General features: G+C 42.4%; 56 protein-coding genes and 2 pseudogenes (2 of these 58 only partly in view). 18 read left to right on the forward strand and 40 right to left on the reverse strand.

Features of this window, described 5'->3' with window-relative positions; genetic code table 11:
* From pyc to glsA, 4 genes are all read right to left on the reverse strand, one after another.
* On the reverse strand, positions 1-3,167 hold the 5' portion of the coding sequence (pyc, locus tag NZD81_RS07645; protein ID WP_227098510.1) for a pyruvate carboxylase. It extends 280 nt beyond the left edge of the window; 3,167 of the gene's 3,447 nt are visible here — the first part of the coding sequence; it begins with the start codon at positions 3,165-3,167; its stop codon lies beyond the left edge, outside the window.
* 74 nt (positions 3,168-3,241) lie between these two features.
* Positions 3,242-4,453 carry a cell division protein FtsW gene (gene ftsW / locus NZD81_RS07650; protein ID WP_014663854.1) on the reverse strand — a complete coding sequence of 404 codons (1,212 nt, stop codon included), beginning with the start codon at positions 4,451-4,453 and terminating at the stop codon, positions 3,242-3,244.
* Positions 4,454-4,652: 199 nt separating this feature from the next.
* Complete coding sequence (locus NZD81_RS07655; RefSeq protein WP_014663853.1) at positions 4,653-4,934, reverse strand: Fpa/YlaN family protein; 282 nt, start codon at positions 4,932-4,934, stop codon at positions 4,653-4,655.
* Positions 4,935-5,031: 97 nt separating this feature from the next.
* Positions 5,032-5,961: a glutaminase A gene (gene glsA / locus NZD81_RS07660; protein WP_071576764.1), complete on the reverse strand. Its 930-nt coding sequence runs from the start codon at positions 5,959-5,961 to the stop codon at positions 5,032-5,034.
* A gap of 102 nt (positions 5,962-6,063) precedes the next feature.
* Between glsA and NZD81_RS07665 the strand changes: the two genes are divergently transcribed.
* Positions 6,064-6,546: a hypothetical protein gene (locus NZD81_RS07665; RefSeq protein ID WP_014663851.1), complete on the forward strand. Its 483-nt coding sequence runs from the start codon at positions 6,064-6,066 to the stop codon at positions 6,544-6,546.
* A gap of 2 nt (positions 6,547-6,548) precedes the next feature.
* Here the strand turns inward: NZD81_RS07665 and NZD81_RS07670 are convergent, their stop codons facing one another.
* Positions 6,549-7,877 carry a PhoH family protein gene (locus tag NZD81_RS07670; RefSeq protein WP_069149545.1) on the reverse strand — a complete coding sequence of 443 codons (1,329 nt, stop codon included), beginning with the start codon at positions 7,875-7,877 and terminating at the stop codon, positions 6,549-6,551.
* Between the two features lie 153 nt (positions 7,878-8,030).
* On the opposite strand from NZD81_RS07670, the gene NZD81_RS07675 reads away from it, so the two are divergent.
* Positions 8,031-8,660: a YhcN/YlaJ family sporulation lipoprotein gene (locus tag NZD81_RS07675; protein ID WP_289859958.1), complete on the forward strand. Its 630-nt coding sequence runs from the start codon at positions 8,031-8,033 to the stop codon at positions 8,658-8,660.
* Positions 8,661-8,742: 82 nt separating this feature from the next.
* Positions 8,743-8,952 (forward strand): YlaI family protein, encoded by a 210-nt coding sequence (locus tag NZD81_RS07680; protein ID WP_003232271.1) that lies wholly within the window; start codon positions 8,743-8,745, stop codon positions 8,950-8,952.
* Between the two features lie 53 nt (positions 8,953-9,005).
* Here the strand turns inward: NZD81_RS07680 and NZD81_RS07685 are convergent, their stop codons facing one another.
* Both NZD81_RS07685 and typA read right to left on the reverse strand, forming a co-directional pair.
* Positions 9,006-9,323 (reverse strand): YlaH-like family protein, encoded by a 318-nt coding sequence (locus NZD81_RS07685; RefSeq protein WP_003232274.1) that lies wholly within the window; start codon positions 9,321-9,323, stop codon positions 9,006-9,008.
* A gap of 56 nt (positions 9,324-9,379) precedes the next feature.
* Positions 9,380-11,218 carry a translational GTPase TypA gene (gene typA, locus NZD81_RS07690; protein ID WP_003232278.1) on the reverse strand — a complete coding sequence of 613 codons (1,839 nt, stop codon included), beginning with the start codon at positions 11,216-11,218 and terminating at the stop codon, positions 9,380-9,382.
* A 112-nt stretch (positions 11,219-11,330) separates the two neighbouring features.
* Here typA and NZD81_RS07695 point away from each other — a divergent pair, with 112 nt between their 5' ends.
* Together NZD81_RS07695 and NZD81_RS07700 are read left to right on the forward strand one after the other, a co-directional pair.
* Positions 11,331-11,519 (forward strand): YlaF family protein, encoded by a 189-nt coding sequence (locus tag NZD81_RS07695; protein ID WP_040083245.1) that lies wholly within the window; start codon positions 11,331-11,333, stop codon positions 11,517-11,519.
* Between the two features lie 272 nt (positions 11,520-11,791).
* A complete protein-coding gene (locus NZD81_RS07700; protein ID WP_069149544.1) occupies positions 11,792-12,403 on the forward strand; it encodes a hypothetical protein in 612 nt (203 codons plus the stop codon).
* 38 nt (positions 12,404-12,441) lie between these two features.
* Here NZD81_RS07700 and NZD81_RS07705 read toward each other — a convergent pair whose 3' ends face one another.
* Genes NZD81_RS07705 through NZD81_RS07720 form a run of 4 tightly spaced genes read right to left on the reverse strand, consistent with a single transcriptional unit; the run spans position 12,442 to position 15,452 of the window.
* Positions 12,442-12,735, reverse strand: coding sequence for a zf-HC2 domain-containing protein (locus NZD81_RS07705; protein WP_147771857.1), 294 nt, complete (start codon positions 12,733-12,735; stop codon positions 12,442-12,444).
* Positions 12,732-13,253 (reverse strand): RNA polymerase sigma factor YlaC, encoded by a 522-nt coding sequence (ylaC, locus tag NZD81_RS07710; protein ID WP_289859964.1) that lies wholly within the window; start codon positions 13,251-13,253, stop codon positions 12,732-12,734. Before ylaC ends, NZD81_RS07705 begins: the two co-directional genes overlap by 4 nt.
* Positions 13,253-13,522 (reverse strand): hypothetical protein, encoded by a 270-nt coding sequence (locus NZD81_RS07715; RefSeq protein WP_069838818.1) that lies wholly within the window; start codon positions 13,520-13,522, stop codon positions 13,253-13,255. The genes ylaC and NZD81_RS07715 overlap by 1 nt, the downstream gene beginning before the upstream one ends.
* A complete protein-coding gene (locus tag NZD81_RS07720) occupies positions 13,512-15,452 on the reverse strand; it encodes a hypothetical protein (RefSeq protein WP_289859966.1) in 1,941 nt (646 codons plus the stop codon). The genes NZD81_RS07715 and NZD81_RS07720 overlap by 11 nt, the downstream gene beginning before the upstream one ends.
* 284 nt (positions 15,453-15,736) lie before the next feature.
* On the opposite strand from NZD81_RS07720, the gene nprE reads away from it, so the two are divergent.
* Together nprE and NZD81_RS07730 are read left to right on the forward strand one after the other, a co-directional pair.
* Positions 15,737-17,302, forward strand: a complete 1,566-nt coding sequence (gene nprE / locus NZD81_RS07725) for a neutral metalloprotease NprE (protein ID WP_014663842.1) — start codon at positions 15,737-15,739, stop codon at positions 17,300-17,302.
* Between the two features lie 351 nt (positions 17,303-17,653).
* Positions 17,654-18,567 (forward strand): annotated as a pseudogene (locus NZD81_RS07730) (class I SAM-dependent methyltransferase).
* 60 nt (positions 18,568-18,627) lie between these two features.
* On the opposite strand, the gene NZD81_RS07735 reads toward NZD81_RS07730, so the two are convergent.
* The 3 genes from NZD81_RS07735 to NZD81_RS07745 form a co-directional block, all read right to left on the reverse strand.
* The gene (locus NZD81_RS07735) at positions 18,628-19,044 is read right to left on the reverse strand and encodes a GNAT family N-acetyltransferase (protein WP_289860549.1); all 417 of its coding nucleotides are present in this window, start codon (positions 19,042-19,044) and stop codon (positions 18,628-18,630) included.
* Positions 19,045-19,069: 25 nt separating this feature from the next.
* Positions 19,070-19,867, reverse strand: coding sequence for an inositol-1-monophosphatase (gene suhB / locus NZD81_RS07740; protein WP_289859969.1), 798 nt, complete (start codon positions 19,865-19,867; stop codon positions 19,070-19,072).
* Positions 19,868-20,004: 137 nt separating this feature from the next.
* Positions 20,005-20,193 (reverse strand): hypothetical protein, encoded by a 189-nt coding sequence (locus tag NZD81_RS07745; protein WP_009967148.1) that lies wholly within the window; start codon positions 20,191-20,193, stop codon positions 20,005-20,007.
* Positions 20,194-20,432: 239 nt separating this feature from the next.
* On the opposite strand from NZD81_RS07745, the gene NZD81_RS07750 reads away from it, so the two are divergent.
* Positions 20,433-21,071, forward strand: a complete 639-nt coding sequence (locus NZD81_RS07750) for a YktB family protein (RefSeq protein ID WP_014663838.1) — start codon at positions 20,433-20,435, stop codon at positions 21,069-21,071.
* A gap of 32 nt (positions 21,072-21,103) precedes the next feature.
* Here the strand turns inward: NZD81_RS07750 and NZD81_RS07755 are convergent, their stop codons facing one another.
* Positions 21,104-21,370: a UPF0223 family protein gene (locus NZD81_RS07755; RefSeq protein WP_014663837.1), complete on the reverse strand. Its 267-nt coding sequence runs from the start codon at positions 21,368-21,370 to the stop codon at positions 21,104-21,106.
* Between the two features lie 184 nt (positions 21,371-21,554).
* On the opposite strand from NZD81_RS07755, the gene speA reads away from it, so the two are divergent.
* Positions 21,555-23,027, forward strand: a complete 1,473-nt coding sequence (gene speA, locus NZD81_RS07760) for an arginine decarboxylase (protein ID WP_040083252.1) — start codon at positions 21,555-21,557, stop codon at positions 23,025-23,027.
* Between the two features lie 38 nt (positions 23,028-23,065).
* On the opposite strand, the gene NZD81_RS07765 is transcribed toward speA, so the two are convergent.
* The gene (locus tag NZD81_RS07765) at positions 23,066-23,185 is read right to left on the reverse strand and encodes a GapA-binding peptide SR1P (protein ID WP_003232305.1); all 120 of its coding nucleotides are present in this window, start codon (positions 23,183-23,185) and stop codon (positions 23,066-23,068) included.
* 413 nt (positions 23,186-23,598) lie between these two features.
* On the opposite strand from NZD81_RS07765, the gene slp reads away from it, so the two are divergent.
* Positions 23,599-23,973, forward strand: a complete 375-nt coding sequence (gene slp / locus NZD81_RS07770) for a peptidoglycan-associated lipoprotein Slp (protein WP_040083253.1) — start codon at positions 23,599-23,601, stop codon at positions 23,971-23,973.
* A 45-nt stretch (positions 23,974-24,018) separates the two neighbouring features.
* Here the strand turns inward: slp and lpdA are convergent, their stop codons facing one another.
* From lpdA to NZD81_RS07795, 5 genes are all read right to left on the reverse strand, one after another.
* The gene (lpdA, locus tag NZD81_RS07775; RefSeq protein ID WP_014663834.1) at positions 24,019-25,431 is read right to left on the reverse strand and encodes a dihydrolipoyl dehydrogenase; all 1,413 of its coding nucleotides are present in this window, start codon (positions 25,429-25,431) and stop codon (positions 24,019-24,021) included.
* 4 nt (positions 25,432-25,435) lie between these two features.
* Positions 25,436-26,764, reverse strand: coding sequence for a pyruvate dehydrogenase complex dihydrolipoyllysine-residue acetyltransferase (gene pdhC, locus NZD81_RS07780; RefSeq protein WP_014663833.1), 1,329 nt, complete (start codon positions 26,762-26,764; stop codon positions 25,436-25,438).
* Positions 26,765-26,876: 112 nt separating this feature from the next.
* Positions 26,877-27,854, reverse strand: a complete 978-nt coding sequence (pdhB, locus tag NZD81_RS07785; RefSeq protein WP_014113660.1) for a pyruvate dehydrogenase complex E1 component subunit beta — start codon at positions 27,852-27,854, stop codon at positions 26,877-26,879.
* A gap of 3 nt (positions 27,855-27,857) precedes the next feature.
* Positions 27,858-28,973, reverse strand: a complete 1,116-nt coding sequence (gene pdhA, locus NZD81_RS07790) for a pyruvate dehydrogenase (acetyl-transferring) E1 component subunit alpha (RefSeq protein ID WP_003222294.1) — start codon at positions 28,971-28,973, stop codon at positions 27,858-27,860.
* Between the two features lie 420 nt (positions 28,974-29,393).
* Complete coding sequence (locus tag NZD81_RS07795; protein WP_040083254.1) at positions 29,394-30,065, reverse strand: YkyA family protein; 672 nt, start codon at positions 30,063-30,065, stop codon at positions 29,394-29,396.
* 211 nt (positions 30,066-30,276) lie between these two features.
* On the opposite strand from NZD81_RS07795, the gene NZD81_RS07800 reads away from it, so the two are divergent.
* Positions 30,277-30,435 (forward strand): YjcZ family sporulation protein, encoded by a 159-nt coding sequence (locus NZD81_RS07800; protein WP_014663830.1) that lies wholly within the window; start codon positions 30,277-30,279, stop codon positions 30,433-30,435.
* 107 nt (positions 30,436-30,542) lie between these two features.
* Positions 30,543-31,097, forward strand: a complete 555-nt coding sequence (gene def, locus NZD81_RS07805; RefSeq protein WP_069149536.1) for a peptide deformylase — start codon at positions 30,543-30,545, stop codon at positions 31,095-31,097.
* Between the two features lie 35 nt (positions 31,098-31,132).
* Here def and NZD81_RS07810 read toward each other — a convergent pair whose 3' ends face one another.
* Positions 31,133-31,906 (reverse strand): Cof-type HAD-IIB family hydrolase, encoded by a 774-nt coding sequence (locus NZD81_RS07810; protein ID WP_069838827.1) that lies wholly within the window; start codon positions 31,904-31,906, stop codon positions 31,133-31,135.
* 385 nt (positions 31,907-32,291) lie between these two features.
* Here NZD81_RS07810 and rnpZA point away from each other — a divergent pair, with 385 nt between their 5' ends.
* Both rnpZA and rnjA read left to right on the forward strand, forming a co-directional pair.
* Complete coding sequence (rnpZA, locus tag NZD81_RS07815) at positions 32,292-32,501, forward strand: RNA polymerase subunit omega 1 (protein ID WP_003222303.1); 210 nt, start codon at positions 32,292-32,294, stop codon at positions 32,499-32,501.
* A 5-nt stretch (positions 32,502-32,506) separates the two neighbouring features.
* A complete protein-coding gene (rnjA, locus tag NZD81_RS07820; protein WP_003245660.1) occupies positions 32,507-34,174 on the forward strand; it encodes a ribonuclease J1 in 1,668 nt (555 codons plus the stop codon).
* Between the two features lie 35 nt (positions 34,175-34,209).
* On the opposite strand, the gene ade is transcribed toward rnjA, so the two are convergent.
* From ade to abhA, 5 genes are all read right to left on the reverse strand, one after another.
* Positions 34,210-35,943 (reverse strand): adenine deaminase, encoded by a 1,734-nt coding sequence (gene ade, locus NZD81_RS07825; RefSeq protein WP_282374293.1) that lies wholly within the window; start codon positions 35,941-35,943, stop codon positions 34,210-34,212.
* A gap of 154 nt (positions 35,944-36,097) precedes the next feature.
* On the reverse strand, positions 36,098-36,763 hold the full coding sequence (gene ktrC / locus NZD81_RS07830) for a Ktr system potassium transporter KtrC (RefSeq protein WP_003222311.1): 666 nt from the start codon (positions 36,761-36,763) through the stop codon (positions 36,098-36,100).
* A 31-nt stretch (positions 36,764-36,794) separates the two neighbouring features.
* Entirely contained in the window at positions 36,795-37,652 is an 858-nt protein-coding gene (locus tag NZD81_RS07835) for a gamma-glutamylcyclotransferase family protein (RefSeq protein ID WP_052438163.1), read from the reverse strand.
* A gap of 15 nt (positions 37,653-37,667) precedes the next feature.
* Positions 37,668-38,954, reverse strand: coding sequence for a two-component sensor histidine kinase KinC (gene kinC, locus NZD81_RS07840; RefSeq protein WP_040083258.1), 1,287 nt, complete (start codon positions 38,952-38,954; stop codon positions 37,668-37,670).
* Between the two features lie 190 nt (positions 38,955-39,144).
* Positions 39,145-39,423, reverse strand: a complete 279-nt coding sequence (gene abhA, locus NZD81_RS07845) for a transcriptional regulator AbhA (RefSeq protein WP_014663823.1) — start codon at positions 39,421-39,423, stop codon at positions 39,145-39,147.
* A 282-nt stretch (positions 39,424-39,705) separates the two neighbouring features.
* Here abhA and mreBH point away from each other — a divergent pair, with 282 nt between their 5' ends.
* The 3 genes from mreBH to NZD81_RS07860 all read left to right on the forward strand — a co-directional run bounded on the left by mreBH (position 39,706) and on the right by NZD81_RS07860 (position 42,291).
* Positions 39,706-40,713 (forward strand): cell shape-determining protein MreBH, encoded by a 1,008-nt coding sequence (gene mreBH / locus NZD81_RS07850; RefSeq protein ID WP_003245743.1) that lies wholly within the window; start codon positions 39,706-39,708, stop codon positions 40,711-40,713.
* Between the two features lie 100 nt (positions 40,714-40,813).
* Positions 40,814-40,948, forward strand: coding sequence for a protein YkpC (locus tag NZD81_RS07855; protein ID WP_003238865.1), 135 nt, complete (start codon positions 40,814-40,816; stop codon positions 40,946-40,948).
* Positions 40,949-41,058: 110 nt separating this feature from the next.
* The gene (locus NZD81_RS07860; RefSeq protein ID WP_040083259.1) at positions 41,059-42,291 is read left to right on the forward strand and encodes an aminopeptidase; all 1,233 of its coding nucleotides are present in this window, start codon (positions 41,059-41,061) and stop codon (positions 42,289-42,291) included.
* 32 nt (positions 42,292-42,323) lie between these two features.
* Here the strand turns inward: NZD81_RS07860 and NZD81_RS07865 are convergent, their stop codons facing one another.
* Positions 42,324-43,235 (reverse strand): ketopantoate reductase family protein, encoded by a 912-nt coding sequence (locus NZD81_RS07865; protein WP_069149532.1) that lies wholly within the window; start codon positions 43,233-43,235, stop codon positions 42,324-42,326.
* A 56-nt stretch (positions 43,236-43,291) separates the two neighbouring features.
* Positions 43,292-44,914, reverse strand: coding sequence for an ABC-F family ATP-binding cassette domain-containing protein (locus tag NZD81_RS07870; protein ID WP_282374292.1), 1,623 nt, complete (start codon positions 44,912-44,914; stop codon positions 43,292-43,294).
* 180 nt (positions 44,915-45,094) lie between these two features.
* Here NZD81_RS07870 and NZD81_RS07875 point away from each other — a divergent pair, with 180 nt between their 5' ends.
* Positions 45,095-45,364, forward strand: coding sequence for a hypothetical protein (locus NZD81_RS07875; protein ID WP_003232345.1), 270 nt, complete (start codon positions 45,095-45,097; stop codon positions 45,362-45,364).
* 34 nt (positions 45,365-45,398) lie between these two features.
* On the opposite strand, the gene sipT is transcribed toward NZD81_RS07875, so the two are convergent.
* From sipT to moaD, 11 genes and pseudogenes are all read right to left on the reverse strand, one after another.
* A complete protein-coding gene (gene sipT, locus NZD81_RS07880) occupies positions 45,399-45,980 on the reverse strand; it encodes a signal peptidase I sipT (protein ID WP_003232348.1) in 582 nt (193 codons plus the stop codon).
* A 143-nt stretch (positions 45,981-46,123) separates the two neighbouring features.
* A complete protein-coding gene (locus tag NZD81_RS07885; protein WP_282374291.1) occupies positions 46,124-48,028 on the reverse strand; it encodes a PTS fructose transporter subunit IIABC in 1,905 nt (634 codons plus the stop codon).
* A gap of 14 nt (positions 48,029-48,042) precedes the next feature.
* On the reverse strand, positions 48,043-48,954 hold the full coding sequence (gene pfkB, locus NZD81_RS07890) for a 1-phosphofructokinase (RefSeq protein ID WP_227098499.1): 912 nt from the start codon (positions 48,952-48,954) through the stop codon (positions 48,043-48,045).
* Positions 48,951-49,706, reverse strand: coding sequence for a DeoR/GlpR family DNA-binding transcription regulator (locus NZD81_RS07895; protein ID WP_014663816.1), 756 nt, complete (start codon positions 49,704-49,706; stop codon positions 48,951-48,953). Before NZD81_RS07895 ends, pfkB begins: the two co-directional genes overlap by 4 nt.
* 280 nt (positions 49,707-49,986) lie before the next feature.
* Positions 49,987-51,180, reverse strand: coding sequence for a sporulation-delaying-protein transporter subunit SkiZ (gene skiZ, locus NZD81_RS07900; protein ID WP_282374290.1), 1,194 nt, complete (start codon positions 51,178-51,180; stop codon positions 49,987-49,989).
* Entirely contained in the window at positions 51,177-51,869 is a 693-nt protein-coding gene (yknY, locus tag NZD81_RS07905; RefSeq protein WP_282374289.1) for an ABC transporter ATP-binding protein YknY, read from the reverse strand. Before yknY ends, skiZ begins: the two co-directional genes overlap by 4 nt.
* The gene (locus NZD81_RS07910; RefSeq protein ID WP_069149530.1) at positions 51,870-53,003 is read right to left on the reverse strand and encodes an efflux RND transporter periplasmic adaptor subunit; all 1,134 of its coding nucleotides are present in this window, start codon (positions 53,001-53,003) and stop codon (positions 51,870-51,872) included.
* A 4-nt stretch (positions 53,004-53,007) separates the two neighbouring features.
* Positions 53,008-53,703 carry a YknW family membrane protein gene (gene yknW, locus NZD81_RS07915; protein ID WP_014663812.1) on the reverse strand — a complete coding sequence of 232 codons (696 nt, stop codon included), beginning with the start codon at positions 53,701-53,703 and terminating at the stop codon, positions 53,008-53,010.
* A gap of 113 nt (positions 53,704-53,816) precedes the next feature.
* Positions 53,817-55,631, reverse strand: coding sequence for an ABC transporter ATP-binding protein (locus NZD81_RS07920; protein ID WP_282374288.1), 1,815 nt, complete (start codon positions 55,629-55,631; stop codon positions 53,817-53,819).
* A gap of 11 nt (positions 55,632-55,642) precedes the next feature.
* Positions 55,643-57,317, reverse strand: a pseudogene (locus tag NZD81_RS07925) (ABC transporter ATP-binding protein).
* Positions 57,318-57,540: 223 nt separating this feature from the next.
* A protein-coding gene (gene moaD, locus NZD81_RS07930; RefSeq protein ID WP_172640674.1) for a molybdopterin converting factor subunit 1 crosses the window boundary here: on the reverse strand, positions 57,541-57,671 show its 3' portion. 103 nt of this gene lie beyond the right edge of the window; only the last 131 of its 234 coding nucleotides appear in the window; its start codon lies beyond the right edge, outside the window; the stop codon is at positions 57,541-57,543.

Genomic DNA, 57,671 nt, shown 5'->3' on the forward strand with positions numbered 1-57,671 from the left:
ACTACTTCACGCGGCTGCCCGTTCAGTTCGAAATAAACGACGCGAGTGGCGTCAGGCTGAGGCTCACCGATTGAAATCAGCTTAACGATCAGCGTTTTGCCGCGCTCAATTTCAACTTCTATCTCTTCACCTAATGTCATGCCGTAGAAGAATGTCGGTGTATCTAATACCGAGATGTCTCCGTAGCTTTCTGTCGTTTTCACATAATCAGTGAAAACTTTAGGATAAAGGGCATACGCCACAGCGTCCTGATCTGAAATTTCCAAGTTATGCTGCTCTTTAAATTCCTGTTTGATCGCTTCAAATGATACCGGCTCAAGCAGTTCGCCCGGTCTGACTGTAATCGGCTCCTGCCCTTTTAAGATCAGCTTTTGCAGTTTTTCCGGGAATCCGCCATGAGGCTGCCCGATATTCCCTTTGAAAAGCTCCACAACAGAATCAGGGAAATCTAATGATTCGCCTTTTTCGTAAATGTCTTTTTCAGTCAGGTTGTTTTGCACCATATAGAGTGCCATATCTCCGACTACTTTTGAAGAAGGCGTTACCTTGACGATGTCACCGAACATATCGTTCACGCGTCTGTACATTTCCTTGACTTCATTCCAGCGGTCGCCAAGGCCTACTCCCTTGGCCTGCTGCTGCAGGTTGCTGTATTGGCCCCCTGGCATCTCATGCTCATAAATTTCAGTATGCGGAGACTTCATTCCGCTTTCAAATTCACTATAATATTTACGCACTGACTCCCAATATTGGGACAGCAATTCAACGTTTTGGACATTCATTTCCGGACGGCGGTTGTTGCCTTCCATCGCATGATAAAATCCGCTCGCGCTAGGCTGTGACGTTAATCCCGCCATTGAGCTGACCGCCACATCTATGATATCAACACCGGCTTCCACAGCTTTTGCATACATATAAATACCGTTTCCGCTCGTATCATGTGTATGAAGGTGAACCGGAATGTCGATCGTTTCTTTCAACGCTGAAACGAGTTCATATGCAGCCTGCGGTTTTAACAGCCCTGCCATATCTTTAATCCCGAGAATATGGGCACCGGCCGCCTCAAGCTCCTTCGCCATCGATGTATAATAAGCAAGATCGTACTTCGTCCGGTTCTTATCTAGGATATCTCCCGTATAACAAATCGCCGCTTCTGCCACTTTGCCGGTATCTCGAACGGCATCAATGGCTAACGTCATTCCTTTTACCCAATTTAAGCTGTCGAAAATACGGAACACATCAATGCCCGATTGAGCTGATTGCTTCACAAATTGTTTAATCACATTGTCCGGATAATTCGTATAGCCGACCGCATTTGATGAGCGAAGCAGCATCTGGAATAAGGTATTCGGCACTTCTTCACGAAGGTCTTCCAAACGTTTCCACGGATCCTCTTTCAGGAATCGGTAGGCTACATCGAAGGTCGCGCCTCCCCACATTTCCATACTGAACAGTTCAGGCCATAATGCAGCCGTTGGATTTGCGATTTTTTTCAAATCATGCGATCTGATTCTAGTTGCCAATAACGATTGGTGGGCATCCCTGAATGTCGTATCTGTTAAAAGGACAGATTTCTGCTCCTTAACCCAATTTGCAAGCCCTTCTGCACCTTTTTCATCGAGAATTTGCTTTGTTCCTCTGGCGGGCTGCTGATCAGCGTCTACCTTTACGGTTAACGGCTTGTCAAACGCCGGTTTTTCTTTTTTCCCGATTCCGGGGAAGCCGTTCACTGTCACATTGCCGATGTAAGTGAGCATTTTCGTTCCGCGGTCTTTTTGTTTAGGAAAAATAAATAATTCAGGCGTTGTGTCAATGAAAGACGTATCATATTGCCCTGTCAGGAACTTCTCATGTTTTGCAACGTTCTCAAGGAACGGAATGTTCGTTTTTATGCCTCTGATTCTAAACTCCTGAAGGTTTCGTACCATTTTGGCAGCCGCCTGTTCAAACGTTAAAGCCCAAGTTGAAAGCTTAACGAGCAGTGAATCATAGTATGGTGTGATCACGGCGCCTTGGAAGCTGTTTCCGGTATCAAGACGGACACCAAAACCGCCGCCTGAACGGTAAGCCATAATTTTTCCTGTATCAGGCATGAAATCATTTTGCGGATCCTCAGTCGTAACCCGTGACTGAATGGCATAGCCGATTGTAAAAATGTCCTTTTGCTCAGGAATATTTACTTTTTTGCTGTGAAGACTGTGCCCTTGGGCAACAAGGATCTGTGTTTGAACAATATCGACACCCGTAATCATTTCTGTTATCGTGTGTTCAACTTGTACGCGAGGATTTACTTCAATAAAGTAGAACTCGTTGTTTGCAACAAGGAATTCGACCGTACCCGCATTTATATAGTTTACATTTTTCGCAAGCGCAACAGCCGCCTCACAAATTTGATCCCTTAATTCAGGTGACAGCGACACACTTGGCGCCACTTCAATGACCTTTTGGTGGCGTCGTTGAACGGAACAATCCCTTTCAAAAAGATGGACGACATTGCCCTGCTTGTCTCCAATCACCTGAACTTCAATATGTTTTGGATTTTCAATTAATTTTTCTACATAAACTTCATCATTGCCAAAGGCTGCTTTCGCCTCTGATTTTGCACGCTCATATGCTTCTTTGACTTCACTTTCAGCTCTGACAATCCGCATACCGCGGCCGCCGCCGCCAAGCGAGGCTTTAATGATAATCGGATAACCGTTAGCTTGTCCAAATTGTTCAACGGCTTCAAGCGTTTCTGCAGGACCGTCGCTTCCGGGAATCACGGGGATTCCGGCTTTTTCTGCCTGCTCACGCGCTTTTACCTTGTCACCAAACATATCGAGATGCTCGGATTTTGGACCAATGAATACGATTCCTTCTTCTTCACATCGTCTCGCAAAATGAATATTTTCAGATAAGAAACCGTATCCCGGATGAATTGCATCGACTTTGTTTCTTTTCGCAATATCAATGATCCCTTCAATATCCAGGTAAGCATCAATCGGTTTTTTCCCTTCACCGACTAAGTATGCTTCATCCGCTTTGTACCGATGGTAGGAACCGGAATCTTCTTTTGAATAGACCGCAACTGTACGAATATTCAACTCGGTACACGCCCGGAATATTCGGATTGCAATTTCTCCCCTGTTTGCTACTAATACTTTTTGTATCGATTGCTGAGACAAACTTTTTTCCCCCTTACCCGAATGGAATATAATCTATCATAGCGGAATATCCTTCCCCTGTACACACTTGTTTTTTACTGATAAACAGTTTTTTTAAGCTGTTTCTTTTTCAGTCCCTTCGTCGCCAAGGGTTCTCTCTTTTTCTTATTCTCTGAATATTTTACAAACATGCTGATATTCGCTAATATCCCCATACTCCCCAGCAGCAGCACCAAAGAAGAGCCCCCGTAACTGATAAATGGCAGGGTAACCCCTGTAATCGGAATTAATCCGCTGACACCGCCAAGGTTAATAAACGACTGGATGGCAATCATGCTTGAAATGCCGATCGCTAGAAGACTTCCAAACGGGTCCTCGCATTTTCTGGCAATATAAAAACCTTTTATGACGACAAAACCCAATAAGAAAATCACAAACAATACCCCAAAAATGCCGAGCTCTTCAGCAATGACAGCCATAATAAAGTCAGTGTGTGATTCAGGCAGATATCCGTATTTTTGGATACTTTCACCGAGCCCCAGACCGAAAATGCCGCCTGAGCCGATCGCATAATAAGAATTGATCACTTGCAAACCTGATGAATTTGCATACTTAAATGGGTCTTCAAGACTCTCAAAACGCGCTAAACGGCCTTCAGTTAAAATTTTATCCTGATTCAAATAGATAATCGGGCTGACTAAAATCAAAACAATTCCGCCCAGTATGACAAGCCTCATCAGTGTCTTTCCGCTGAAGCCGGAGCACAAGATCATGCACGTCGCAATTAACCCGATAATCATGGCTGTACCGAAATCTGGCTGCATGGCAATTAACCCGCAAATCACAAGCGTCATGACTACCGGAGGGGCTACTCCCGTTAACAGATGGTCGATATAACTTTGCTTTTTTGCATATACGGCTGCAAGATATAAAATCACGACCAGTTTCACAAATTCTCCCGGCTGAATACTCATTCCGCCGATTTTAAACCAGCTCTGCGCGTTTCCGGCAACATGCCCGAAAACAAACAGTGAGATAAGCGCAAGAACAGATACAAGCAGTATCCCCTTCTGAAACTTTTGATGGGCCAGTGCTTTATAAGGAAACAACGCCATGAGAATAAATAGAGCGCCACCCGCAATTAAAGCAAACAGCTGCCGCATGAAGAAAAAATTACTGCTTACTCCATACCGGGAGACAGCCGTAATCATGCTTGAGCTGTATACCATCACTAAACCGAATCCGCACAGTAAAACAATTGCGAATATCAGTGAGTAATCATAAGATTTTAGCATTTTTTTTAACATAACATCCTCTTCCCTGCTTCTAACTTCCATTAACTATGGTTTTTATGTATTTATCTTTTTTATTTTACTACAATTTATCAAATGAGACGAAGAATCTCTATACGATTCGGAAGGAATGTGTAAAAAAAGACCGTCTTTAAGAGAGAAAAATAGCGGTTATAAAAAAACCCAAACTGTTAATAAGTTTGAGTTTTATCATTTATTTACTTGTAAACGCGTCATGCAATGCAGACAATTCACGTTCCAATGTGTATAAAAGGTCTTTACCGTCTTTTTCATCAACCAATCCCAGGCGGACAGCAAAATCGATTTCCCTCGAAAGCCCGAACATTTGAGTATCTAAGACCTCTTCATATAGAGGACATTGAGGCATCGTTAAGTTATCCATTTGTACTCGGATCAGCTTCAAAATCTTCTCAGCGTCAACTTTTAAGAGTTCAAAAGCTTTTTGCCGATGGTCAACTATCATCTCTGAAGCCAAAAGTATCCCTCCGTTCCCCAGGCGAGTACCTAATTCTTCTATTTATCATAAAGGGTATCAGCAGAAAATGCAAGAGGATTTAAGCAGATGACATAAATTAAAAAATACTCAGCCTGTACATCTCAGACATGATTTCCAATAGCTTTACACCTGCAATGCTGTTGCCTTTTTCGTCCAATGCCGGACCGAAAATACCGATCCCGAAATCATAAGGTGAAATGCCCATAATCCCGCCGGATACGCCGCTTTTCGCGGGGATTCCGACCTTAATTGCGAATTCCCCGCTTGCATTGTACATTCCGCACGTCACCATAAATGTTTTGCAAATTCTTGCGACATCTTTTGAGATGACCTGCTCCCCAGTCTCAGGATTTCTGCCGTTCAATGCAAATACAGATCCGATTTTCGCTAAATCCAAGCTGCTCATCTCAATCGCGCATTGCTTCGTGTATAAATCCATTACTGCTTCTACATCATCCTCAAAAATGCCGTACTGCTTCATATAATAACACATTGCCCGATTAATCATTGAAGTGCTGTATTCGGATTCAGCCACTTCCCGGCAGTATGTAATCTCTTGGTTGTTTGTCAGCCTTCTAATAAAAGATAGCAAATAATCAAGTCTCTCTTTCACCGTTCTTCCTCTAATCAGACTTGTTACTACCAATGCCCCGGCATTAATCATAGGGTTTAACGGCTTGCTTGGATTTACTGTTTCCAGCTTGATAATTGAATTAAACGGATCACCGGTCGGCTCCTGTCCAACATAACTGAAGACCTTATCTTTGCCGTATTCCATTAATACCAAAGCAAGTACAAGGACTTTCGATATACTTTGAAGCGTAAATGTTTTTTCTACGTCACCTGCTGACAGGCAAACATTATTGGAATAATAAATCGCCACTGACAGATCGTGTTTATCAGCTTTTGCCAAGGCAGGAATATAACTGGCTACCTCCCCCTTGTCCGTTACTTTTTTCGCCTTTTTCACTAAGGCTTCAAGCTCATCATTATGCCGGCATACCATGCAAACACCCTCGTTCCCTCAGCATTTCAATACACATAATTTGTACACAAAGTGACAATTCATGCGAAAACTTTTATAATTTTGAGAGAAGGGGGTCATATTATGAGCGTTATCCAAGTAAAAGGCAATGTTACATATCCGATTACCATTGATCCAAGCGTATGGATTTTTGATGATCGCAAATTTTCGTTTGACCGCAAAGGGGACAGTCAAGACACATTACAATCTACCGGGGATGAATCCGAGCTTGATTCAGAACGCGTCATCAGAGAGGGCCGGATTGCGCCGCCGACTTTAAAGACCGAAAAACAATACGAGAAGCAAAAACTGATGAACGGAAGTTTTGCAATGAGACTTGGGACTGTGCTGAAAAATGCCGAGCCGAACAGCTCTGCGACACAATGTGTATTTGTCACAAGTTCAGGAAAGGCCGCCGTTTCTCTGGAAACCGCTTTGAACAGTATTGTCCATTTCAGTGAGGCAGGCAAGCCGATTCAAGAAGGCGGCCCCGTGCATATTTACTTTGAAGATCCGGTTCATCATAAACAGCCGATTACCGATTTAAAAGAAATCGAAATCATTTAATGTTACAGCAAGTCAGCGGCAAGCTGGGCGAGACCTGATCTCTCACCTTTTAACAGCTTCACGCTGCCTGAGATGGGTTGTCCTTTAAACCGCTCGACCACATAGGCCAAACCATTGTTCAGACTGTCTAAATATGGGTGATCAATTTGTTCAGGATCGCCCATTAAGACTATTTTACTGCCCTCACCGACCCTCGTTAGCAATGTTTTTACCTCATGCCTGGTCAAATTTTGCGCTTCATCAATGATAATAAATTGATCTGGAATGCTTCTCCCTCTGATATAAGTCAGCGCCTCTACCTGAATTGAGCCAATTCCCGCCAAAATAGCCTCAAGCTCCCCTGGTTTTTTCGCATTGAACAGAAACTCCAAGTTGTCAAAAATCGGCTGCATCCAAGGCTTTAGCTTTTCCTCTTTTTCGCCTGGCAAATACCCGATGTCTTTGCCAACAGGAACAATTGGCCTTGCGACGACCAGCTTTTTATATATTCCCAAGTCTTCTGTCTGTAATAGCCCTGCCGCCAAGGCTAAGAGCGTCTTTCCGGTCCCCGCTTTTCCGATCAGGGTAACAAGCGGAATATCTTCCCGCAGCAAAAGCTCTAACGCCATTGTCTGCTGTACATTTTTCGGCCTGATCCCCCATATATGTTCATCATCAAATACGAGTCTTTTTAATACCGTTCCGGTTTTATCTGCAATCCCGACAGCCGAGGAGGACCCTCCCAGCTCATCCTTCATTAAAGCAAATTGATTCGGATAAAACGCATGCTGCTTCACATCGTTTACTGAAATTTGATTTTTCCCGTAAAAAGAGCTGAACAGCTGCTGGCTGATATATATATCTTTATAGCCGCTGTACATTTCATCATTGTCCACAACCCTGTCATTTAAGAAATCTTCGGCATGAAGTCCAATTGCGTCCGCTTTAACCCTAACAAGTACGTCCTTGCTCACGAGGATAACCGGCCTGCCATTTTCCTTTGTTTCTTCCTCTAGGCTTAGGTTTTTCGCCACAGCTAATATGCGATTATCGTTCGTCTTTTCAATAAAGATCTCTTGCAGCTGGTGAAACGAACGATGATTCAGTTCAATTCTCAGTGTGCCGCCAGTGTCAAGCGGCACATGCTCATGCAGCCTGCCTTTTTGCCTTAGCGCATCGATCAGCTTAGATACGTGCCTTGCATTCCTCCCAACTTCGTCCATATACCGTTTTTTTGAATCAACCTCTTCTAATACGACAGCAGGGATGACAACCTCGTTTTCTTCAAAAGAAAATATCGCGTTAGGATCCTGTAATAACACATTCGTATCTAACACATAAATTTTACTCAAGTCTCAGCCTCCTGATATAAGGGTCAAAGTTCTTCCTGCTTCTCTTTTGATGAAAAAGGTGAATGCCTGCTAAAATATATGTTTTTGTGCATAAAGATAGAAGGTTAATTCAACAATAAAATTAATGAAAGCATTTCAAGGAGGGACCCGCAAGTGCGAATTCTTTTCATTATCATACAGCTGACGCTTATCCTGTCCGCTTGTGCCTATCAACAAGGTAAACAGGACCAGAATGTTGAAAAGGAATCAACAAGACAGCAGGAGACTAAACCGATTCATGTAAAGGACACAACTCAGGAAACAAAAGACAATGGAACTAGAGCGGATATAGCCAAGCATCTGGTCAGCGTTGCTGATAGAAACCCCGACGTCAAGGATGCAACAGCTGTTGTGCTGGGAGGTTATGCTGTTGTTGGGATTGATGTCGATGACACTTTGGACAGAAGCAAAGTGGAAACCATCAAATACTCTGTAGCACAGGCTCTAAAAAATGATCGATATGGCGCCAACGCAGTTGTTATTGCAGATCCCGATACGGTCAGCCGCCTGCGTGAAATGAGCAGAGAAATCAGTGAGGGCCATCCGGTAACAGGCATACTGGATGAATTAGCTGCGATTGTCGGCAGAGTGCTTCCCGAAGTGCCTAACGATGTGATTGACAATGAAGACGAGCCGCAAACAAAGCAGCAAAATGATCAATTAAATAGAAAACAGCAGCAGGAAATGGAGAAGGAACAAAACGATCAATCAGATCATCATATGAAAAAGAACAAGAATGATTAAGCTATAGCCTTGCGCTTTAGCTTTTTCTTATTTTGGACAGCTTCTGATCCGTGCTATAATACATGTTAGTGAAAGAGGTGATATGATGAGGGTCAAATGTTCTATTTGCGATAAAATTGAAACAATTGATGATGATACCCTGATCGCGAAACGGCTTCGAAACCGCCCAATCCATACATATATGTGCCAGGAATGCCACGATCGGATTGCCAAAAAAACAGAAGAACGGCTGAAAACGGGAAAATTTACGTTTCACCCGGGACAGCAGAAAAAAGAAAAAGTCAAAAAATAAAGCGGCCGCTTAACATACAGAACAAAAAAAGACTCAGCTTTCAGCTGAGTCTTTTATGATTTTGCAGACTGTCCCTTTTTCGACTGATACAGCCGAATTTTGTAAATGATTAAAATCAGCGCAGCGACGACCAATCCTTCTGCCACGGGCAAAAACACTCCTAAAAAAGTCAAAACAGTGCAGCCTAAAGCAAGAAATACATACACCACCGCTGATTTTAACACAGGAAGCCGTTTAGCAAATCCAAGCTTAAATACAATAACGGCCAACACAAAAATCGTGCCGTACAGCAGCCACATGCCTGCCGCAGGCTGCCGGTCTACTTGATATAGAGCGGCGAAGAACGACAGGCGTTCGCTTACGTCATTCAAAAAGATTCCCTCCCCTGTAAACGTACGGGTTCTATCTTTTCAAATTCTGCACGAGCTTAAGACAATCCTGCTGTTTTTTTCTTTTTAGCCGCTTTTTCACGTTCATTCTTATTGAGGATTTTCTTTCTTAAACGGATGGATTCAGGTGTTACTTCACAATATTCATCTTCGTTTAAGTACTCTAGAGACTCCTCAAGAGACATGATGCGCGCTTTTTTAATTGTAGTTGTCTGATCCTTCGTCGCAGAGCGAACGTTTGTTTGCTGTTTCATTTTGCTGACGTTAACAACAAGGTCATTGTCACGGTTATGCTCTCCAACGATCATTCCTTCGTATACTTCAGTTCCCGGCTCAACGAAGATAACACCGCGGTCTTCAATTCCTTGAATACCATAAGATGTCGCTTTTCCGTTTTCCATTGACACAAGCACACCTTGACGGCGTCCGCCGACTTGGCCCGCCTGCATCGGCTGGTAGCTGTCAAACGTATGGTTCAGAATACCGAATCCGCGTGTTAATGATAGGAACTCAGTAGAGTAACCGATCAATCCGCGGGAAGGAACTGTAAAGATAAGACGGACTTGGCCGTTTCCATTGTTGATCATATCCACCATTTCGCCTTTGCGTGCTCCCATTGATTCCATGACAGAGCCAGTATGCTCTTCAGGCACATCAATTTGCACACGCTCAACAGGCTCACAGCGTACGCCGTCAATTTCTTTGATGATAACTTCAGGTTTTGACACTTGAAGCTCATAGCCCTCACGGCGCATATTTTCAATTAAAATTGACAAGTGCAGCTCACCGCGTCCGGAGACAACCCAAGCATCAGGTGAAGCTGTTGGCTCTACACGCAAGCTCACATCCGTCTGAAGCTGTGATTGAAGACGCTCTTCGATTTTACGAGCCGTTACATATTTGCCTTCACGGCCTGCAAACGGACTGTTATTCACGACAAATGTCATTTGAAGTGTCGGCTCATCAATGCGAAGCACCGGAAGCGGATCTTGATGGTCTACAGGGCATACCGTTTCACCAACGTTGATATCTTCCATCCCGGATACCGCAACGAGGTCTCCCGCTTTTGCTTCTTCAATTTCCACACGCTTTAAGCCTTGGAAACCAAAAATCTTTGTTACACGGAATGACTTAGCCGTTCCGTCAAGCTTCATAAGAGAAACCTGCTGTCCGACTTTCATCGTGCCGCGGAATACGCGTCCGATTCCGATACGGCCTACATAGTCGTTGTAGTCAAGAAGGGCAACTTGGAATTGAAGCGGCTCCTCTGCATTATCAACAGGTGCCGGAACATGCTTAATAATTGTTTCATATAAAGCTTCCATGTTTTCATCCTGTTGTTTCGGATCAAGACTCGCTGTTCCATTAATCGCGGAAGCATATACTACTGGGAACTCGAGCTGCTCTTCATTGGCATCAAGCTCAATGAACAGATCAAGAACTTCATCGATTACTTCCTCAGGACGGGCAAAATCACGGTCAATTTTGTTTACAACAACAACCGGGTTCAGGTTTTGCTCAAGAGCTTTTTTCAGAACGAACCGAGTTTGAGGCATACAGCCTTCATATGCGTCAACGACAAGCACTACGCCGTCAACCATTTTCATAATCCGTTCTACTTCTCCCCCAAAGTCTGCGTGTCCAGGGGTGTCCAAAATATTGATACGTGTATCTTTATAGTTAATCGCAGTATTTTTCGCCAAAATTGTAATGCCGCGTTCGCGTTCAAGATCATTAGAGTCCATTGCGCGTTCAGCAACCTGTTCGTTGGCACGGAACGTTCCAGCCTGATGTAAAAGCTGATCGACTAAAGTCGTTTTCCCATGGTCAACGTGGGCAATAATCGCGATGTTGCGAAGATCATTTCGAAGTTTCACTTTTTCATCTCCTAAAAAAATTAGATAACTTTCATATTATACCACACATCCTCTTTAAAAGCGTCACGTTTTTCAGTAAACTTAATATAAGACATAAAAGGGGATGGAAAATATGAAAAAAACGAATTGGCTTTTACTATTATTTGCATTTGCAGCGGTTTTCAGCATTATGCTGATCGGCGTCTTTATCGCTGAAAAAAGCGCTATTGGCATTATCGCCAGCATTGTACTTGTTTGCGCCGTTATGGGCGGCGGATTTACATTGAAAAAGAAAATGCGCGAACAGGGTTTGCTTGATTAAAAGCATTGCCCCGCCCGCGACATTGTAATCAAAAAACACCGCAAAGAAAGCGGTGTTTTTCATTTCTTTAAGCCTTATCTCCCCTGTTTCTTAGTCAGGAAGATGCAAATCATCCTTCATACATAGACAATCGTTCTAACGATCACACACGCAGCCTTCAAAAAGTAGTTCGACAACGATACACATAAAATACCATAGCGCCTATTTCTCCACCGGTAATCACTCCCTATAATGGAATTTGTAGCACAATTCATAAAAGGGAGAGAAGAAACATGAAGAACACATTTGTAAAAAAAGCGATGCTAACGACTGCCGCAATGACCTCAGCTGCTCTATTAACGTTCGGCCCTGATGCAGCCAGCGCAAAAACACCGGCTGATCACACTGATGTTTATGTTCAGCATCAGACAGTCACAAACGAAGATATCAATGCATTTATTGATATTCTAAATCAGTGTATATACGAACAAGACGGTGTATATTATTTCGACAGCGAAAAAGCTGTCGAGTTAGGAATGACAAAAGAAGAGGCTCAAGTCATCGCAAAATTGTGGGAATCGACATCAGAATTTTTTAGCATTGTTTCACAATGTGTGTATCTCGAGGATGGAGATTATAAATTCGATACAGAAAAAGCAGTTGAACTTGGCTTCACAGAAAAAGAAGCACTTGCACTTGAACAATTTTTCTCCGCTGTTACCTTAAAGATTCACATTCTTCAAGCAGCCATTGTGCTGCAAGATGATGTATACAGCTATGATAAAGATGCAGCGGTACAAGCAGGCGCAACGCCAATGCAAGCTGACGTTTATGAAAAACTCTTCAGTGCCCTGTCACAAGAACAGCTTGCCGCTATCTACGATATGATTCATCCCCAGGCTTAATCTAAAAAAGCGCTTGTCAGACGGACAAGCGCTTTGCTTTATATCAGCAGTTTGATGATCAGCATCACGGCAAATGCCGCTCCAAACCAGCAGGCAGCTTTTATGATCAGTAAACCATAGTACCTCTGTTTAAAACGCATTTCTTCTTCCGGCAGAAAAGCCTCCTCAACAGCCTGCTCACTTTCCAATTCAAATGGCTCAGCCATCGTGTCATTCATATCTCTGCAGTCGCTGCATATTTTTAAATGCTCTTCTATGATGTGTTCCGTTTCTCTTTTACAATCACCCTCAAGATACAGAGGAAGCAGGTCTCTTACTAGAAAGCACGTCATATCCGCCCCTCCTCTTTCCTTTTCGTCATGTTTTTCTTCAGCTCTAATCTAGCCCGGTGCAATGTGGTTTTCACCTTAGAAAGACTCCATCCTAATATCTCAGCGATTTCTTCATAAGTAAGCTCTTGGAATTCTCTTAAAATCAAAACGGATTGATGCTGATCTTTTAACTTCAGGAGCTCCTGCCGCAGCGTTTTGCTTTTTACCGTCCGTGACAGATACTGTTCAGGCTGCTCATAAGTTGTTTGCGTTAACCCTTCATTTTTGCTGATATCAGTAAATTGGTATTTGACATCCCTGCGGTACCAATTGATAAAGGTGTGATGGGCAATGGTGTAAAGCCATGTTCTGATGGAAGAATGCCCCCTAAACGAGGCCAGGCCGTTAAGAGCTTTCACAAACGTGTCTTGCGCTAAGTCCTTGGCTGTTTCAAGGTGATGAGTCCTTCTGAATAAATAATTTAAAATTTCTTGATAATACTGCCGATACAAGTCCTCAATGGAATTCCTATGCTTCATTAAAAGTAAAACCACACCGTCATCCAAATGGCCAATAAAATGAAACAGATATACATGGAAGACAGGTATACTTTCATATATCTCATTTGGCTTTCTTCCTCAGCACCAGGGCTTCTCTTTAAACAAGTTTTACTCTTTAAGTCTTCCGCATTCTTTTCAAATAGGGACTCATGCTGTTTCATCCATTCCATTGATTCATCCTCTAACTCTCCTTCTTTATACAGGTCGTATAAGTCTAAAAAAACGGACTCTTTTTCTTTATGATTCATAAAGACTTTTCACCTCTTGTGTTTCTCCATCCACTACATAGGCATCATGGCGATTTGAACCAAACGGCTGAATAATGATCAGCCATGCATAATGCCGTTCATCCCCTCTTTGAACGATAATCGGACGCATACGCTTTTTGTAAATGACACCCTGATATGCAGAAGCTACTTTTTTGTAAGCCAATGTTCCATTACGATACGTAAAGGGGAATGTCTGATCAGGTGTTTCGCTGTATGCATAAACGTTTAGCTGACCTTGATCTTCAAAAAACTCATATGCTTTAGAAGAATCAGTATACATTACCAAGTCACTCTTCCTGCTTTTTTTCTTCATTTCTGATACATCAGCATCAAAGACCGTTAATACCTGCTGCTGCAGCCGGCTGTTAGTCAGTGAAATTTCCTTTTTCATTGGAATTGAGAGACTCTGTAAACTACCGGATTCTCCATCAAATTCCAATATAATTCCATCTTTTATTTCAACACGCACCATGCTTCCGAGCAGGCTGTCGCTTTCAATACCAGTGATCTGATAAGGCTGCTTTGATATGTTCAACGCTGTAAACATTTGTTCCACTTTGTCGTGAATGTCTTGTTCTGTTATATGAACATGCAAAAGAGAGTCAAGCTGATAAATCGAAGGATCTTCACTAAAACCCATTAAGGTTTCCTTTTCCCAATAAAATACCGCGCCATCATCAGCATGATCTTTTTTATGAAGTCGGTTTTTGAGGTATATACGTACGACTGTCTGGCCGTCCTCATTAGATACCTTTGTTTCGATATGATCCTTATGTAACACACGTCCGTGTCGCTCAAGGAAAGCGATGGACTTCCGCTTGTACTCCTGATTCGTTAGCTTTTTCCCATGCGCTTTTTCCAAGTATTCATAATTGCGAATCAGCTGCGATACTTCATCTACCTCAGCTTTATAACTCTTGCTTTCAAATGAGTAGAAATAATGCACATCCATGTTCGTATCGTGCAAATAAAGTGTTTCATCCGTAGGAAAAAATGACTTTAGTATCTGTTCCGCTTTTTCTGATGAAATGTGCTCCCCGACAAAATTGAATGAATCATGGACATTTATCGGTTTTGATACAGAGAAAGCAGCCGTTGCTATGTTATATATCGGATTTAAGAGAAGGACAAAAAACACCATGACAGCCATCGGCAGCCACTTATTCACACGCACATAAACCTTTCCTGACTTTTGGAACAGATGATAGCTCATCAAAAATCCCGCCATTGTCAAATAAATCGTATATGGCATTACTGCACCATAATCTTTTGAGATTTGATTGGGATATGGCGCAAGCAGCAAGACAAGCAGTCCGATAATCAACGTATAAAATAAACCTAGTAAGATCTTATTCGTTCTCCAATACAGCTTGAAAAACACTACATTCAACACAATAGGAAGAGTGATGATGAAAAACAGAAACATGAATGCGATCGGCTCCATCCCATCCGGGTATTCCTTCCAATACGAAAAGAAACTAAAAATCATTTGTACGATTGGCAAACTGACAACGGCCAGGTCGAACGTATAAAACTTACCCTTTCCGCCATGATCACGAAGCATCAACATGTAGTGAAAAGCCGTCAGCAGCACATAACCGTATAACAAAAAATGCAGCAGCGGCAGCAGTTCATTTCCGTCCTCTCTTAAGTACACGCTCGTGAAGTTTGTTGATTGCACCTGGTGAATAAGTTCAACAGACACCCCTGCCAGCAGCACAATCCGCAATATAACACCCGCCAAGAACATTGTGCGCTGCCGGTTTATTTTGGGATGATGCACCAAAAGATATAAGCCCGCCAGAACAACAATTGACCATTGAATCAGCAGCGTGCTTTGTCTGCTTAATATAAAATAACGTTCGAAATGCAATACATAATGACTGAATAACTCCAACACAAACAACAATCCTTTACTTCTTATTAAGGCCTCATTCGGTTAGACAGCGGACTTTTCAAAAAGTTTCAATAAAAAACAAAAATATCTCATCTTCCCCTTGATATGTAAAAAACATAACTCTTAAATAAACCATCACATGACACTTGACTCATCTTGATATTATTCAACAAAAACAAACACAGGACAATACTATCAATTTTGTCTAGTTATGTTAGTTTTTGTTGAGTATTCCAGAATGCTAGTTTAATATAACAATATAAAGTTTTCAGTATTTTCAAAAAGGGGGATTTATTGTGGGTTTAGGTAAGAAATTGTCTGTTGCTGTCGCTGCTTCGTTTATGAGTTTATCAATCAGCCTTCCAGGTGTTCAGGCTGCTGAAGGTCATCAGCTTAAAGAGAATCAAACAAATTTCCTCTCCAAAAACGCAATTGCTCAATCAGAACTATCTGCACCAAATGACAAGGCTGTCAAACAATTTTTGAAAAAGAACAGCAACATTTTTAAAGGTGATCCTGCCAAAAGGCTGAAGCTTGTTGAAAGCACGACTGATGCTCTTGGGTACAAGCACTTCCGATATGCGCCTGTCGTTAACGGAGTGCCGATTAAAGATTCGCAAGTGATCGTTCACGTCGATAAATCCGACAATGTCTATGCGATCAATGGTGAATTACACAATCAATCTGCTGCAAAAACAGAAAACAGCCAAAAAGTCTCCTCTGAAAAAGCACTGGCACTTGCTTTCAAAGCTATCGGCAAATCACCAGACGCTGTCTCTAACGGAGCGGCCAAAAACAGCGATAAAGCTGAATTAAAAGCTGTAGAAACAAAGGACGGCAGCTATCGTCTTGCTTACGACGTGACGATTCGCTATGTCGAGCCTGAACCTGCAAACTGGGAAGTCTTAGTTGACGCCGAAACAGGCAGCATTTTAAAACAGCAAAATAAAGTAGAACATGCCGCCGCCACTGGAAGCGGAACAACTCTAAAGGGCGCAACTGTTCCTTTGAACATCTCTTATGAAAGCGGAAAATACGTTCTAAGAGATCTTTCAAAACCAACAGGCACCCAAATCATCACATATGACTTACAAAACAGACAAAGCCGCCTTCCGGGCACGCTTGTCTCAAGCACAACGAAAACATTTACATCTTCATCACAGCGGGCAGCCGTTGACGCACACTATAACCTCGGAAAAGTGTACGATTATTTTTATTCAAACTTTAAACGAAACAGCTATGATAACAAAGGCAGTAAAATTGTTTCTTCCGTTCATTATGGCACTAAGTACAACAATGCTGCCTGGATAGGAGACCAAATGATTTACGGTGACGGCGATGGTTCATTCTTCTCTCCGCTTTCCGGTTCATTAGATGTGACTGCACATGAAATGACTCATGGCGTCACTCAAGAAACGGCCAACTTGATTTATGAAAATCAGCCGGGAGCATTAAACGAATCATTCTCTGACGTATTCGGTTACTTTAACGATACAGAGGACTGGGACATCGGTGAAGACATTACAGTCAGCCAGCCTGCTCTCCGCAGCCTGTCCAATCCGACAAAATACGATCAGCCTGATAATTACGCCGATTATCAAAACCTTCCAAACACAGATGAAGGCGATTACGGCGGCGTACACACAAACAGCGGAATCCCAAACAAAGCCGCTTACAACACAATTACAAAGCTTGGTGTATCTAAATCACAGCAAATCTATTACCGTGCGTTAACAACGTACCTCACGCCTTCTTCAACGTTCAAAGATGCCAAGGCAGCTCTCATTCAGTCTGCCCGTGACCTTTACGGCTCTACTGATGCCTCTAAAGTTGAAGCAGCCTGGAATGCTGTTGGATTATAATATTAGGAAAAGCCTGAGATCCCTCAGGCTTTTTTTGTTACATGTATTCAGTTCTGTCTTCAGCATGAAAGGATAATGTTAAAAGATCAGAAACCGCTTCCAATTTACAAAAAACAGCCGCAAGTGTGCAGCATAGGGAAAGCAGCAGTCGATCCTCCCTGATTCAACGCACAAAATTGATAGAGAAATTCTTCTAGCGACACTTGTTATGTGAAGATTGCGCGTCCAGTAAAGAGCAAAAACATTGACAAAAAAATTTATTTATGCTAAAATTTACTATTAATATATTTGTGTGTATAATAAGATTCTCCTGGCCGGGGGAATCTTATTTTTTTGTGGGAGGACCATTTCATGCGGAACAATGAGTCCAGCTTAACGTCTTTGGTTTCAGCTTTTGCCCGTGCATATCACAGCCGATATGACACCCCTCTTATTTTTGATGATTTTATGGCAAAAGAACTCATTAATGAAAAAGAGTTTACAAATATCAGTGAAAATATGATTCAAGGAATATCGTTTTTCAACAAAGAGATTGCCGAGCGTCTTCAAAATGATCCTGAAAAAATATTAAAATGGGTTGTACAAATCCAGCTGTCACCCACGCCCCTGGCACGTGCATCTTATTGTGAATAGTTTTGCACAACGAATTAATGCTGGGAGCAAAACAGTATGTCATTCTTGGAGCAGGACTGGATACTTTCTGTTTTCGGCATCCAGAATTAGAAAACAGCTTACAGGTTTTCGAAGTGGATCATCCAGCTACACAGCAATTCAAAAAAAATAAGCTAAAGGACGCAAATCTGGCAATTCCGGGTCATCTTCATTTTGTTCCTATGGATTTTAGCAACATGTTTTCATATGAGCCTCTCATAGAAAACGGATTTGAGAACACAAAAACATTTTTCAGTCTTCTAGGAGTGTCTTATTATTTAACGCATGAAGAAATTGCGAGCCTCATCAGCAATTTATTTTCTCATGTCCCGGCTGGAAGCTCTATTGTTTTTGATTATGCGGATGAAACACTCTTTACAGCAAAAGGAACGTCGAATCGAGTGGAACATATGGTGAAAATGGCTGCCGCAGGCGGAGAACCGATGAAATCATGTTTCGCTTATCAGGAGATTGAACACCTGTTAGCATCATCTGGTTTACTGATCTATGAACATCTATCACCAGACGACATTAATGACCATTTCTTCGGCAATCGAAAAGACAATTTGTCAGCGTTTGAAACGATTCATTATATTCATGCGGTAAAAAAATAATTTTTAAATCATTAAAAGCCTCTCAATGCTTGAGAGGCTTTTAATGGTACCCGCACGAGCTTATGCTAAAGGCTTCACCAGGATCATAAATGATTTGCCTTTCTCATCTTTTTCCGTTTTCAGCTGTTCAAAACCGCATTGGCTTAAAAACAATATCCATTCCCTGCGCTCAATGGGAACACCCGCAAACATCGCTTTATGTTTCGCTCTAAGCAATTTGCTGATCTGTTCAATGATCATCTTCGCATATCCCTTTTTTTCTTCAGCCGGGTCAATCAGCACCGTTCCGAGCCACGGCTTACCGTTTGAAGGAGACCATTCGAGATGATAGCTGACGGCAACAGGCAGACCGTCTTTTTCCCACACAAGCCATGACCCGTTGTACATGGAGTAGGAGATGATATAGTCTTCTGCATTTTTATCCCCAAACTCCTCCTCTCTCCATACAGGATGAGCCTCCGCAAGCTTTTCTAACAAGCTGAGATCATCCTGCTCAAATGGCCTACTTCCCAGCATGAAGATACTCTTCAAATATCGTTTTATGTATAGATGGGTTGCCGGCTAGCACACTGTGGTTTTCTAAAAAGGTAAACGCCGATCCTTCGATGGTCGTATAGATGCCCCCTACTTCATTTAACAGCACACAGCCTGCTGCATAATCCCATGGCGCAAGCCGCATTGTGATGTAAGCATCTATCCTTCCTGCCGCGACATTTGCCAGCTCTAAAGCGGCAGAACCGTAGGAGCGTGTGCCTCTGACTCTTTTCACAAGTGGCGCTAACACATTTTGATCAATTCTTCTGTTTTCCGTTACCCATGTTGCATTAATGGCAAGAATCGCTTCTTCAATGACGGTTTCTTTTAAAGGAGCCAGCTTCGTTTCATTCATGTAAGCTCCTCTGCCGCTAAATGCGTGATACAGCTCATCGTGCACCACATCATAAATTAAACCGATTTTTCCTTCACCGTTTTCAAAAATCCCAATTGAAATCGCAAAATTTCTTTGCTGGTGCACAAAATTCATCGTCCCATCAATCGGGTCGATAATCCAGACGACTCCCTCCAGTGAGTGGAGTTTGTCTCCTTGCCCTTCTTCACCGAGTATGCGGTGTCCCGGAAACGTTTCTTGAATTCGATCAATGAAAAACTTTTCGGTTTCTTTGTCAATATTGGTGACTAAATCATTCGGATTTGATTTCGTTTCAATTGTCAGGCTTTCATGCATAGATTGTTTTATTCTCGCGCCTGCTTCTCTTATCCATTTTTTTGCAATCTCATCAATTTCCGTCCAATTTGCCATTCGTGCGTACCTCTCTTCTATGTAGACCTTTATTTTATAGGATACTGATAACGGCGGTGAAAAAGCAAGGAAAATGAAAAATATCCCTTCTCATGTAAAAACGAACCATTCATGCGGTTCGTTTTCACTATCGCTTTTTACCCGTTAAGACGAATCCATTCTTTTCTAAGTCGCTCAAGTTTGTTTTTGCTTTGTTCAATCTGCTCTTCATTTTCTTTTTGCATTGCTTCATATAGGGTTGCCAATTCATAATCAACCTCTAGTCTCCAGACAGCAACACGATTGTTTTTCTCTTCCTTAAATCCCTCTTTTACAACTTGCCTCATTGTCTTTCGCCCCTTCCAGAGATCATTTGTTTGTAAGAAAGCATCCCATTTTGCCATTCAACAATGATTACTTCTTATATCGTATGATTGTTCTATTTACGCGCAACATGATTCTGAAAATTGTGTGTTTACCTATTCGTTTATTACCACATTTCCCCTTACTTCAAACGCGCTCAATCTTTTTGAAGCTCGTATGAACTGTGATAAAATATGTATACTTAGCATGAAGGAGGAAAATCATGACACAAATGCGTTTCACTGAAGAAGACTTTAATACATTTACAATAGAAGGCTTAGACGCGCGCATGGAGGTATTAAAAGAGACGGTCCGCCCCAAGCTTACAGCTCTAGGCGAACATTTTGCCCCGACTTTAACAGCATTAACCGGAGATGAAATGTTTCCGCATGTGGCAAAGCACGCAAGAAGATCCGTCAATCCCCCTGCTGACAGCTGGGTGGCGTTCGCAAACAGCAAAAGAGGCTATAAAAAACTGCCGCATTTCCAGATTGGTTTATGGGAAAGCCACGTCTTTGTGTGGTTCGCAATTATTTATGAATCCCCTATCAAAGAAGAATACGGCAAATTGCTTGAAGCAAATCAGGAAACCATTACGAAAAATATTCCTGACAGCTTCGTTTGGTCCGCGGATCACACAAAACCGGGAGTACATAAACAGTCTGAAATGGACAAGGAGCAGCTGAAGACTCTGTTTGAGCGTTTGCAGACTGTAAAGAAAGCCGAGCTGTTATGCGGCATACAGCTTCAAAAAGAAGAAGTATTGAATATGAATAATCAGGAATTCCTTCAGCATATCGATGACGCCTTTAAGCAGCTTGCTTTTCTATACCGTCTCACCCAAAAAGTATCACAAGCATAAAAAAGAGCCGGGCTATCCCCCGGCTCTTTTTCCTACATTTTAATCTTCGCCTGATCAGATTCTCTCGCCTGTTTGACCGTGCGATATGGAGAATATGTACTTTGTTCCTCAAACTCGCCGCATAGCTTTTTTTCCTCTGCCTTCCCCGGCACAATTTCCTTGAAACGGCGGTAAGCTTTAAGCAGTTCTTCGCGGTCTGCCCCTTTTTCATATGCAAGCTCAACCTGCTGGAAAAATGCAATCACATCCACTGCTTCTTCGGTTGTCCAGTCTTCATTCATCGGATATTGGTACTCCATTTTCTTCACTCCTTATAAAATTACTTCCTTTAAGAGAAAGCATCTTCATTAGATCATAAATTGTTCTTTACATTCTTTCAAGTTCATAATATAATTCATTTGTTTTACGTCTAAAAAACGGTTGAGAAACTGATTTTAATACACACTATTATGCATAGGTATGATTACAAAGGTGGGAAAACAATTGTCGCAACATGAAACACCCTTATATACAGGACTGAAAAAGCATGCAAGCAGACAGCCTGTTCAATTCCACATTCCCGGCCATAAAAAAGGGGCAGGAATGGACCCGGAATTCAGACAATTCATCGGTGAAAACGCGTTAAGCATAGATTTAATTAATATTGAGCCATTAGACGATCTGCACGCGCCTAAAGGCATTATTAAACAAGCACAGGATCTTGCTGCTGAAGCATTTGGCGCGGATCACACATTTTTTTCTGTTCAAGGAACAAGCGGCGCCATTATGACAATGGTAATGGCTGTTTGCGGACCTGGCGATAAAATTATTATTCCAAGAAATGTTCATAAATCAATTATGACAGCTATTGTATTTTCCGGAGCAGTTCCAATTTTTATTCATCCTGAAATTGACAATGAATTGGGCATCTCGCACGGCATTACACTTGAATCTGCAAAACGGGCGCTTACCGAACATCCTGATGCAAAAGGGCTTCTTGTCATCAACCCGACATATTTCGGGGTTGCAGCCGACTTAAAAAGCATTGTGGAACTCGCTCATTCGTTTGATGTGCCAGTGCTTGTGGATGAAGCACACGGCGTTCACATTCACTTTCACGACGAATTGCCGCTATCGGCCATGCAGGCAGGAGCTGATATCGCAGCGACAAGTGTACACAAGCTGGGCGGATCACTCACGCAAAGTTCGATTTTAAACATGAGAGAGGGCCTTGTATCTAAAGACCGAGTGCAATCCATCCTGAGCATGCTGACAACGACGTCAACTTCTTACTTGCTTCTCGCTTCTTTGGATGTTGCCAGAAAACGCCTTGCAACAGAAGGCCGCAAGCTTGCTGAGGAGACACTCAAGCTTGCCAATCAGACGAGAGGTCGCCTCAACCAGATTGAAGGCATTTATTGTGTCGGTTCTGAAATTCTTGGTTCGAAAGCAGCTTACAGCTATGATCCGACAAAATTGATTATCTCTGTTAAAAATCTTGGCCTGACAGGACATGACGTTGAAAAATGGCTTCGTGAATCCTTTAATATTGAGGTTGAGCTTTCTGATCTGTACAATATTTTGTGTATTTTCACTCCTGGTGACAGCCAAAATGATGCAGACCGGCTTGTAGAGGCTTTAACAGGCATAGCACAGCAAATGTCAGAAAAAGATGTCACACATCAGCAAACTGAGGTATTGCTTCCGGAAATACCTTTATTGGCAATGACTCCGCGTGATGCTTTCTATGCAAATACGGAAGTCATCCCATTGAAAGAAGCATCCGGACGGATTATCGCTGAATTTGTCATGGTATATCCGCCTGGTATTCCAATCTTCATTCCAGGAGAAATTATTACAGAAGAAAACATCAGCTACATTTTTAAAAACCTTGACGCAGGCCTCCCTGTTCAAGGACCCGAGGACTCGACTTTACATATGATCCGGGTCATCAAAGAGCAAAAAGCAATTCAATAAAAAATAAAAAGCATGCGGCTTAAAGCCGCATGCTTTTATTACTCTTCATCAACAGGACATTGGCATTGTCCGCAGCATGTTCCGTATAATGTTGTCACTTTCTCATCTTCAAAGTAATGAATGGCTTCGTTGCAATCTTGACAAACAATCGTTCCCATCTCTTATTCCCCATTTCTTTGAAATTTGAAAACGCTTAATTTCTTTTGTTGTTATTATATTAATATGACACATTTAAAATGTCAACAATAAACTGTATAACACATTTAATTTTAATTCATCATATACATCGTGTTTTTTCATTTTTACAATTTCTTATTCATACAGCAGCTTTATCCGATATATATGCCGCAACACATAAGGTAATTTCACGTTTTCTTGAACTTTCATTAAAGAATGCAGCAATAAATTCAATATACCCCTAGGTTGCTATTTGAAACGATTGATATCATATGTAATCTCACTTTAAAAACGGTTTCAATTATATAACAATTAGGTAACAAGAAGCAGTTTAAGCCGCCTCTCGTGATAAACTAAAGCTAGTTAACTACTGTTTATACAGAGGAGAAGATAGATGCGATATCGCGCGGTATTCCCCATGCTGATAATAGTACTTGCTTTATCGGGCTGTACGCTTTCCACCATCAATCCGATGAAAAAAAGCCGGATTGACAACATTCATCATACACAAATCCTGTTTTTTTCTGATGAGAACCAAATAGACCAAGAAGCGCCTTATTACGACGCACTGCTTGATCTAGAAAAAGATTACCCCGAGCAAATAGATAAAATGAAGGTTTATGATAAAAAAGAAGGCTGGGAAGATGAGATTGAAACTGTCCCTACCCTTATGGTTGTTGATCAGCGCCATGTCGTGGTGAAAATCGAGGGATGTGTGAAAAAGAAAGAAGACATCATTAAACCATTACAGCACGTGCTGTCAAAATAAAAAAAACAGCCCCGCTTTGAGCGAGGGCTGTTTTTGATGTTCAATTTATTTTACGATATGGATCGGACTTCCGATTGCCACTTCAGCTGCTTCCATTGTGATTTCGCCCAATGTTGGGTGAGCGTGAATTGTCATCGCGATATCTTCAGCAGTCATGCCGCCTTCGATCGCTAAGCTTAATTCAGAGATCATATCAGAAGCACTTGCTCCGGCGATTTGCGCACCGATCACAAGACCGTCTTCTTTACGAGTGATCAGCTTCATGAAGCCGTCTGTTTCGTTAAGAGAAAGCGCGCGTCCGTTTGCTGCAAATGGGAATTTAGCAGCAACAATGTCAAGACCTTCTTCTTTCGCCTGTGCTTCAGTGTAACCAACTGATGCAAGTTCAGGCTCAGAGAAAACAACCGCAGGAATACCAAGGTAATCGATTTCTGCAGGCTCTCCAGCGATAGCTTCTGCAGCGATTTTACCTTCGTAAGATGCTTTATGAGCAAGCGGCGGTCCTTCGATGATATCACCGATTGCATAAATGTTAGGTACGTTTGTGCGGCACTGTTTGTCAGTTTTCACGACACCGCGGTCTGTCATTTCAATACCGACTTGCTCAAGACCAAGCTCATCAGTGTTTGGACGGCGTCCTACTGTAATCAATACGTAATCAGCATCAACCGTTTTTTCTTCGCCTTTTACTTCGAAAGTAACTGTTACGCCGTCTGGTCTTTCTTCAACGCCTTTAGCCATCGCATTTGTATGGATTTCAACGTTTCCTTTTTTCTTCAGTCTGCGTGTAACAAGAGAACTCATTTGTTTTTCGAAGCCAGGAAGAATTTCTTCTCCGCCTTCAAGAATAACAAGCTCAGTACCGAAGTTAGCATACGCAGTTCCAAGCTCAGTACCGATGTATCCGCCACCGATAACAACAAGCTTTTTAGGAATTTCTTTAAGAGCTAAAGCGCCTGTTGAATTCAGGACACGCTCACTATATTTGAAGTTTGGCAATTCGATAGGACGAGAACCAGTAGCAATGATTGCGTTTTTGAACGTGTATGTTTGAGCAGAGTTCTCATCCATCACACGAACTGAATTGCTGTCTACAAAGTAAGCTTCACCTTTTACAACATCTACTTTGTTTCCTTTAAGAAGACCTGCTACACCGCCAGTAAGTTTGTTGACAACAGAAGCTTTCCATTCTTGAACTTTTGTGAAATCAACTGTTACGTTCTCAGCAGTGATTCCCATGTCATCAGAATGCTTTGCATTCTCATAACGATGACCTGCGTTGATCAGCGCTTTTGAAGGGATACATCCAACGTTCAGACAAACGCCTCCAAGAGTTGCTTTTTCAACGACTGTTACTTTTTGTCCAAGCTGTGCAGCGCGGATGGCAGCTACATAGCCGCCAGGTCCCGCACCAATTACAAGAGTATCTGTTTCAATAGGGAAATCTCCTACTACCATAACATTACGCCTCCATTAAAATTAATTGTGGATCGTTCAGTAAACGCTTGATGTGATTTAATGCATTTTGCGCAGTTGCTCCGTCGATCATACGGTGGTCGAAGCTGAGAGAAAGAGCTAAGACTGGAGCTGCTACGATTTCGCCATCACGAACAATCGCTTTTTCTGCAATGCGTCCGATACCAAGAATCGCAACTTCTGGATGGTTGATAACCGGAGTGAACCATTGTCCGCCGGCAGAACCGATGTTTGTAATTGTGCAAGATGCGCCTTTCATTTCAGCTGGAGCAAGCTTGCCTTCACGAGCTTTTGTTGCAAGGCCATTGATTTCATCAGAAATTTCAAAGACAGATTTACGATCTGCATTTTTCACAACCGGTACAAGCAAGCCTTTTTCAGTGTCAGCAGCGATACCGATGTTGAAGTAATGTTTTTGGATAACTTCATCTGTTTTATCGTCAATTGACGTGTTTAAAACAGGGAATTTTTTCAGTGCAGATGTAAGAGCTTTTACAACGTAAGGCAAGTAAGTCAGCTTGATTCCTTGATCAGCAGCAACTTGTTTGAACTGTTTACGATGTGCAACAAGGTTTGTTACGTCCACTTCGTCCATTAACGTTACGTGAGGAGCAGTGTGCTTAGAGTTAACCATCGCTTTCGCAATTGCTTTACGGATACCGCTCATTTTTTCGCGTGTTTCTGGGAATTCGCCCTCAGGAGCTGGTGCAGCAGCCGGTTTAGCAGCTGTTTCTTGTGGTGCAGCCGTTTCTTGCGGCGCAGCTTCTTGCGCTCCTCCGTTTACAAAGCTGTCGATATCCTCTTTGACAACACGTCCGTTGTTACCAGAACCAGTTACTTTACGGATATCTACGCCTTTTTCACGAGCATATTTGCGTACAGAAGGCATAGCGATCACGCGTTTGTTCGGGTCAACTTCAGCTTGGTCCTGCTGTCCTGCACCAGTAGCTTTTGCAGGCTCTTTAGCTTGCTCTTCTTTCGCAACGTCTTGTCCAGCTTCTGCAGTTGACTGAACTTGTGCTTCAGTTTTCGCTTCGTCAGACTCATCGCTGCCTTTAAATTGAAGATCTTCGTAACCAGGTGCATCAAACGTAATAATCGTTTGTCCAACAGTTGCAACCGTTCCCTCTTCAACTTTTAATTCTAATACTTTTCCTTTAACAGGTGAAGGAATTTCTACTACTGCTTTATCATTTTGGACTTCAGCCAGTACATCATCTTCGTCTACCTCGTCGTTAGGCTTGACAAACCATTTTACGATTTCGCCTTCGTGGATACCTTCCCCGATATCTGGAAGTTTAAATTCAAATGCCACAGTTCTCGACCTCCTAGTTTGATTAAGCAATTTTAAAGTTACATCGTAAGCATTGAAAACAGATATATAATAGAGGGAAAACGTCATCTTCCCTCTTGATTATGCAGTTTGATTAAAATTCAAGTACTTTTCTTGCTGTTTCAAGAACGTCTTTATGGTTTGGAAGCCATACGCTCTCAGCTTGAGAGAAAGGAAATACTGTATCAGGCGCAGCTACGCGAAGTACAGGTGCTTCCAAGCTCAAGATTGCACGGTCATTAATTTCTGCTACTACGTTTGCAGCAATACCGGCTTGTTTTTGCGCCTCTTGAACGACAATCGCGCGTCCTGTTTTTTCTACAGATGCGATGATTGTATCGATATCAAGCGGGCTTACAGTACGAAGGTCGACAACTTCAGCAGAAATGCCGTCTTTTTCAAGCTCCTCAGCAGCTTTTAATGATTCATGAACCATTGCGCCGTAAGTGATGATTGAAAGATCAGTACCTTCACGTTTCACGTCAGCTTTTCCAAGCTCAATTGTGTATTCTTCTTCAGGAACTTCCTGACGGAAAGAACGGTAAAGCTTCATGTGCTCTAAGAAAACAACAGGATCGTTGTCTCTGATCGCAGAAATTAAAAGTCCTTTGGCATCGTAAGGAGTTGATGGAATAACAACTTTGATACCAGGCTGTTGTGCAACAAGACCTTCTAAGCTGTCAGCGTGAAGTTCAGGCGTATGAACACCGCCGCCGAATGGAGAACGAATTGTTACAGGTGAAGTCCAGCGTCCGCCAGAACGGTAGCGCATACGAGCCATTTGGCCAGAAACTGAATCCATTACTTCGTAAACAAATCCGAAGAATTGGATTTCCATTACCGGACGGAAGCCGTTTAAGCCTAAACCAAGGGCAAGACCGCCGATACCAGATTCAGCAAGTGGCGTGTCAAACACACGGTCTTCACCGAATTCTTTTTGCAATCCTTCTGTCGCACGGAATACGCCGCCGTTTACACCAACGTCTTCTCCGAAAACTAAGACATTTTCGTCATTTTTCAGTTCTGTGCGTAACGCATCCGTGATTGCTTGAATCATTGTCATTTGCGCCATGGCTTACTTCGACTCCTTCTGTGTATAAATTTCAAATTGCTCCTCAAGGTTGTGAGGCATTTTTTCGTACATGATTTTCATTAAATCAGTTACTTTTTGCTTCGGTTCAGCATCAGCTTTTTTGATCGCTTGCTTAATTTCTTCTTTCGCATCCTCAATTACTTTTGCTTCTTCTTCTTCAGACCATAAGCCTTTGTTTTCAAGGAACGCACGGAAGCGTACAAGCGGATCTTTTTGCTCCCACTCATTTTCGATTTCTTTTGTACGATATTTAGTAGGATCGTCACCAGCCATTGTGTGCGGGCCATAACGGAATGTAAGTGTTTCAATTAGTGTCGGACCTTCGCCGTTGATTGCACGCTCACGTGCTTCAGCAGTTGCTGCGTATACAGCAAGCGGATCCATTCCGTCTACTTGTACGCCAACAATACCGGCAGCTACAGCTTTTTGTGCAATTGTTTCAGCTGCAGATTGTTTTTCAACAGGAGTTGAAATCGCGTAACGGTTGTTTTGCACCACGAAGATTGCAGGTGCTTTATAAGCGCCGGCAAAGTTAATTCCTTCGTAGAAGTCCCCTTGAGAAGCTCCGCCGTCACCAGTGTAAGTAATTGCAACAGCTTTCTTACCGCGTTTTTTAAGACCTAGCGCAACACCGGCAGTTTGAATGTATTGAGCACCGATAATGATTTGTGGAGAAAGGGCATTCACATCATCAGGCATTTGGTTTCCTCTGAAATGTCCGCGAGAGAAAAGAAACGCTTGATATAATGGAAGGCCGTGCCAAATTAACTGAGGCACATCACGGTATCCAGGAAGAACAAAGTCTTCTTTTTCAAGCGCGAAATGCGTTGCAATCTGAGAAGCTTCTTGACCCGCAGTAGGAGCGTAAAATCCGAGACGTCCTTGACGGTTTAATGAGATAGAGCGCTGATCAAGCACACGCGTAAATACCATGCGGCGCATTAGCTCTTTTAATTGATCATCAGTTAAATCAGGCATCGCCGCTTCATTCACGACTTCTCCCTTTTCATTTAAAATTTGGAACGTTTCGAACTGCTTTTTAATGGCATCAAATTGCTTCTTACTGTCAACGATAGCTTTTTTCGTTTTTGCAGCCATACTAAGTCACCTCTTCCTTTCTTTTAAACAGTCATTAGACGTGCATTCCTTTATACATACAAACTTAGGGTACCCTAAAGTATCAGCAGTAAGTCGTATATATTTTAGCCGATCCCCAGTTTGCCAAAACCTTTTATGTAGGATAGTTACACTCTGCTTTGAACTGTATTATTTCGAAGTTGTAAAAAACTAATACAACACCGCTTAACATGGATTAGTTTACACCAAATAAAGAAGAGCCGTCAATCGTTTTCATCGCTGATTTTCAATAAATGTATTCGCTTTACATTTTCATTGAAAAAACAGATGTCAACTGCACCCAAAACTGTACTAGTATACCTCACTACGCTGTACTACAATAGAAATGAAAATTTTGAACAAAATCTGCATCGCATTTATTTAAAAAAAGAGCTGATCGAGTCAGCTCTTTTTCACATGATAGCCTGCAGCATCATATAAATCTTCACGGGCTTTATTATATTTTTGCGTTTGCACATTAAATTCTCCGTTATATTTATGGATTTTTTCATAAGAAACATTAACTTTATCGATCTGCTGATCCAGATCATCTCTTGTCAAGTCTTTGTTTTTTAGCTGCATATACAGCTTTTTATTAAGCTTAAGCGCTTTTTGATACTCTTCATACATGGAGCCATATGATGTATACCTTTTCTCCATGTGGTTTGCTGCGGCATAGGCCTTTTCTTTTATGTCTTTTTCCTTAATATGTTCTGCTGACGTTTTTGCTTCTTCAAATTCTGATTCCGATTTTTTCAAGCTGTCATTTTCAAGCTTCAGATGTTCTTCGCGCTTGCTGACGTTTTCAAGCGCCTCATTAGATAAAGCTACAATTTTTTTATAATCATCCATATTGAGCTTCATCACACTATCGTAAAGCTGATTTTCTTTTGCCTCTAATTCTTTGAGTGTTTTTTGTTCTTCTTGAAACGGTTTTTCCGACTCTGCGGCTTTTTCTAATGAATGATGAAGTGAATCAACCGGGTCCTGCTCCATGCATCCTGTTAATATCAGTAGCATAGAACAAAAAGCTCCAATCATTATTACAGGCCGCCGTTTTATTGCGTCTATCACGTTGAATCCCCCAATCTTGACAATTTCTACTATAGAATCCATGGGGACATTTGGCAATAGCTGTGCTGTATAAATGCATACTGAAATTAAATCAAAAAGTGAAAAATCAGGACAGATGACCATACAACTTTTTAGTTTTTACATAGGTTATAGTAGACGCTATGCCTACTTAATAAGGCTCTGGCGTAATTAAAAGAGGAGGTTATGTAATATGTATGGATATGGTTTCGGCGGAGGCTGCTGCGGTTATGGTGGTTACGGATATGGTGGCTACGGATATGGCTACGGCCGCACCTTTGCGCTAATCGTTGTTTTATTCATTCTGTTAATCATTGTCGGAGCTGCTTATTTAGGCGGAGGCTGTTGCTAACCACACAGCATGAACTTGACCAGCCATATACGGCTGGTCATTCGTTCGTTGCACCTTTGTGAAGAAATCCGATATAATTTACATATTAAGCTTTAGGAGTGAGTTTCTTGATTACTATGGAAAACATCGTACGTGACGGCCATCCAGCCCTCAGAGAGACTGCAGAACCAGTTGAGCTGCCTCCAACTGATGCAGAAAAACAGCAGCTGGCCGACATGATCGAATTTGTTAAAAACAGCCAAAATCCGGAATTAGCCGAAAAATACAAGCTGCGCCCTGGCGTAGGACTCGCAGCTCCTCAAATTAATATCAAAAAACGAATGATCGCCGTTCATGCGGAAGATGCTTCCGGCAAGTTGTACAGTTATGCACTGTTTAATCCTAAGATCGTCAGCCATTCAGTTGAAAAAAGCTACTTAACAAGCGGCGAGGGCTGCCTGTCTGTGGATGAAGCGATTCCCGGTTATGTTCCCCGCTATGCTCGCATCAGAGTAAAAGGAACAACACTAGAAGGCGAAAACATTGATATTCGTTTAAAAGGGTTTCCGGCTATTGTGTTTCAGCATGAGATCGATCATTTGAACGGCGTTATGTTCTATGATCATATTGATAAGGAAAATCCTTTTCAAGAGCCTGAAAATGCAATCGCAATTGAACGCTAAAAGAAAAAACGGCTGGCACAATGCCAGCCGTTTCTTTATTTTAAAAGGCCCAATTCTTTGACAGCGTATGCAATTCCATCCTCGTCCACCGGCTTTGTTACAAAGTCCGCGATTTCCTTCAATTCAGGAACAGCATTTCCCATAGCAACGCCTGTTCCAACATATTCAATCATTTGCAGATCATTTAATCCGTCGCCGAAAGCATATGTATCTCCGACATCAAACGGAAGACGCTCGATGACTTTTTTGATCCCTTCTGCCTTCGAGCCTCCGTGAGGCAAAACATCAGTCGATAGCTCATGCCAGCGCACTAGATCAAACTCAGGAAAAGCGGCATAAGCTTTTTCTTCTTCATCCTGACAGAATAAAAGAAGCTGAAAAATTTCTTTTCCTTCATAAAAAAGGTCATCGGTCTCCGGATAATCGGTTTTAAGGCTGCCGATTCCCTCGAGAATATGAGGGTGATCCGCAACTGTGGCTTTCATCGTGTCTTCAGCCATAAACACAACAGGATGTTTGTCTTTCCCCGCCTGTTTTAATAATCGTCTGATTGCATCTTCAGGCAGCGGATTTTTATAAATCACTTGATTTTCAAAGACAACATACTGTCCATTGTAGGAAATAAATGAGTTGATCCCAAGCTCCTCCAAAATCGGCTTAACCATAAACGGCGACCGGCCGCTGGCAATAAACACATGATGCCCTTGGCGCTGCAGCTCCGCCACGGTTTTTCTCGTACTTTCCGGTATATTCTTATCATGATCATATAACGTGCCGTCAATATCAAAAAAGATTAATTTTGAATCCATCGCAACTTCCCCTTTATCGTCTAGTTCTGCAATTCCCAACCTCATCATACAAAAAGTTTGTCATTCAGCAAACAATTTCGTTCAAAAATCATATTAAATTCCATTAATAACCACGAAAAGTCTTCCTTAATCTCCGTATACTATTAGTATAAAAGAACTCTGGGACAAATTTTTTATTAAAGGAGGGACTGGCTAATGCTGCGTAAATTAAGAAAGAAACTCAGAAGACAATGGAACGGAATACTCCGCAAGAAAGCCATTGCCTGACAAGGGATCTTTCACTTTTTGAGAGGTCCTTATTTTGCTCAAGGCTTTCCTTATATTCCGTTTTCGAATATAATAGAATCAGCGAGTCTAACATACGGCATTTAAGGAGAGATTTGGAATGATTTATAAGGTATTTTATCAAGAAAAGGCTGACGAAGTACCTGTACGGGAAAAGACAGATTCACTTTATATTGAAGGCGTATCTGAGCGTGACGTCAGAACAAAGCTGAAAGAAAAGAAATTTAATATTGAGTTTATTACACCTGTGGATGGTGCATTCTTAGAATATGAACAACAGAGCGAAAATTTTAAAGTATTGGAGTTATGAGCGGTATGAAATTTGTAAAAAATGATCAGACTGCTGTTTTCGCCCTAGGAGGTTTGGGCGAAATCGGTAAAAATACGTACGCGGTGCAATTCCAAGATGAAATTGTGCTGATTGATGCGGGGATCAAGTTTCCCGAGGACGAACTGCTCGGAATTGACTACGTTATCCCTGATTATACGTATTTAGTCAAAAACGAAGATAAAATTAAAGGGCTTTTTATCACCCACGGTCACGAAGACCACATCGGCGGTATTCCATACCTGCTCAGACAAGTGAATATTCCTGTATACGGCGGAAAACTCGCGATCGGCTTACTTCGGAATAAACTTGAAGAGCATGGATTATTAAGACAAACGAAACTAAACATTATCGGCGAGGATGATATCGTAAAGTTCCGCAAAACGGCCGTGTCATTCTTCAGAACGACACACAGTATTCCAGATTCCTACGGCATTGTTGTAAAAACGCCACCTGGAAACATCGTACATACTGGGGATTTCAAATTCGACTTTACTCCAGTCGGAGAGCCAGCAAACTTAACGAAAATGGCCGAAATCGGAAAAGAAGGCGTTTTATGCCTTCTTTCAGACAGCACAAACAGTGAAAACCCTGAGTTCACCATGTCTGAGCGCCGTGTAGGAGAAAGCATTCATGACATTTTCCGCAAGGTGGACGGCCGAATTATCTTCGCTACATTTGCGTCGAATATTCACCGCTTGCAGCAGGTAATCGAGGCTGCTGTACAAAATGGAAGAAAAGTTGCCGTATTTGGACGCAGTATGGAATCGGCTATCGAAATTGGACAGACACTCGGTTATATTAACTGTCCTAAAAATACGTTTATTGAGCATAACGAAATCAATCGTATGCCTGCTAATAAAGTAACGATTTTATGTACAGGAAGCCAAGGGGAACCAATGGCGGCGTTATCAAGAATTGCAAATGGCACACACCGCCAAATTTCAATCAATCCTGGGGATACAGTCGTATTTTCTTCATCCCCTATCCCAGGCAACACAATCAGTGTGAGTCGAACGATCAACCAGCTGTATCGCGCGGGTGCTGAGGTTATTCACGGCCCTCTTAACGATATCCATACATCTGGTCACGGCGGACAGGAAGAACAGAAGCTGATGCTCCGTTTAATCAAGCCTAAATTCTTCATGCCGATTCACGGTGAGTACAGAATGCAAAAGATGCATGTCAAGCTTGCAACAGATTGCGGCATCCCAGAGGAAAACTGCTTTATCATGGATAACGGTGAAGTATTAGCGCTTAAAGGCGATGAGGCTTCGGTTGCAGGAAAAATCCCGTCCGGTTCAGTATACATTGACGGAAGCGGTATCGGTGATATTGGCAATATCGTACTTCGTGATCGCAGAATTCTCTCTGAAGAAGGCCTTGTCATCGTTGTTGTCAGCATTGACATGGACGACTTCAAGATTTCAGCGGGTCCTGATTTGATTTCCAGAGGATTTGTATACATGAGAGAATCTGGCGACTTGATCAACGACGCTCAAGAGCTCATTTCAAATCACTTACAAAAAGTCATGGAACGAAAAACGACTCAATGGTCTGAAATCAAAAACGAGATTACAGACACTCTTGCACCTTTCTTGTACGAAAAAACAAAGCGCCGTCCGATGATCCTGCCGATCATTATGGAGGTTTGAAAAAAAGATGCACTCACTTAGGGAGTGCATCTTTTTTATTGCAGTGATATATGTTGAAAAGATTTTACATCAAATAATCCTGTTGTCGTCATTTTGATATCTGGAATAACAGGCAAAGCTAAAAACGACAATGTCAAAAATGGATTAAATCCGCCTTTAAAACCGACTAACGACAATTGATCATGCAGCGTCAGCAAGCTTTGATTCACTTGCTCCGCGGTTTGGTCGGATAATAACCCTGCAATCGGCAGCGGTACTGAATGGAGCTCTTCCCCATTTTTTATAATCGTTAATCCTCCGCCAATTTCCTGCAGTTTATTTACTGCCGCCGCAATATCCTCATCATTCGTTCCGACGGCAATAATATTATGGGAGTCGTGTGAAATGGTTGTGGCGATTGCTCCGCTCTTGAATCCAAATCCTTTCACAACACCGAGCCCGATTTCTTTTAATCCTTTATGCCGCTCAACAACTGCAATCTTTAACAAATCGAGCTCAGTGTCAGGCTCAAAGTTGCGGGCACCAGAAGCCGGAACATGTACTAATCGTGTTTCAAGCTGGTTTGGAATGATTTGAATGACATTGAGCTGCTGCTCTGAATCAATCGGCATAAGAAAATCCTGTTTGTTAAGAGGAGCAGCAAGCTTAACAGAGTCTAACAGTGCCGGTTCTGATGCTGCAGTAGAAGCATGCTCCTGATAGACTGCTTTGCTGTCTTCAGCAACAGTCTGTCCTTTTATCATCGTCCTTGTGACAATGACATTTTCCAGATCAGATACAAAGAGCAAATCAGCGTCAAAACCCGGGGCAATCGCTCCCTTTGTATCTAGTCCGTAGCATTCGGCTGCATTGAGGCTTCCTAATTGATAAGCTATAAACGGATCAAGACCGGCTTGAATCGCCATTTTCACCTGATGATTCACACTTCCCTCTGACAGCAAATCATCCACATGTTTATCATCTGTACAGAAAAAGAAACGGCGTGCGTTCTTTTCATTCACCGCCGGCAGCACATTGAGAGTATTTTTTGCGACTGAACCCTCACGCATCATGACATACATGCCCCTTCTGATACGATCAAGAGCTTCTTCCTTCGATGTTACTTCATGATCGTTTGAAACAAATGCGGTTCTATAAATGTTAATGAGGTCTGTTGATAAACCGGCTAAATGGCCGTCTATCCGTTTTCCTGCAACACGTGCATCAAGCAGTTTCTGAACCATATCTTCTTCAGCCTGCTGAACCGACACATAATCCATAACTTCAGCCAGCCCTAATACTTCTTCTTCTTCATAAAAAGGCTTGAGATCGACAGCTTTGAGAATTGCGCCTGATCGCTCAAAACTTGCGGCAGGCACACTGGAAGGAAGCATAAAATAAATGTTCAGCGGTGTATGTCGGGCTTGTTCAAGCATAAACGCAATCCCTTTTTCCCCAGACACATTCGCGATCTCATGCGGGTCTGTAACAACGGTCGTCACGCCATGAGGCAATACTGCTTTAGCAAACTCTATCGGTGTAACCATTGATGACTCAATATGTACATGTCCATCAATAAAACCCGGAACAATCATTTGTCCCTCTGCATCAATGACATTTTCGCCTTCATAGTCGCCAAGGCCTACAATAACTCCGTCTGTAATCGCAATATCTTCATATATCCACTCTTGATTATATACGTCCATCATTTTTCCGTTCTTAATGACGATATCAGCTTTTTGTCTTCGGGCTGAAGCATTCAGCCTATTGACTAGCGCTTCTTTATTCAAATAGGCCCCTCCTCTTTTTTATTATATGGTACAATATGCTATCGGATCGCCTATGCTTAGTCAATAAAATGTTAAGAAATTGACGCTCGGTTCATTAAAGTTGTTATATTCTGATAATATTAAAACCGCCCTCTGTGGACGGTTTTTTTTACTGCTATTTTGTATGAAGAACTCTTTTTTCAAAACGGGAGATGTCTGTGACTGACCCAATAACAATAAGTATATCTTCTTGGTGGATGACTTCGGTTGCAAGCGGTGATACGATAACTTCCTTGCCCCTTTTAATGGCTACAATGTTAATACCGTATTTTGCACGTATATCTAAATCAAGAAGTGTATTTCCAGCCAGACGGCTGTTAGCTACTATTTCAACAAGACTATGCTCTTCAGACAGCTCCAAATAGTCAAGTACATTGTTGGACACGATATTATGTGCAATTCTTTTTGCCATATCGCGTTCCGGGTGTACAATGTGATCCGCACCGATTTTAGACAGCACTTTTTCGTGATAATCGTTCTGTGCTTTAACTGTAATCGTATGAACGCCGAGTTCTTTCAGAATGAGTGTTGTTAAAATACTCGCTTGAATATTTTCCCCGATGGCTACAATCACGTGGTCAAAATTTCGCAGGCCTAAATTTTTCAGGACAGATTCGTCTGTTGAATCACCGATAACGGCGTGAGATGCTATCTTGGCATACTCGTTGACTTTATCTTCATCGATATCCATTGCCATAACCTCGACGCCTTCTTCGCTTAATGCTTTGCAAATACTGCCGCCAAAACGGCCTAGCCCAATTACCGCAAATTCTTTTTTCATAGTGGTGCTCCTTTATATAACATCATATTGATCAAATTTTATCATAATCTTTTGTTACAGTGTTATCCTTTGGCAGCGAATTCATATGCTGCTTAAGCTTTTCAGTAAACTCAGGCGACAAATACAGCTCCGCCCCGCGTTCAATTTCAATCTGATAGTGCTGAGGCGGAGCAGTTTCCGCTTCTTTTTTGAGAACGAGAAAGGTTAAGCAGTCTGTATAGTGTCTTCCGCCTGCTTCAACGTCCACAAATGCCGGCCGATACGTAAGTGATTCAACGCCCTCCCTTTTATATAGATAGGAGAGAGCAGAATAAGGGATCCGATATAAAACGCCTTCTGTTATTCCTCCGTCTTCCAGCATATCCGCTCTTGAGCCGTCTTCTCTTTTTAACGTGAAGCGGGTTGTGTATCCTTTTAAAACAGCTCTTCCCACTGGATCTTGAAAATAGTGACTGACTCCCGCCTTTTGAAAGCGGGCATGATCCATGCATGATCCATAGGCAAAATAATAAACGGGATTTTTCGATTTGCTGATCATCTGATGTTCTTTCCAGTCCCCAATGCTTATTTTCGTAAAACCGGCACACTCGTCTTTGTTCATAAAATAAATAAGCGCATTTTTAATTCCGACATCGGTTTCTATAAACACCATTTGTTTATGATATCCTTGAAAAAATTGATCAAGCTTATGTATACACAATTCGTCTGCTTCATATACTTCGCCGTATATATAGCCTTCACCATTTAAAACGGCTGTGGGCCCCTCTTTGGCAGCAAACATACTTCCCTTTGTTCTGGCCTGCTCATTGATACATGCCGATTGTGCCAGCAAATGATGGTTTTTTTCATGCTTTCTTAGTGTCCCGTATACAAACAGAAGCGAGTTCATTTTATTTTTCTCCTCTCAGCTGTCTGATTTTAAAGGCAAAACCACTTGAAAGACACTGCCTTTTCCAGCTTCGCTTTCGATTTTCAATTCCCCGTCATGTTCCTTCAAGATTCTCAAACAAATGGGAAGTCCCAATCCGGTACCCTTTTCTTTTGTGGAATAAAAAGGTTTGCCAATCTGCTTCAGTTTTTCCTGCGGCATACCGCTTCCTTCATCCTTTACGCTTATCACTGCATGAGAGGCGGTTTTTGCAGTTGAAATGGTTACGACACCGCCCTGTGGCATTGCCTCAATTCCGTTTTTAATGATATTGATAAAAACCTGCTTTAGCTGATTCTCGTCCCCGTTAATCATGCAGCCATCTGTCTCTTTGAAATGTTTCTCTATGACGATATTGGACAGAATAGCATTGGTATCAAGCAATGTCGTGACTTGTTTCAAAATCTCATTAAGCTGGTGCGTTTTGAATGTAATCGCCTGCGGTTTTGCAAGCAGCAACAGCTCGCTGAGAACTAAATCGATTCTTTTAATCTCTGAAAAGATGATGTCAAAATAGTCTTTTCTGTCCGGATATTGTGTTTTCATAATCTGGAGGAAACCGCTGACAGATGTTAAAGGGTTTCTAACCTCATGAGCAATACCGGCGGCAAGTTCACTTGTGATTGATAGTTTCTGGGATTCCCTCGCCAGCCGTTCATTAATCTCAATGAGCTCATCTTCAGCCTCTTTCCGCTCAGTGATATCTGACATTGTACCCAGGCTGCCTGTAAATTGGTCATCCCGGTCATAGTAAAGTTTATAATGAACTTCTCCCCAAAAAATCGTGCCGTTCTTTGTCACGTATTTTGCCGTAAACATGCCAGAAGACGCCTTGTTTTGGATTTGTGTGTTAATGTGGTCCGCTACGTGCTTTTCTTTTATGAAGTAATCATTATACATCGTTCCCATACATTCACTGATTGAAAAGCCGGTTATTGATGCCCACGCTTGGTTTAAATATGTAATTTCGCCTTTTGCATTCGTTTGAAATACGATTTCCTGCAAATTATCCATGATACGGTTTTTTTCTTCAGAAAGCTGCTTATACTTCCATTCGTTATCCTTCATTTTCTTAACCAGCTGCTGTTTCTCATCAATATAATAAGCCAGCATCCAGACACTCACCAGCGTGACTGCAGTATACACAATATCAACAGGCCAATTAATCGGGTTTTTGCCTATAAAATAAAATAAATAATCCCAAAACATTATAAAAATCATTGCCAAAATGATGGAAATGATACGAGCTTGATATTTTCTCATATGACCACCTGCCGCTTGTGTTTCTCTACTTATTGTACCATTCTTCGACAAATAATTGAGTAAAATATGTAAAGTATCCCAAATCATTCATTACCAAATATTCTTGATGTCTTATCTTAGGCGGCGGTAATCAAAAATTGGCACGCAAAAAAGGCGGAGATGATATCGCTCCGCCTTTTTCAACATAATTTTATTCTTTTAAAGCGGCTTGAATTTCTTCGAGAAGCAGCTGTGCACCCTCAGGGCTTAGCGTAATTTTGCCGTTGCCGTAATCTTTATTTTCTGAAGTGATTTCTCCAGTCATTAAACAAACGCCATGAGGTTTGTACTTTTTCAAGATAATTTTATCTCCGTCAACAAAAAACTCAATGCTGTCTTTTATGGCAATATCCAATGCCCGTCTTAACTCTATCGGCATAACAATGCGGCCTAATTCATCTACTTTTCTCACAACACCTATTGATTTCATAAAAACCCTTCTTCCTTTAAATGTTTCTTTTCTCATGTAATGTTTAAGGATGCACCTCAATATATCGTAGACGAATGAAACTCAAAAAAAGTTTCCCGCTTTCTATAAGAATCACAAGATATTTTTTCCATAAAACCGAAAAATGTATTACTTCTGTTACACAGCTCCTTGATTTTTTACAAAAACATTTCTTTACCGACACACACCCCCAAAAATCGCAGTATTTCTGAGAAACTTTAAATGTAGAATCATATTAAATTAGGATAGAGATTGGGTGAAAACATGTTTCAATCAACTGAAATTGGGATTGACTTAGGAACTGCTAATATACTTGTTTACAGCAAAAATAAAGGGATTATCCTAAATGAACCATCTGTTGTCGCAGTGGATACAACGACAAAAGCAGTGCTTGCAATCGGAGCTGACGCCAAAAACATGATCGGTAAAACACCGGGAAAAATTGTGGCTGTCAGACCGATGAAAGATGGCGTGATCGCAGACTATGATATGACAACTGATCTGCTAAAGCACATTATGAAAAAAGCCGCAAAAAGCATCGGCATGTCGTTCAGAAAGCCGAACGTAGTCGTTTGCACACCGTCAGGCTCAACAGCGGTAGAGCGCCGTGCCATCAGTGATGCGGTGAAAAATTGCGGCGCGAAAAACGTTCATTTAATCGAAGAGCCAGTAGCAGCCGCCATCGGAGCGGATTTACCGGTTGACGAGCCGGTTGCCAATGTGGTCGTAGATATCGGCGGAGGGACGACAGAAGTCGCTATCATTTCCTTCGGTGGCGTTGTTTCCTGCCATTCTATTAGAATCGGCGGAGACCAGCTTGATGAGGATATCGTTTCTTTCGTCCGGAAAAAATACAATTTACTGATCGGCGAACGTACGGCTGAGCAGGTAAAAATGGAAATCGGCCATGCTCTGATTGAACATATACCTGAGGCAATGGAAATTCGGGGACGCGACCTCGTGACAGGCCTTCCAAAAACCATTATGCTTCAATCCAACGAAATTCAAGATGCAATGCGCGAATCTCTCCTGCATATTCTTGAAGCCATCAGAGCGACACTTGAGGACTGCCCGCCTGAATTAAGCGGAGATATTGTCGACCGCGGCGTTATTTTAACAGGAGGCGGCGCGCTTCTTAATGGAATTAAAGAATGGCTTACAGAAGAGATTGTCGTGCCTGTACATGTGGCGCAAAACCCGCTTGAATCTGTAGCAATCGGCACAGGCCGTTCTTTAGAAGTGATTGATAAGCTGCAAAAGGCAATTAAATAGTCTGCCCTTGCATAAATCTCACACGCGGCAAATTTCTTGCTTCTTTTTTCCTCACTTCCTTCATATTGTGGGAAATGGAGAAACGTTAAGGAGGAAACCGATGCTAAGAGATTTAGGAAGAAGAGTAGCGATCGCAGCCATTTTAAGCGGAATTATTCTTGGGGGCATGAGCATTTCTTTGGCAAATATGCCCCATTCGCCTGCAGGCGGCACTGTAAAACTGAATCATCCATAGTATTGAAAAACCCAAGACATGTCGTTTTGGGTTTTTCACTTTGGCCTCCTTCTTTCCTTTATAGGATCATATTTGATATGATGAGAAAAAAGCTTGAGGAGGAATGGTTTATGGATTCATTTTCACAGAAGTTAAATACATATGCACAACTGGCAGTAGAAGTCGGTGTAAATGTCCAAAAAGGCCAGCATGTAGTCGTAAATGCTTCAACAGACGTACGGGATTTTGTCCGCTTAATTGTAAAACACGCATATGAAAAGGGTGCAAAAAACGTCACAGTGAATTGGCAGGATGACGAAGTCGCCAAATTAAAATACGAGCTTGCGCCGTTTGAGGCATTTGAAGAATATCCTGAATGGGAAGCAAAAGGCAGAGAAGAGCTTGCCAAAAATGGAGCAGCTTTCATTTCTGTTGTGTCGTCAAACCCAGACTTGCTAAAGGGTGTAGATTCCAAACGGATTGCGGCATTCCAAAAAGCAGCAGGCAAAGCATTACATACATACAGACAATATATTCAATCAGACAAAGTCAGCTGGACTGTCGTAGGTGCGGCATCAGAGGGCTGGGCTCAGAAGGTGTTTCCTGGAAAATCAAAGGAGGAAGCCATTCACCTTCTGTGGGAAGAAATTTTTAAAGCGACGCGCGTAAACGAAGACAATCCAGTTCAGGCGTGGATCAAGCATGACCAAAATCTTCATGAAAAAGTTGATCATTTGAACGAGAGACATTACGCTGCCTTACATTATCAAGCAGAAGGAACTGATTTAACAATTAAGCTGCCTAGAAAGCATGTTTGGGCAGGTGCAGGAAGCGTGAATGAAAGCGGCCATGAATTTATGGCTAATATGCCGACAGAAGAAGTATTCACGCTGCCTCAAAAAGACGGGGTTGACGGAGTAGTATCAAGCACAAAACCATTAAGCTACGGCGGAAATATTATTGAAAATTTCACTCTCACGTTTAAAAATGGCCGTATAATAGACATTAAAGCTGAACAAGGTGAAGACATTTTAAAAGAACTGGTGGAAGCAGATGAAGGTTCTCACTATTTAGGTGAAGTGGCACTTGTTCCTTACGATTCGCCTATATCACAATCAAACATTCTTTTCTATAACACGTTGTTTGATGAAAACGCGTCAAATCATTTGGCGATCGGAAGCGCCTATGCCTTTAATATTGAAGGCGGAAAGCAGATGTCTCGTGAAGAGCTTGTCAAAGAAGGCTTAAATGAAAGCATTACACACGTAGACTTTATGATCGGTTCAAAGGATATGAATATTGACGGAATTACGGATGATGGAAAAAGAGAACCTATTTTCCGAAACGGAAATTGGGCTTTTTAAATAAATAAAAGGAGGCTTTTCGCCTCCTTTTTTTATTTTTCTGCTTCATACATTTGCAGATTAGCATAAACGGTTTCTAATACGGGTGCCGCGAGAGATAAACGTTTTGCTTTTTCAAGCAAAAATCCATGCAGGTGGTCACCTTCAGTCGTTTGGCCGTTTTCCATATCCCGAAGCATGGAGGACTTCATATGATAAGACATGCTTGTCATCGTACGAAAGCTCTCTTCCTCAAGATCCGGATCAGCCGGAACGCCTTCTTTACGTAAAACAGCGCCAATTTCCCCTATAAGAGTTTGGGCCGTGTGACGTCCGCCTTCTGTGTCGAGGATCGGGCCAAGCGGTCGTTGAAATAACGTTGTAATCCCCGCTTGCGCTGCAATAAAGAGATACTTTTTCCAAATGTCCTTCTCGATATGCCCGCTAATGATGACTTCAGCCTTCACGCTTGAAAATGCCTCTTCAAGCGCTTTTATTCGATCCGTACGCTCTCCGTTCCATTCTCCAAATACAAAACGATGCGATGCACTCGTATGATGAATTTCTCCTCTGTTGTCTAAAGCACTTTCTATAAAACACAGGCCGCCCAGCACCTGTTCTTTTGAAAATGCCGCGAACAGCTGCTCATAGTGGCGGTACCCGTTTAAGAAAGGGATAATGACAGATTCCTGATGGATAAACGGCTTGACATCGTTTATCACCTGATCAAGCGAGTATGCTTTAGAAGCAATGATAACGACATCAAATCGCCCTGTTTCTCCGGCAGTGATTAATACGGGCTGAAACGATGCATCCCCTTTTTCACTATGGATGACAAGCCCGGTTTCTTTAAGCTGCTGAGCTCGTTTTTGGCGCACGAGAAATGTCACATCATTTCCTTTCTCTGCAAGCCGTCCGCCAATATACCCACCTACTCCGCCTGCTCCGACGACTAAAAATTTCATATTGTGGCCCCCTTTCATAATGATGTATCAAAAAAAGCAGAGAAATCTCTGCTTTTTTATTCCGCGTATAGTTCAGCCAATTTTTTCTGCACATCAGTATTTTCAAGGAACTCGTCATAGCTCATTTGCTTATCAACGATGCCATTAGGTGTAATTTCTATAATTCTGTTGGCAATGGTTTGCACAAACTGATGGTCATGCGATGTAAACAGCATAGCGCCTTTAAAGCTGATTAAGCCGTTATTGAGCGCTGTAATGGATTCTAAGTCTAAATGGTTAGTCGGCTCATCCAAAATTAAAATATTGGCTCCAGAAAGCATCGCTTTTGACAGCATACAGCGGACCTTTTCTCCCCCGGAAAGTACATTTGCTTTTTTGTGGACTTCTTCTCCGGAGAACAGCATGCGTCCTAAGAACCCGCGTAAAAAGCTCTCACTTTGGTCGTGCGGAGAATATTGGCGAAGCCAGTCTACAAGATTCAGATCACTGCCTTCGAAATATTCACTGTTGTCTTTTGGAAAATACGCTTGTGATGTGGTAACACCCCATTTAAACGTTCCGCTGTCAGCTTCCATTTCCCCGGAAATGATTTTAAACAGTGTAGTAACAGCAAGTTCGTTCCGGCCAGTGAAAGCAATTTTATCTTCTCGGTTCATAATGAAGCTGACATTGTCAAGCACCTTTACGCCATCGATTGTTTTTGTTAATCCTTCCACCTGAAGAACGTCATTTCCGATTTCCCGTTCTGGCGTGAAGTTAACGTAAGGATAGCGGCGGGAAGACGGTTTAATATCATCCAGCGTGATTTTTTCGAGAAGTTTCTTCCTTGATGTGGCCTGCTTAGATTTAGACGCATTGGCGCTGAATCTAGCGACAAACTCTTGAAGCTGTTTAATCTGCTCTTCTTTTTTCTTGTTCGCTTCTTGAGAAAGCTTTAACGCCAGCTGGCTTGACTCGTACCAGAAATCATAGTTTCCGACATAGATTTGAATTTTATTAAAATCAAGGTCGGCAATGTGCGTACACACTTTATTTAAGAAGTGACGGTCATGGGATACGACAATAACTGTATTTTCAAAGTTAATCAGAAACTCTTCAAGCCACTGGATTGCCTGAAGGTCCAAGTGGTTCGTCGGCTCATCGAGCAGCAGAACATCCGGCTTGCCGAATAATGCCTGTGCCAAGAGAACTTTTACCTTCTCCGAACCGCCAATATCTTCCATCTTCTTTGTGTGCAGGTCTTCTGAGATACCAAGACCTTTTAAAAGGATCGCCGCTTCACTTTCCGCTTCCCATCCGTTCAGTTCCGCAAATTCACCTTCTAGCTCGGCAGCGCGAATCCCATCCTCGTCTGAGAAATCAGGCTTCATGTAAATAGCGTCTTTCTCCTGCATAACTTCATAGAGGCGCTTGTGACCCATGATGACCACTTTCAGCACTTCATACTCTTCGTACTCAAAATGGTTCTGCTTCAAGACAGCAAGACGTTCGCCAGGACTCATATGCACGTCGCCTGTCTGAGGCTCGATTTCGCCTGAAAGCACCTTTAGAAACGTTGATTTACCGGCACCATTTGCACCAATTAACCCATAGCAGTTGCCTGGGGTAAATTTAATATTAACATCTTCAAATAACTTACGATCCGCAAACCGCAAGCTTACATTATTTACAGCAATCATTTATTATCCTCCATCATGTCTATCATCAATAAAAGTATACCATGAATACAGGGCAAGAGAAATGATTCCCTGATAAAACAGAGAGAAAACACTTATACACCCAATCCTGCCAGCTGTGTTACAATTAAAGAGAGAGAATGCATCCGCCTGGAAAATTACACACTCTCATGGAGGAACACGTTGAGGCTTTTAACACTTACTGAATATTGCTTATTGATCTTTTTTACGGGCTTTTACCTTGCCGTAACAGGCTTTACCGCCAAGGATATCGGCTTATACATAGGCATAGCCCTTATTTACATATTTTCGCACATTTTTTCTAAACGACTTTTAGAAAAGCGCGGAAAAGAGAACAAACAGGTTCACCTTTTCTTCAGTGTGCTGGCCATTATCGGTTCAGTGTTCATTACAGTTTTATGCATTGCATTGGTCGCTTCTTTTTCAAAATAAAAACGCCTGCTGTCCAAAGGCCAGCAAGGCGTTTTTATTTTGTTTGACGCATTTCGTTAAACGGGAAAAAGACAAACTTCGATGTGCCGACAATTCGATCTTCCGCAATCAGTCCCAATCCGTTTCGGCTGTCCATAGAATTCAACCGGTTATCTCCCATGACAAAATATTTGCCTTTCGGAACCTTAACCGGTCCAAAGTCGCCTGTCAGACTGACACCGAGTTTTTCTGCTTCCTTCTTGTTTTTAGACAAGTAAGGCTCGGCTACTTTTTTGCCGTTTATATAAAGCGTGTCATCCTTCATTTGAACGGTTTCTCCAGGCTTTCCGATCAATCTTTTTACATAATGGATTTTAGAAGTCTCACCGTTAATAATAACGATATCTCCGCGCTTCAGTTCGCCGATATAGTTGACTGTTTTATTTACAAACAGCCTTTCTCCGTCATGTAATGTGGGATACATAGATGAACCTTCAACTAAATACGGTTCAAACAAAAAGTGACGGATCAGGAGAGCCAGCAGAACAGCGATGACAATCGCTTTACCCCATTCCAAGTACGTATTGGTTTTTTTCTTCGCCGTTTTCTCAGTATTCGTATTTTTTTCCTCGGTCAAAGTGTTTCCTCCTAGACGATTGCTATATCAGTTGTTTCTCTTCTTTTACTTTATCATAAAAAAGAATAAATTACATAACTTAACCCGCTCGCTGCCTGTCGGATAAGAAAAAGCGTCCTTTCGAATCAAGGACGCTTTTTTTCTTATTTCTCTGTAACAGGTTTTTTGACAATACCGAGGATAATTGCCATCACGACAGCACCGATCACGATACTTAATAGGTAAAGCAACGGATGGTTGGTAATGAAAGCTACGAATACTCCTCCATGAGGCGCCGGAAGCGTTACACGGAAGAATTCAGTCAATCCGCCGGCAACAGCTGCACCGATTACAGCAGCTGGAATGACACGAAGCGGATCAGCCGCAGCAAACGGGATCGCTCCCTCTGTTACGAAAGCAGCACCCATGAAGTAGCATGTAATACCAGCTTCACGGTCACGCTGAGTGAATTTGTTTCGGAAAATGGTTGTAGCAAGTGCGATACCAAGCGGAGGAACCATACCGCCGGCCATGATCGCCGCATGAGGCGCATAGTTGCCTGCATCGATCATCGCGATACCGAACGTAAAGGCTGCTTTATTAAGCGGACCGCCCATATCGATCGCCATCATACCGCCCAAGATAATCCCCATCAATACTAGGTTTCCAGTACCAAGGCTTTCAAGCCAGTTTGTTAAGAAATTCATAAATGCTGCTACAGGTGTATTGATGACAAATTGCATTAATACGCCAGTGATAAAAATACCGAACAGCGGATAAATCAGTACAGGTTTTAATCCATCAAGTGACTGAGGGATAAAGGTAAATGCTTTTTTCAGTAAAATGACGACATAACCGGCAAGGAATCCGGCAATTAAACCGCCTAAGAATCCAGCATTCGCTTGAGTCGCCATGAATCCGCCGACCATACCAGGCGCAAAACCAGGACGGTCTGCAATACTCATTGCGATAAATCCAGCAAGAACAGCCACAATTAATCCTAATGCGTTGTCACCGCCGATAAACTTAAGAGCTGCGGCAAACGCGTTGTAAGTAGGATCTTTTGGATCAGCAGAATGAATTCCCCAGAAGAATGAAATCGCAACGAGGATACCACCGCCGACTACGAACGGAAGCATGTTGCTGACACCGCTCATCAAATGCTTATAAAACGCGTTTCCGATTCCGCTTCCAGACTTGCCTCTCGCTTCATCTTCATCGTTTGAAGCTGAAGAACCGCCGCTGCCTTGATAAATCGGGGCATCTTGGTTCATCGCTTTTTCAATCAGTTCCTGAGGGCGTCTGATACCTGCCGTTACAGGAACTTGAAGTACGCGCTTACCTTTAAAGCGTTCCATTTCAACCTGCTTGTCCGCTGCGACAATGATTGCAGGTGCATCTTCAATTTCTTGGGCAGTCAGCTTGTGCTTAATGCCGCTTGAACCATTTGTTTCGACCTTAATGTCCACGCCAAGCTCTTTCGCTTTCTCTTTAAGGGCATCCGCAGCCATGAATGTATGGGCAATACCTGTCGGGCATGCAGTAACCGCTAAAATCTTTCCTTTTCCGGCAGGTGCTGGTGCCGCTTCTTCTTCCTCTTCCTCTTCGTCATCATCTTTATCGTGCTGATTAATAATGTCGATGATCGCATCTTCTGACTCAGCTTCAAGGAGCTGCTTGCGGATTTCTTCACGCATTAACAGCGTGGAAAGTCTTGACAATGCTTCAAGGTGAGTATTGTTTGCGCCTTCAGTCGCCGCAATCATGAAGACTAAGTGAGCCGGCTGGCCGTCTAATGATTCATAATCGACACCTTCTTTAGAACGTCCGAACGCGATCGCCGGGTTGATAACGCTAGCCGTTTTCGCATGAGGGATAGCGATTCCTTCACCAATACCCGTTGAGCTTTGGCTTTCGCGGTTTAAAATGGCTTCTTTATAGGCTTGTCGGTCATTTAACTTACCAGCCTTATCAAGAACAGTGACCATTTCGTCAATCACATTTTCTTTTTCTTTGCTCTCAATATTAAGCTTTATCGTATGCTTTGTTAAAAGCTCAGTTATTTTCACTTGTGTTTCCTCCTCTATAGACGTGTGACCTTAACTTCAGGAAGAAGCTGCTGGACAAATTCTTCTGTTCCAAGTTCTTCAGAGAACGCGGTAGCACTGCCTGAAGTAACCCCTAAGCGGAATGCTTCTTCAAGCGGCAGTTGTTTGGAAATTCCGGCAAGGAAGCCTGCTACAACGGAATCTCCTGCTCCGACTGAGTTTACCAATTTCCCCTTTGGCACGTTAGCAAAATAAACTGCTTCGTTCGTAAACAAAAGCGCTCCGTCTCCTGCCATTGAAACGATTACATGTTCAGCGCCCTGTTCTACCAGCTTCTTCCCATAAGGAACAGCTTCCTCAACAGAGGTAATGGTCGTGCCGAACATTTCTCCAAGCTCATGATGGTTTGGCTTCATCAAAAACGGTTTCATTTCTGTCGCTTTCAAAAGAGCCTCTCCTGAGATATCCAGAACAACTCGTGCGTTCTGCTGTTTGCAGGCCTCTGCGATTTTTTCATACGTATCGTGAGGAAGTGAAGATGGAATACTTCCTGCAAGAACAACGATGTCTCCCTCTTCTAAAGATTGGAACTGCTCTAAAAAGGCTTTGAAATCTTCATCCGAAATTGTCGGACCCTGCCCGTTAATTTCAGTTTCATCACCCGTTTTCAGCTTTACATTGATACGGGTATCCCCTTTTACTTCAGAAAAAGCTGTTTCCAAATTTTCTTCCCGCAAAAATGTTTTGATATATTCTCCGGTAAATCCGCCGACGAATCCGAGCGCTTTAGACGGTACATGATGTCTTTTCAGCAGTCTCGATACGTTGATGCCTTTGCCCCCTGGATACTTGGTATCATATGCAGAACGATTCAGGCCTCCTACAGTAAAATCTTCAACGTGAACAATATAATCGACAGATGGATTAAGTGTTACAGTGTAAATCATGGTTTCACTACCTTTACGACAGTTTTTTCTTGGTAATTATCGAATGTAAGCTCTTCAGCGTCAGTCGTAATGATTGTTGCGTCGCCTATTCCGGCAAATGCCGAAAATGAAATTTCTCCGAACTTCGAAGGGTCTGCTAAGACGTAAGCGTGTTTTGCCTGTTTGATCGCTTTCTGTTTTAAAAGGGCCTCATCAGGGTCCGGCGTTGTGAATCCAGCCTCTGTATGCACTCCGTTTGTCCCCAGAAAGCTCTTGTCGAATCTGTACTGGTCCATGGCAATCAGTGAAGCGCCTCCAATAACCGCGCCCGTTCTGTGCTTGACGTATCCTCCAAGCAGATAAAAAGAAATTTCTTTTCTTATTAATGCTTCGATATGCATCACCCCGTTTGTGACAACGACAATATCTTTGGTTTTATCCATAAAATCAATCATGTGCAAAGTCGTCGTGCCTGCATCAAGGTAAATGCAATCCCCTTCTTCTAAAAGAGAAGCAGCTTTTTCAGCAATCTTCAATTTGTCGTGAAGGTTTTTGGATGATTTTTCAAGCATATCGGGTTCAAGTCTGATATCGGAAAGCTTGGCCGCTCCCCCATGAACACGCTTTAAAAAACCGCGTTCTTCAAGTGTCGATAAATCTCTTCTGATTGTTGATTCAGAAGCATTTGTCAGATTTATGAGCTCTTGAATCTTTACCACATCATGCTTTTCTATTTGATCAATAATCAATTGATGCCGTTCAGGAGTTAGCATGCTTCACCTCCTAATGAAAACGTATTCATTTTGAATACAATTTCATTGTAAACGCTATTTTCAGTTTAGGCAACTAAAATCATTCAAATTCATTCAATAACTATCAAAATCTTTCACGTTTATCCATATTAACGTATGTCTATAGGGTTTGTAAACTGTAAATTCGACAAAAATAAGGACAATTGTACGACATTTTCTTCTTATTTTAATGAAAAAAGTCTTTTATATTCATAGTAGAAATCACTACACATAAAAAAAACCTCATGCATGTTGCATGAGGCTACTCATAACGCAGCGCTTCAATCGGATCAAGCTTTGCGGCTTTATTTGCAGGAAGCATGCCGAAAATAACACCAATGAGCATACTGAACAGCACGCCCCCGCATACAACCTCCCATGATATGAGTGACGGCCAGCCCGCAATGGCTGAAACAAGCGCGGCCCCTCCGTATCCAATTCCAATCCCGATCAGGCCGCCAATCAGCGTCAATACGACTGACTCAATTAAAAACTGAGTCAGGATCTGTCCCCTTGTCGCACCGAGTGATTTTCTGATTCCGATTTCCCGCGTCCGTTCTGTGACTGATACAAGCATAATATTCATGACACCGATTCCGCCGACCAATAGAGAGATACCCGCAATTGAACCGATAATCGTCGTCATAATTGCCGTTACTTTGCCAATCCCGGCCGCAATCTCTTCCATGTTCATCACTTGATACGAATCCTCTGTGCCATGATTGTCATTTACCAGCTGTGCCGCTTCTTTCCCAGCCGATTTTATATCGTCTGCTGATTCAACCTGCAATGATACGTTACTGAAATCACTTGTACCAAAAGAGGATTTCATCATATTAAACGGTACATACATTTCACTTAAATCGAAAGAAAGCAAGCCTGTTTCTTTTTTCAGCACGCCGATAATTTCAACGGGCTGTCCGTTTATCCAGACAACTTCACCTAAAGGGGAGTTTTTATCGAACAGCTCTTCAGCCATCTTTTGAGAGATGATTCCGACTCTATTCCCCGCGAGAAAGTCATTGTCTGTAAAGGTTCTGCCGCTTTCGATTTTTAAAGAATTGACATTCATGTATCCATCATTTATTCCGTTAACCGTAGCATCGGTTTCTTCTTCATGATAACGCGCTGTCATACTTTCAGAAGTCGAGGCAACGACTTGTTTAATGCCTTCTATCCCTTTTAAATCTTTAATATCGTTTTCTGTAAACGTAGATTCAGCTGCAGCGTTCGGATTGCTTGCAAGCTCTTCGTCGCTTGGCATATAGTATAGCTCCACTGTATTTCCCGGTCCGCTGATCGACTGCTTCAGCATTTGCTCACCGCCCTGCCCTACCGCAACGACAACGATGACAGAGCCTACCCCAATGATAATGCCGAGCATTGTTAAGATCGAACGCATTTTATGGGCAAGGACAGAGCTTAGAGCCATTCTGATGTTTTCTAACAGGCTCATTCTCCCACACTCCTTTGGCCGGAGCTGGCAGGAACAATATTGCCGTCACGCACCATAACAATCCGGTTCGTGCAATCTGCAACTTCGGGCTCGTGTGTAACAAGAACGATTGTCGTTCCTTCGGCATTTAAAGCTGTAAACCGATCCATAATCGCTACGCTTGTTTTCGTATCCAGCGCGCCAGTCGGTTCATCTGCTAAAATTAATTTGGGCTCATTCACGATCGCCCTCGCAATCGCCACCCGCTGCTTCTGCCCGCCCGACAGCTCATTGGGCATGTGGAGCATTCGATCGGCTAACCCGACCTTTTCCAATGCTCTCTCAGCCCTTTCTTGACGTTCTTTTTTGCCTATCCCGGAATAAATCATCGGCAGCTCAACATTTTTTTTTGCGTTCAGCCGCGGAAGAAGCTGAAATTGCTGAAATACAAAACCAATTGACCGGTTACGGACTGCCGCCAGTTCTTTATCTTTATATGAAGAAACGTCCTCGCCGTCCAATTTATACGTACCGGAAGTCGGTCGGTCAAGACAGCCGATAATATTCATGATCGTCGATTTCCCTGATCCTGACGGCCCCATAATCGAGACATATTCCCCTTGATGAATGTCCAAATGAATAGAATGGAGAACATCAAACGTTTCCCTGCCGATCTGGTAGCTTTTTCGCACATTAGAAAGCTGAATCATTTAAGATTTCACTTCCATTCCATCAGTCACCTGATCAGATGGATTCAAAATGACTTGATCATCTTGGGAAAGCCCCTCTTTAATTTCTGTCAGATCATCTGTCACTTCGCCGATTTTGACATCAACTCGCTTTGCTTTTCCATCTTTTGCTGTATACACATAATATTGATCATCTTCTTTTTTGACTGCCTTTGAAGGAAGCGTATTTGCTTTTCGCTTATCGGTTTCAATATTCATGATAAATTTAAAGCCTGGCTTTCCTTCAGGAAGCTTTCCTTTTATTTTCACTTGAAGCGGGTATTGGACCGCCTGTTCTGTTCCTTGTGCCGCAGCGCTTTCCTGCTGATCAGGAACAAGTCCGACTGCGGAAACCGTGCCTTTCCATGATTTATCCTGGATAACATCTGAAGTGAGTGTGACCTTCTGGCCTTTTTTAACTTTCAGTGTATCGTATTCAGACAATTTCCCTGAGACGACGAGGTCTTTAGGGTTGCCAATATGTATGACAGCCTCTTGAATATCTGACTTTTTGGATGCCGCTTCTTGGTTGACAGAAATAACGGTGCCTTCAATTTCACTTTTCACTTCTAAATCTGACACCCGGCTGGCAAGTGACTGCCGCTGAAGCTCGGTTTGTTTTAATTCGATCTCAGCTGTTTTTTTCTGCATTTGAAGCTCTGTCCGTTCAGATTCGATTTGTTTTTCTGCTTCTTTCTTCCCAACCTGTTTCGCCAGATCTTTTTCTTTATTGTCTAACGCTTTTATCTTTTCTTGAGTTTGTTCAATTTGAAGCTGGTTCGATTCAGCGGTCAACTGGTTCTGTTCTTTTTCCAGACTCAGCTGCTCATTTGTATAGGTGACTAAAGTCGTGCCCTTTTTAACTTTGTCGCCTTCCTTCACTTTAATGTCTTCTAATGTCCCCTTATCAGCTTCATAAAAGACATACTGTTCATTTGAAAATTTAAGTGTGCCGGGAACCATAACCGTTGACGAGATTTCGTTTTCTTCAAGGCTTCCCGTCTGTATCTTCTGGCCGGCGCTGCCGCTTGTTGGAGCGGCAGACCGGTATACATTTATTCCAATAAAAAGAGCGACTATAACGGCGATGCCAATTCCGATCCAGACTTTTTTCATGAACTTATGCACCCGCCACAGAATTAATTAAACCTGAAAAGAGCGAAAATACAACTAAAATTCCGAATAGAATGATTGCTGAAATCCATCCGGCTTTTTTGGAGATGCCTCCCGTTTTGTGAAGTCCGATTGCTAATAATACAAAGCTCCAGATGCTGAAAATTTCAAAGGTATTTAACACGCTGGCAAGAGCCCCGTCAGATTGGATTATCCCTGCCAGTGACGTCGTGCTGTAAAGAGGATTCACGTCAGTCGTAAAAGCAACGATGCCGTTCACCAATAATCCGAGACTGCTAATTAAAGAGACAAACAAACCGAGAGAAAGCATTTTTTTGTATGTCGTAACACCGCCTGATGCTTTTACACAGAGCCAATAAATAAGAGGGGCAATAAATAATGCTGCGATACCTCCGATAATTGCGCCTGCCATTCCGCCAAATTTGGTTATTGTTGCGACTGCCTCCATTTGTTCAGCTGATAGCCCTTGCGTATCCTGGCTTTTCAAAAGCTCACTATAATCCGTACCGAGTGATTGCAGCACGGCACCGACGATGATAATTGCTGCGACAATCAAAAGCGGTCCCCATACAGCCGGCCTTTCTCTTATTCTTTCAAATTGAACAGATGGACTTGTGATCACTCCAAAAAGTGAAGGCTTTTCAGCCGACGTTCCGCTGTTTTTTTCTACATTCGTTTCCATTTCAAAACCTCCTTGAGAATATCTAACAAATAGTACGGGAAGGATATCAAAAAGTTTCATGTTTTTCTAATGAATTTCCAAAAGCCTTCAATTTATACTGAAGGCTTTTCATATTATTCTATCGCTGTGCTGTATTGCGCTTTCACAAGTCCGGCATACACGCCTTCTTTAGCGAGCAACTGCTCATGGTTTCCTTCTTCTATTTTCTTGCCGTGATCAAGAACAATGATGCGGTCGGCATCGCGGATCGTAGACAATCTGTGGGCAATCATCACTGCTGTGCGCCCTTTCAGTAGCGTTTTTAGGGCCTGCTGAATTTTCACTTCCGTCTCTGTATCAATACTTGCTGTTGCTTCGTCAAGGATGATAATAGCCGGATCGGCGAGCAATGCTCTTGCAAAGGAAATGAGCTGACGCTGACCAGCAGACAGTACGCTGCCCCTTTCCTCCACCTCTGTTGCATATCCTTCTGCTAAATCGGAAATAAACTCATCCGCTCCGACCGCTTGGGATGCTTTCATCACCTCTTCATCCGAAGCATTCGGCCTTCCAAAACGGATATTTTCCATGATGGTCCCGGAAAAAATAAATGTATCTTGCAGGACAATGCTGATTTGAGAGCGCAGACTGGCAATAGAGAGATCCTTAATCGGTATACCGTCTATTTTAATGGTGCCTCCGGTCGCATCATAAAAACGGCTAATTAAATTGGCAATCGTCGTCTTTCCGCTCCCTGTGTGCCCGACAAGCGCAAGCGTCGAGCCAGCAGGAATAGAAAAGGAAACGGCATGAAGGGCTTTTCGTTTTTCATCATACGAAAATTCAACCTCTTCAAAGCTGATCTGCCCATTTATCTTTTCATTATGAATGGCATTCGGCTTCTCCTTGACATTTGGCTGTTCGTCCAGAAACTCAAAAATCCGTTCTGATGATGCCATTCCCATTAACAGCTGATTATAGACCTGGCCCAGTCTCGAAATAGGTTCCCAAAACATCCCCAGGTAGAAAGCGAAAGAAACGAAGACGCCAATCGTAATGGTTTCATTCATAATGAGTGTGGCGCCATACCAAATCAAGACTGCCGTCCCAATCGCATTCGTCATTTCCACCAGCGGACGGAACATGGCATTTTTTTTAGTTGCTTCCCGCCATGATTGGTAGTTCTCCTGATTGACACCGTCAAAATACGCCATGTTTTCTTCTTCCTGCGTAAATGCCTGTGTGACCCGGATGCCTTGGATGCTTTCGTTTAGATGAGAGTTGAGCTTTGATTGCTTGAGCCGTACCGTTTGCCAGGATCGGCGTATTTTTTTTCTGAGACTTGTTGAAATAAAAAACATAATCGGCAATGTCACCATGATAGCTATAGTCAGCTCAGGACTCAGCGTAAACAAAATAATAATCACGCCGGCCAGGAGAAGCAAGTCGGTCAATAAATTGATGACTCCGCTTGTAAATAGCTCCTGAAGAGAGTTAATATCATTCATGATCCTGACTAAGATCGATCCCGCCGACCGCTGATCAAAAAATCGGTGGGATAAGCGCTGCACATGTGTAAATAAATGCTGCCGCAAATCGAAAATGACATGCTGGCCAAGCTGATTCATCCACCTGATTCTTAACACATTGGCGGCGTAATTAAGGACATATAAACCGCTAATGATTAAAATGAGCTGAATCAGCAGCTCCGGGTTTCTCGCCGTAATCGCTTGATCAAGAACATAAACTCCGATCAGAATGGGGATCACAAGCTTCACAGCAGTGCCAATCAATACGGTGAGAAAAGAAAGCGGCAAAATGGTTTTTCGATATGGTTTGACATAGCACAGCAGCCGCCACATTTGAGCCCAGTTAAACGGCTTTTCAATGATTTCATCTGAAGAGTAATAGAAACGCTCTAAAATCCCCTGTTTTTTCGCTTGTTTCATTTGGCCCCTCCCTATCCGACCTCATGCGGCTCATTCATCATTTTGACATCACGGTATTGCAAATCGTAAATCTTTTTATAGTAGCCTTCTTTTTCAAGAAGCTCGTGATGTGTTCCCCTTTCACAAATGCGTCCTTTATTAAAAACGAGAATTTCATCGGCGTGTTTCAGTGAAGAAATGCGGTGAGCAACGATAAAGGTTGTGCGGTTTTTCATGACTTCTTTTAAGGCAAGCTGTATGCTGTGCTCCGTTTGCATATCTACTGCACTTGTGGCATCATCCAATATTAAAACGCTCGGGTTCAAACAGATGGCTCTCGCAATGGCAATACGCTGTTTCTGTCCGCCGGAAAGCCCCATTCCCCTCTCTCCCAGCATGGTGTCATACCCATCAGGAAGCTCCATAATAGAGTTATGGGCCTGCGCCCTTTTTGCTGCTTCGATGATGTCTTCCATTGAGGCATCCGGCCGCCCATACGAAATATTTGATCGGATCGTGGATGAAAACAGGAAGGATTCTTGAAGTACGACTCCGATATTGGAGCGAAGCGTTTTTAACGAATAATCTGTGATGGGTTTGTGATCAATGGTAATCGTTCCGCTAACAGGGCTGTAAAATCTGGTCAGAAGCTGTGTCACTGAACTTTTTCCCGAACCCGTCGGGCCTAACAGCCGATTACCTTCCCACTGTTTGCCTCAAAAGTTTACATAAAGCAAGAGGATGATCTGTAATGTCTTCTTCTTTTTCCAGAATGTCGAGCAGGCGTTCACCTGATGCTTTTGCTTGAGAGAACATATTAATGACAAAGCCTAAGTTCATAATCGGCCACATCATATAATTGACAAGGCTGAAGAAAGCAACAAGTTCACCGGGATTGAGCTGATTTTGCATAACCAAGTATCCGCCGTATGAGAGGAGGGCTACAATACAAATGTTACCGATGAACTCCATTAAAGGGAAATACGCAGACCAGATGGATGATGTTTGTAAATATTGTGCTCTGTACTCTGCATTGGCTTTATTGAAAATACTGACTTGGAAATCTTCTCTGGAAAGAGATTTAACCGTATTGATGCCACTGATATTTTCCTGCACTTTTGTATTGAGCTTTGCAAACGATTTGCGGATGCCTCTGAAGGCAGGATGGACTCTTTTATCAAACCGATATACCACAACAGCGAGAAATGGCAGAACTGCTATTGTCACGAGTGTGAGGGGAACAGAATAGTAAAACATAACCGTAAAGCTGATGGCTACCAGCAGGCCGAAGCGAATGAGCTCAGCGAGGCCGTATGATAAGAAAAAACGAAGCCCTTCAACATCAGCTGTCAGCCTGGACATCAAATCTCCTGTTTTCGCGTTATCATAATAAGAAAAAGAAAGCCGCTGCAGTTTTTCATACAGGCTATTTCTCAGCCGATAAACGGATTTGATTCCAAACATATCACCTAAATATTGGTGAAAAAAGGTAGCGGTTCCTTTCAAGGCCATTACCGCAATAAATCCCAAGCTGACCCATGCTGCAAGCTGATACTGTCTTCCCAGTACGATCTCATCAATCGTAATTTGCAGGATAATCGGATAAACGACAGTAACCGCAGTCATTAAAAGCATGGCTAGAAGCGACCACAAAAACACTTTTCGGTACGGCCAATAATACATTTTTAATCTTTTAAATGTCTCCATATCCAGCACCTTTCCAACATTTATCATCTTTACTATATCGATACCCGAAATAAAGTTCTATTATTTTTCAAAAATTCAGTCTAATTATGGAGTAAGTCTCTTACTTTTTAGGGAGTAATATATGTAGAATAAACGCTTACAGAAAATCATTGTATGCTAGGGATACTTGGGGATATGCCAGTGATATACAGAAAAACCGGATGGCTGAAATGCCGTCCGGTTTTCATCCCCCGCTGACTGGCGGTATGATGGCCACCGTGTCACCTGAAGATACAGAGGTATTTTCTTTTACATAGCTTTCGTTAACGGCAATCATAGCCGTATCAATGGATTCAAGACCATATTGTTCTTTTA

It is taken from the genome of Bacillus sp. B.PNR1, from assembly GCF_030386235.1.
Classification (GTDB): domain Bacteria; phylum Bacillota; class Bacilli; order Bacillales; family Bacillaceae; genus Bacillus; species Bacillus stercoris.

Coding starts and splice junctions, on each gene's coding strand:
- ftsW (WP_014663854.1), bottom strand. CDS start 4,453: ATGTTAAAAAAAATGCTAAAATCTTATGATTACTCACTGATATTCGCA.
- glsA (WP_071576764.1), bottom strand. CDS start 5,961: ATGGTATGCCGGCATAATGATGAGCTTGAAGCCTTAGTGAAAAAGGCG.
- NZD81_RS07665 (WP_014663851.1), top strand. CDS start 6,064: ATGAGCGTTATCCAAGTAAAAGGCAATGTTACATATCCGATTACCATT.
- NZD81_RS07680 (WP_003232271.1), top strand. CDS start 8,743: ATGATGAGGGTCAAATGTTCTATTTGCGATAAAATTGAAACAATTGAT.
- NZD81_RS07695 (WP_040083245.1), top strand. CDS start 11,331: ATGAAAAAAACGAATTGGCTTTTACTATTATTTGCATTTGCAGCGGTT.
- NZD81_RS07700 (WP_069149544.1), top strand. CDS start 11,792: ATGAAGAACACATTTGTAAAAAAAGCGATGCTAACGACTGCCGCAATG.
- NZD81_RS07705 (WP_147771857.1), bottom strand. CDS start 12,735: ATGACGTGCTTTCTAGTAAGAGACCTGCTTCCTCTGTATCTTGAGGGT.
- ylaC (WP_289859964.1), bottom strand. CDS start 13,253: ATGAAGCATAGGAATTCCATTGAGGACTTGTATCGGCAGTATTATCAA.
- NZD81_RS07715 (WP_069838818.1), bottom strand. CDS start 13,522: ATGAATCATAAAGAAAAAGAGTCCGTTTTTTTAGACTTATACGACCTG.
- suhB (WP_289859969.1), bottom strand. CDS start 19,867: ATGGCAAATTGGACGGAAATTGATGAGATTGCAAAAAAATGGATAAGA.
- NZD81_RS07745 (WP_009967148.1), bottom strand. CDS start 20,193: ATGAGGCAAGTTGTAAAAGAGGGATTTAAGGAAGAGAAAAACAATCGT.
- NZD81_RS07750 (WP_014663838.1), top strand. CDS start 20,433: ATGACACAAATGCGTTTCACTGAAGAAGACTTTAATACATTTACAATA.
- NZD81_RS07755 (WP_014663837.1), bottom strand. CDS start 21,370: ATGGAGTACCAATATCCGATGAATGAAGACTGGACAACCGAAGAAGCA.
- NZD81_RS07765 (WP_003232305.1), bottom strand. CDS start 23,185: ATGGGAACGATTGTTTGTCAAGATTGCAACGAAGCCATTCATTACTTT.
- slp (WP_040083253.1), top strand. CDS start 23,599: ATGCGATATCGCGCGGTATTCCCCATGCTGATAATAGTACTTGCTTTA.
- lpdA (WP_014663834.1), bottom strand. CDS start 25,431: ATGGTAGTAGGAGATTTCCCTATTGAAACAGATACTCTTGTAATTGGT.
- pdhB (WP_014113660.1), bottom strand. CDS start 27,854: ATGGCGCAAATGACAATGATTCAAGCAATCACGGATGCGTTACGCACA.
- pdhA (WP_003222294.1), bottom strand. CDS start 28,973: ATGGCTGCAAAAACGAAAAAAGCTATCGTTGACAGTAAGAAGCAATTT.
- NZD81_RS07800 (WP_014663830.1), top strand. CDS start 30,277: ATGTATGGATATGGTTTCGGCGGAGGCTGCTGCGGTTATGGTGGTTAC.
- NZD81_RS07810 (WP_069838827.1), bottom strand. CDS start 31,906: ATGGATTCAAAATTAATCTTTTTTGATATTGACGGCACGTTATATGAT.
- rnpZA (WP_003222303.1), top strand. CDS start 32,292: ATGATTTATAAGGTATTTTATCAAGAAAAGGCTGACGAAGTACCTGTA.
- rnjA (WP_003245660.1), top strand. CDS start 32,507: ATGAAATTTGTAAAAAATGATCAGACTGCTGTTTTCGCCCTAGGAGGT.
- ktrC (WP_003222311.1), bottom strand. CDS start 36,763: ATGAAAAAAGAATTTGCGGTAATTGGGCTAGGCCGTTTTGGCGGCAGT.
- NZD81_RS07835 (WP_052438163.1), bottom strand. CDS start 37,652: ATGAACTCGCTTCTGTTTGTATACGGGACACTAAGAAAGCATGAAAAA.
- kinC (WP_040083258.1), bottom strand. CDS start 38,954: ATGAGAAAATATCAAGCTCGTATCATTTCCATCATTTTGGCAATGATT.
- abhA (WP_014663823.1), bottom strand. CDS start 39,423: ATGAAATCAATAGGTGTTGTGAGAAAAGTAGATGAATTAGGCCGCATT.
- mreBH (WP_003245743.1), top strand. CDS start 39,706: ATGTTTCAATCAACTGAAATTGGGATTGACTTAGGAACTGCTAATATA.
- NZD81_RS07855 (WP_003238865.1), top strand. CDS start 40,814: ATGCTAAGAGATTTAGGAAGAAGAGTAGCGATCGCAGCCATTTTAAGC.
- NZD81_RS07860 (WP_040083259.1), top strand. CDS start 41,059: ATGGATTCATTTTCACAGAAGTTAAATACATATGCACAACTGGCAGTA.
- NZD81_RS07865 (WP_069149532.1), bottom strand. CDS start 43,235: ATGAAATTTTTAGTCGTCGGAGCAGGCGGAGTAGGTGGGTATATTGGC.
- NZD81_RS07870 (WP_282374292.1), bottom strand. CDS start 44,914: ATGATTGCTGTAAATAATGTAAGCTTGCGGTTTGCGGATCGTAAGTTA.
- pfkB (WP_227098499.1), bottom strand. CDS start 48,954: ATGATTTACACTGTAACACTTAATCCATCTGTCGATTATATTGTTCAC.
- NZD81_RS07895 (WP_014663816.1), bottom strand. CDS start 49,706: ATGCTAACTCCTGAACGGCATCAATTGATTATTGATCAAATAGAAAAG.
- skiZ (WP_282374290.1), bottom strand. CDS start 51,180: ATGAGCCTGTTAGAAAACATCAGAATGGCTCTAAGCTCTGTCCTTGCC.
- yknY (WP_282374289.1), bottom strand. CDS start 51,869: ATGATTCAGCTTTCTAATGTGCGAAAAAGCTACCAGATCGGCAGGGAA.
- NZD81_RS07910 (WP_069149530.1), bottom strand. CDS start 53,003: ATGAAAAAAGTCTGGATCGGAATTGGCATCGCCGTTATAGTCGCTCTT.
- yknW (WP_014663812.1), bottom strand. CDS start 53,703: ATGGAAACGAATGTAGAAAAAAACAGCGGAACGTCGGCTGAAAAGCCT.
- NZD81_RS07920 (WP_282374288.1), bottom strand. CDS start 55,631: ATGAAACAAGCGAAAAAACAGGGGATTTTAGAGCGTTTCTATTACTCT.